Source organism: Streptomyces sp. WZ.A104 (genome assembly GCF_002382885.1).
GTDB lineage: Bacteria > Actinomycetota > Actinomycetes > Streptomycetales > Streptomycetaceae > Streptomyces.
Map to the genome: position 1 here is coordinate 1 of NZ_NWVL01000048.1, position 55,697 is coordinate 55,697.

56 protein-coding genes, 1 pseudogene and 1 riboswitch (1 of these 58 running past the window's edge) are annotated in these 55,697 nt (G+C 71.3%); of the genes and pseudogenes, 38 read left to right on the forward strand and 19 right to left on the reverse strand.

The genetic code is table 11. The annotated features are described in order from the left end of the window. Positions 1-223 precede the first annotated feature (223 nt). The 10 genes from CIB93_RS23890 to CIB93_RS23935 all read left to right on the forward strand — a co-directional run bounded on the left by CIB93_RS23890 (position 224) and on the right by CIB93_RS23935 (position 10,249). The gene (locus CIB93_RS23890) at positions 224-832 is read left to right on the forward strand and encodes a CDP-alcohol phosphatidyltransferase family protein (RefSeq protein WP_096629700.1); all 609 of its coding nucleotides are present in this window, start codon (positions 224-226) and stop codon (positions 830-832) included. Positions 833-944: 112 nt separating this feature from the next. Next, a complete protein-coding gene (locus tag CIB93_RS23895; RefSeq protein WP_096629701.1) occupies positions 945-3,440 on the forward strand; it encodes a mannose-1-phosphate guanyltransferase in 2,496 nt (831 codons plus the stop codon). Positions 3,441-3,540: 100 nt separating this feature from the next. Beyond that, positions 3,541-4,455 carry a DUF881 domain-containing protein gene (locus tag CIB93_RS23900; RefSeq protein WP_179500223.1) on the forward strand — a complete coding sequence of 305 codons (915 nt, stop codon included), beginning with the start codon at positions 3,541-3,543 and terminating at the stop codon, positions 4,453-4,455. Next, positions 4,452-4,784, forward strand: coding sequence for a small basic family protein (locus CIB93_RS23905; protein WP_003970459.1), 333 nt, complete (start codon positions 4,452-4,454; stop codon positions 4,782-4,784). The genes CIB93_RS23900 and CIB93_RS23905 overlap by 4 nt, the downstream gene beginning before the upstream one ends. Before the next feature lie 5 nt (positions 4,785-4,789). Then, positions 4,790-5,602 carry a DUF881 domain-containing protein gene (locus tag CIB93_RS23910; protein ID WP_096629702.1) on the forward strand — a complete coding sequence of 271 codons (813 nt, stop codon included), beginning with the start codon at positions 4,790-4,792 and terminating at the stop codon, positions 5,600-5,602. 190 nt (positions 5,603-5,792) lie between these two features. Next, positions 5,793-6,572 carry an FHA domain-containing protein gene (locus CIB93_RS23915; protein WP_096629704.1) on the forward strand — a complete coding sequence of 260 codons (780 nt, stop codon included), beginning with the start codon at positions 5,793-5,795 and terminating at the stop codon, positions 6,570-6,572. Between the two features lie 44 nt (positions 6,573-6,616). After that, positions 6,617-7,363, forward strand: coding sequence for a MerR family transcriptional regulator (locus CIB93_RS23920; protein WP_096629705.1), 747 nt, complete (start codon positions 6,617-6,619; stop codon positions 7,361-7,363). 53 nt (positions 7,364-7,416) lie between these two features. After that, entirely contained in the window at positions 7,417-7,890 is a 474-nt protein-coding gene (locus CIB93_RS23925) for a bifunctional nuclease family protein (protein WP_006123076.1), read from the forward strand. Between the two features lie 168 nt (positions 7,891-8,058). After that, positions 8,059-8,676: a MerR family transcriptional regulator gene (locus CIB93_RS23930; protein WP_096629707.1), complete on the forward strand. Its 618-nt coding sequence runs from the start codon at positions 8,059-8,061 to the stop codon at positions 8,674-8,676. 115 nt (positions 8,677-8,791) lie between these two features. Beyond that, the gene (locus tag CIB93_RS23935; RefSeq protein ID WP_096629708.1) at positions 8,792-10,249 is read left to right on the forward strand and encodes a DNA polymerase IV; all 1,458 of its coding nucleotides are present in this window, start codon (positions 8,792-8,794) and stop codon (positions 10,247-10,249) included. Here the strand turns inward: CIB93_RS23935 and CIB93_RS23940 are convergent. Continuing rightward, a complete protein-coding gene (locus CIB93_RS23940; RefSeq protein ID WP_096629773.1) occupies positions 10,171-10,542 on the reverse strand; it encodes a PRC-barrel domain-containing protein in 372 nt (123 codons plus the stop codon). The two genes, CIB93_RS23935 and CIB93_RS23940, sit on opposite strands and share 79 nt — an antisense overlap. A 132-nt stretch (positions 10,543-10,674) precedes the next feature. Beyond that, positions 10,675-10,772, forward strand: a riboswitch (glycine riboswitch). Between the two features lie 193 nt (positions 10,773-10,965). Here CIB93_RS23940 and gcvP point away from each other — a divergent pair. Next, entirely contained in the window at positions 10,966-13,851 is a 2,886-nt protein-coding gene (gene gcvP / locus CIB93_RS23945; RefSeq protein WP_096629710.1) for an aminomethyl-transferring glycine dehydrogenase, read from the forward strand. A gap of 103 nt (positions 13,852-13,954) precedes the next feature. Here the strand turns inward: gcvP and CIB93_RS23950 are convergent, their stop codons facing one another. Both CIB93_RS23950 and CIB93_RS23955 read right to left on the reverse strand, forming a co-directional pair. Next, complete coding sequence (locus tag CIB93_RS23950) at positions 13,955-14,161, reverse strand: DUF5999 family protein (RefSeq protein ID WP_007452228.1); 207 nt, start codon at positions 14,159-14,161, stop codon at positions 13,955-13,957. Between the two features lie 327 nt (positions 14,162-14,488). Beyond that, complete coding sequence (locus tag CIB93_RS23955) at positions 14,489-15,073, reverse strand: hypothetical protein (RefSeq protein WP_096629711.1); 585 nt, start codon at positions 15,071-15,073, stop codon at positions 14,489-14,491. Positions 15,074-15,568: 495 nt separating this feature from the next. Between CIB93_RS23955 and CIB93_RS23960 the strand changes: the two genes are divergently transcribed. After that, positions 15,569-17,074, forward strand: a complete 1,506-nt coding sequence (locus CIB93_RS23960) for a glutamate--cysteine ligase (protein ID WP_096629713.1) — start codon at positions 15,569-15,571, stop codon at positions 17,072-17,074. A 96-nt stretch (positions 17,075-17,170) separates the two neighbouring features. On the opposite strand, the gene CIB93_RS23965 is transcribed toward CIB93_RS23960, so the two are convergent. Then, complete coding sequence (locus CIB93_RS23965; RefSeq protein WP_096629714.1) at positions 17,171-18,964, reverse strand: substrate-binding and VWA domain-containing protein; 1,794 nt, start codon at positions 18,962-18,964, stop codon at positions 17,171-17,173. Positions 18,965-19,149: 185 nt separating this feature from the next. Here CIB93_RS23965 and CIB93_RS23970 point away from each other — a divergent pair, with 185 nt between their 5' ends. After that, positions 19,150-19,929 (forward strand): CPBP family intramembrane glutamic endopeptidase, encoded by a 780-nt coding sequence (locus CIB93_RS23970; protein ID WP_096629774.1) that lies wholly within the window; start codon positions 19,150-19,152, stop codon positions 19,927-19,929. Between the two features lie 40 nt (positions 19,930-19,969). On the opposite strand, the gene CIB93_RS23975 is transcribed toward CIB93_RS23970, so the two are convergent. Beyond that, on the reverse strand, positions 19,970-20,779 hold the full coding sequence (locus CIB93_RS23975; protein ID WP_096629716.1) for a PhzF family phenazine biosynthesis protein: 810 nt from the start codon (positions 20,777-20,779) through the stop codon (positions 19,970-19,972). A gap of 139 nt (positions 20,780-20,918) precedes the next feature. Here CIB93_RS23975 and CIB93_RS39040 point away from each other — a divergent pair, with 139 nt between their 5' ends. Continuing rightward, a complete protein-coding gene (locus tag CIB93_RS39040) occupies positions 20,919-21,044 on the forward strand; it encodes a hypothetical protein (RefSeq protein WP_257002331.1) in 126 nt (41 codons plus the stop codon). Here CIB93_RS39040 and CIB93_RS23980 read toward each other — a convergent pair. Continuing rightward, positions 21,009-21,440: an SRPBCC family protein gene (locus CIB93_RS23980; protein ID WP_096629718.1), complete on the reverse strand. Its 432-nt coding sequence runs from the start codon at positions 21,438-21,440 to the stop codon at positions 21,009-21,011. The genes CIB93_RS39040 and CIB93_RS23980 overlap by 36 nt on opposite strands. A gap of 79 nt (positions 21,441-21,519) precedes the next feature. Then, positions 21,520-21,714, reverse strand: a complete 195-nt coding sequence (locus tag CIB93_RS23985; protein WP_096629719.1) for a hypothetical protein — start codon at positions 21,712-21,714, stop codon at positions 21,520-21,522. Positions 21,715-21,960: 246 nt separating this feature from the next. On the opposite strand from CIB93_RS23985, the gene CIB93_RS23990 reads away from it, so the two are divergent. The 3 genes from CIB93_RS23990 to CIB93_RS24000 all read left to right on the forward strand — a co-directional run bounded on the left by CIB93_RS23990 (position 21,961) and on the right by CIB93_RS24000 (position 24,786). Further along, complete coding sequence (locus CIB93_RS23990) at positions 21,961-22,503, forward strand: Clp protease N-terminal domain-containing protein (RefSeq protein WP_179500224.1); 543 nt, start codon at positions 21,961-21,963, stop codon at positions 22,501-22,503. A gap of 88 nt (positions 22,504-22,591) precedes the next feature. Continuing rightward, positions 22,592-23,656 (forward strand): DMT family transporter, encoded by a 1,065-nt coding sequence (locus tag CIB93_RS23995; RefSeq protein ID WP_096629721.1) that lies wholly within the window; start codon positions 22,592-22,594, stop codon positions 23,654-23,656. 173 nt (positions 23,657-23,829) lie between these two features. After that, complete coding sequence (locus tag CIB93_RS24000; RefSeq protein WP_096629722.1) at positions 23,830-24,786, forward strand: DMT family transporter; 957 nt, start codon at positions 23,830-23,832, stop codon at positions 24,784-24,786. A gap of 14 nt (positions 24,787-24,800) precedes the next feature. Here CIB93_RS24000 and CIB93_RS24005 read toward each other — a convergent pair whose 3' ends face one another. Continuing rightward, on the reverse strand, positions 24,801-25,496 hold the full coding sequence (locus tag CIB93_RS24005; protein ID WP_096629724.1) for a pyridoxamine 5'-phosphate oxidase family protein: 696 nt from the start codon (positions 25,494-25,496) through the stop codon (positions 24,801-24,803). A gap of 36 nt (positions 25,497-25,532) precedes the next feature. Between CIB93_RS24005 and CIB93_RS24010 the strand changes: the two genes are divergently transcribed. Continuing rightward, positions 25,533-26,864 (forward strand): aminotransferase class I/II-fold pyridoxal phosphate-dependent enzyme, encoded by a 1,332-nt coding sequence (locus CIB93_RS24010; protein ID WP_096629725.1) that lies wholly within the window; start codon positions 25,533-25,535, stop codon positions 26,862-26,864. A gap of 183 nt (positions 26,865-27,047) precedes the next feature. Further along, the gene (locus CIB93_RS24015; RefSeq protein ID WP_096629727.1) at positions 27,048-27,968 is read left to right on the forward strand and encodes a LysR family transcriptional regulator; all 921 of its coding nucleotides are present in this window, start codon (positions 27,048-27,050) and stop codon (positions 27,966-27,968) included. 42 nt (positions 27,969-28,010) lie between these two features. Here CIB93_RS24015 and CIB93_RS24020 read toward each other — a convergent pair whose 3' ends face one another. Beyond that, on the reverse strand, positions 28,011-28,481 hold the full coding sequence (locus CIB93_RS24020; protein ID WP_096629777.1) for a pyridoxamine 5'-phosphate oxidase family protein: 471 nt from the start codon (positions 28,479-28,481) through the stop codon (positions 28,011-28,013). Positions 28,482-28,627: 146 nt separating this feature from the next. Here CIB93_RS24020 and CIB93_RS24025 point away from each other — a divergent pair, with 146 nt between their 5' ends. Further along, positions 28,628-29,308, forward strand: coding sequence for a cysteine hydrolase (locus tag CIB93_RS24025; RefSeq protein WP_096629728.1), 681 nt, complete (start codon positions 28,628-28,630; stop codon positions 29,306-29,308). On the opposite strand, the gene CIB93_RS24030 is transcribed toward CIB93_RS24025, so the two are convergent. The 3 genes and pseudogenes from CIB93_RS24030 to CIB93_RS24040 form a co-directional block, all read right to left on the reverse strand. Beyond that, positions 29,295-29,777, reverse strand: a complete 483-nt coding sequence (locus CIB93_RS24030) for a Rieske (2Fe-2S) protein (RefSeq protein ID WP_096629730.1) — start codon at positions 29,775-29,777, stop codon at positions 29,295-29,297. The two genes, CIB93_RS24025 and CIB93_RS24030, sit on opposite strands and share 14 nt — an antisense overlap. Before the next feature lie 133 nt (positions 29,778-29,910). After that, entirely contained in the window at positions 29,911-30,387 is a 477-nt protein-coding gene (locus CIB93_RS24035) for a hypothetical protein (protein ID WP_096629731.1), read from the reverse strand. Positions 30,388-30,605: 218 nt separating this feature from the next. Then, positions 30,606-31,517: pseudogene (locus CIB93_RS24040) on the reverse strand (IS5 family transposase). A 36-nt stretch (positions 31,518-31,553) separates the two neighbouring features. Between CIB93_RS24040 and CIB93_RS24045 the strand changes: the two are divergent. After that, positions 31,554-32,183 (forward strand): class I SAM-dependent methyltransferase, encoded by a 630-nt coding sequence (locus CIB93_RS24045; protein ID WP_096629733.1) that lies wholly within the window; start codon positions 31,554-31,556, stop codon positions 32,181-32,183. A gap of 116 nt (positions 32,184-32,299) precedes the next feature. Here CIB93_RS24045 and CIB93_RS24050 read toward each other — a convergent pair whose 3' ends face one another. Next, on the reverse strand, positions 32,300-34,237 hold the full coding sequence (locus tag CIB93_RS24050; RefSeq protein WP_096629735.1) for an AfsR/SARP family transcriptional regulator: 1,938 nt from the start codon (positions 34,235-34,237) through the stop codon (positions 32,300-32,302). A 111-nt stretch (positions 34,238-34,348) separates the two neighbouring features. Here CIB93_RS24050 and CIB93_RS24055 point away from each other — a divergent pair, with 111 nt between their 5' ends. The 11 genes from CIB93_RS24055 (at position 34,349) to CIB93_RS24105 (ending at position 46,171) form a co-directional block, all read left to right on the forward strand. Then, positions 34,349-35,227, forward strand: a complete 879-nt coding sequence (locus CIB93_RS24055; protein ID WP_096629736.1) for an alpha/beta fold hydrolase — start codon at positions 34,349-34,351, stop codon at positions 35,225-35,227. Between the two features lie 281 nt (positions 35,228-35,508). Further along, positions 35,509-38,307 (forward strand): LuxR family transcriptional regulator, encoded by a 2,799-nt coding sequence (locus CIB93_RS39465; RefSeq protein WP_096629738.1) that lies wholly within the window; start codon positions 35,509-35,511, stop codon positions 38,305-38,307. 85 nt (positions 38,308-38,392) lie between these two features. Beyond that, on the forward strand, positions 38,393-38,890 hold the full coding sequence (locus tag CIB93_RS24065) for an OsmC family protein (RefSeq protein WP_096629739.1): 498 nt from the start codon (positions 38,393-38,395) through the stop codon (positions 38,888-38,890). A gap of 14 nt (positions 38,891-38,904) precedes the next feature. Next, a complete protein-coding gene (locus CIB93_RS24070) occupies positions 38,905-39,522 on the forward strand; it encodes an N-acetyltransferase (protein WP_096629741.1) in 618 nt (205 codons plus the stop codon). A gap of 525 nt (positions 39,523-40,047) precedes the next feature. Continuing rightward, a complete protein-coding gene (locus CIB93_RS24075) occupies positions 40,048-40,926 on the forward strand; it encodes a HipA family kinase (RefSeq protein WP_096629742.1) in 879 nt (292 codons plus the stop codon). Further along, positions 40,923-41,306 (forward strand): DUF3037 domain-containing protein, encoded by a 384-nt coding sequence (locus CIB93_RS24080; protein ID WP_096629744.1) that lies wholly within the window; start codon positions 40,923-40,925, stop codon positions 41,304-41,306. The genes CIB93_RS24075 and CIB93_RS24080 overlap by 4 nt, the downstream gene beginning before the upstream one ends. Positions 41,307-41,508: 202 nt before the next feature. Then, the gene (gene fabG, locus CIB93_RS24085; protein ID WP_096629745.1) at positions 41,509-42,270 is read left to right on the forward strand and encodes a 3-oxoacyl-ACP reductase FabG; all 762 of its coding nucleotides are present in this window, start codon (positions 41,509-41,511) and stop codon (positions 42,268-42,270) included. Positions 42,271-42,289: 19 nt separating this feature from the next. Then, on the forward strand, positions 42,290-43,045 hold the full coding sequence (locus CIB93_RS24090) for an SDR family oxidoreductase (RefSeq protein ID WP_096629747.1): 756 nt from the start codon (positions 42,290-42,292) through the stop codon (positions 43,043-43,045). Positions 43,046-43,163: 118 nt separating this feature from the next. Beyond that, complete coding sequence (locus CIB93_RS24095) at positions 43,164-44,744, forward strand: ABC transporter substrate-binding protein (protein WP_096629748.1); 1,581 nt, start codon at positions 43,164-43,166, stop codon at positions 44,742-44,744. Between the two features lie 117 nt (positions 44,745-44,861). Then, positions 44,862-45,545, forward strand: a complete 684-nt coding sequence (locus tag CIB93_RS24100; protein ID WP_096629778.1) for a uracil-DNA glycosylase — start codon at positions 44,862-44,864, stop codon at positions 45,543-45,545. A gap of 152 nt (positions 45,546-45,697) precedes the next feature. After that, the gene (locus tag CIB93_RS24105; protein ID WP_096629750.1) at positions 45,698-46,171 is read left to right on the forward strand and encodes a hypothetical protein; all 474 of its coding nucleotides are present in this window, start codon (positions 45,698-45,700) and stop codon (positions 46,169-46,171) included. A gap of 45 nt (positions 46,172-46,216) precedes the next feature. On the opposite strand, the gene CIB93_RS24110 is transcribed toward CIB93_RS24105, so the two are convergent. Beyond that, positions 46,217-46,702 carry a hypothetical protein gene (locus CIB93_RS24110; protein WP_096629751.1) on the reverse strand — a complete coding sequence of 162 codons (486 nt, stop codon included), beginning with the start codon at positions 46,700-46,702 and terminating at the stop codon, positions 46,217-46,219. Between the two features lie 106 nt (positions 46,703-46,808). Continuing rightward, positions 46,809-47,270: a DinB family protein gene (locus tag CIB93_RS24115; RefSeq protein ID WP_096629753.1), complete on the reverse strand. Its 462-nt coding sequence runs from the start codon at positions 47,268-47,270 to the stop codon at positions 46,809-46,811. A 259-nt stretch (positions 47,271-47,529) separates the two neighbouring features. Here CIB93_RS24115 and CIB93_RS24120 point away from each other — a divergent pair, with 259 nt between their 5' ends. Beyond that, on the forward strand, positions 47,530-48,435 hold the full coding sequence (locus CIB93_RS24120) for a Gfo/Idh/MocA family protein (protein WP_096629754.1): 906 nt from the start codon (positions 47,530-47,532) through the stop codon (positions 48,433-48,435). Here CIB93_RS24120 and lnt read toward each other — a convergent pair. The 3 genes from lnt to CIB93_RS24135 form a co-directional block, all read right to left on the reverse strand. Next, a complete protein-coding gene (gene lnt, locus CIB93_RS24125; RefSeq protein ID WP_096629756.1) occupies positions 48,359-49,966 on the reverse strand; it encodes an apolipoprotein N-acyltransferase in 1,608 nt (535 codons plus the stop codon). The two genes, CIB93_RS24120 and lnt, sit on opposite strands and share 77 nt — an antisense overlap. 172 nt (positions 49,967-50,138) lie before the next feature. Beyond that, positions 50,139-50,609: a nuclear transport factor 2 family protein gene (locus CIB93_RS24130; protein ID WP_096629757.1), complete on the reverse strand. Its 471-nt coding sequence runs from the start codon at positions 50,607-50,609 to the stop codon at positions 50,139-50,141. A 77-nt stretch (positions 50,610-50,686) separates the two neighbouring features. Beyond that, positions 50,687-51,553 carry a universal stress protein gene (locus CIB93_RS24135; RefSeq protein WP_096629759.1) on the reverse strand — a complete coding sequence of 289 codons (867 nt, stop codon included), beginning with the start codon at positions 51,551-51,553 and terminating at the stop codon, positions 50,687-50,689. A 194-nt stretch (positions 51,554-51,747) separates the two neighbouring features. Between CIB93_RS24135 and CIB93_RS24140 the strand changes: the two genes are divergently transcribed. Both CIB93_RS24140 and CIB93_RS24145 read left to right on the forward strand, forming a co-directional pair. After that, complete coding sequence (locus CIB93_RS24140; protein WP_096629780.1) at positions 51,748-52,419, forward strand: hypothetical protein; 672 nt, start codon at positions 51,748-51,750, stop codon at positions 52,417-52,419. 273 nt (positions 52,420-52,692) lie between these two features. Beyond that, the gene (locus tag CIB93_RS24145) at positions 52,693-53,295 is read left to right on the forward strand and encodes a sigma-70 family RNA polymerase sigma factor (protein ID WP_096629781.1); all 603 of its coding nucleotides are present in this window, start codon (positions 52,693-52,695) and stop codon (positions 53,293-53,295) included. A 315-nt stretch (positions 53,296-53,610) separates the two neighbouring features. On the opposite strand, the gene CIB93_RS38460 is transcribed toward CIB93_RS24145, so the two are convergent. Continuing rightward, positions 53,611-53,838, reverse strand: a complete 228-nt coding sequence (locus tag CIB93_RS38460; protein WP_257002332.1) for a recombinase family protein — start codon at positions 53,836-53,838, stop codon at positions 53,611-53,613. Positions 53,839-54,139: 301 nt separating this feature from the next. Here CIB93_RS38460 and CIB93_RS24155 point away from each other — a divergent pair, with 301 nt between their 5' ends. The 3 genes in view from CIB93_RS24155 to CIB93_RS24165 are tightly spaced (at most 28 nt apart) and all read left to right on the forward strand, a layout consistent with a single transcriptional unit that may run on beyond the window. Beyond that, positions 54,140-54,715, forward strand: a complete 576-nt coding sequence (locus CIB93_RS24155) for a TetR/AcrR family transcriptional regulator (RefSeq protein WP_096629783.1) — start codon at positions 54,140-54,142, stop codon at positions 54,713-54,715. 16 nt (positions 54,716-54,731) lie between these two features. Continuing rightward, positions 54,732-55,142: a cupin domain-containing protein gene (locus CIB93_RS24160; RefSeq protein ID WP_096629760.1), complete on the forward strand. Its 411-nt coding sequence runs from the start codon at positions 54,732-54,734 to the stop codon at positions 55,140-55,142. Positions 55,143-55,170: 28 nt separating this feature from the next. Next, positions 55,171-55,697, forward strand: the 5' portion of a protein-coding gene (locus CIB93_RS24165) for a DUF4865 family protein (RefSeq protein WP_096629762.1). It continues 88 nt past the right edge of the window; 527 of the gene's 615 nt are visible here — the first part of the coding sequence; it begins with the start codon at positions 55,171-55,173; the stop codon falls past the right edge of the window.

Sequence of the window (55,697 nt, forward strand, 5' to 3'; positions counted from 1 at the left end):
CCGGAAGCTAAGCCTTTCAGCGCCGATGGTACTGCAGGGGGGACCCTGTGGGAGAGTAGGACGCCGCCGAACAATTTTTCCGGGAAAGCCCCGTACCGCAAGGTACGGGGCTTTTCTGCGTTCAGCAGCAAGAGCTGAGCGCCGACCCCTGTGCATCCGTCGGCAGAAGCTGCGGGTAAGGTCAGGGGGCATCATTGGCACGTTCTTCACAGGAGGCCCCCGGGTGGAGGTCCAGGAGACTCGGGTCCAGACGGACCGGGTCCTCACCATCCCCAACATCCTCAGCATGGCTCGCCTTGTCGGGGTGCCGCTCTTCCTGTGGCTGATTCTCCGCCCCGTGTTCGGCGGTCCCAACAGCGACGGGTGGGCGCTGTTGGTGCTGATGCTCAGCGGCATCAGCGACTACCTCGACGGGAAGCTCGCCCGACGGTGGAACCAGATCAGCAGTCTCGGCCGGCTCCTGGACCCGGCTGCCGACCGCCTCTACATTCTCTCCACCCTGCTCGGCCTCACCTGGCGGGAGATCCTGCCGCTCTGGCTCACCGCGGCCCTTCTCGCCCGGGAACTGATGCTGCTCGTGATGGTGGCCATCCTGCGCCGCCACGGCTATCCGCCGCCACAGGTCAACTTCCTCGGGAAAGCTGCAACTTTCAACCTGATGTACGCGTTCCCCTTGTTGCTGCTCAGCGACGGGAGTGGTTGGCTGGCAACACTGGCTGCCGTTTTCGGATGGGCGTTCGCAGGATGGGGTACAACGCTCTATTGGTGGGCAGGGATCCTCTACGTGGTTCAGGTCCGCCGACTCGTCAAGGCGGATGCAGTAGCCGATTGAGCTCGTTGATGCGGTGCCGCGCAGTGTGGCCGGTCCGCGGCAGTTGTCTTGAATGATGCCGCGACGGGCGAAGTCGGCTAACCGTCGTCTCTTCTAGGAGGACGTTTCCGACATGAAGGCCGTCGTGATGGCTGGCGGCGAGGGCACACGCCTTCGCCCCATGACCTCAAGCATGCCCAAGCCGCTTCTGCCCGTGGCCAACCGGCCGATCATGGAGCATGTGCTGCGGCTGCTGAAGCGGCATGGGCTCAGTGAAACGGTGGTGACCGTCCAGTTTCTCGCCTCCCTCGTCAAGAACTATTTCGGGGACGGCGAGGAGCTCGGGATGGAGCTCACCTACGCCAACGAGGAGAAGCCACTCGGCACCGCGGGCAGCGTGAAGAACGCCGAGGCGGCGTTGAAGGACGACACTTTCCTCGTTATTTCCGGTGACGCGCTCACCGACTTCGACCTCACCGACCTCATCGCCTTCCACAAGGAAAAGGGCGGACTCGTCACGGTCTGTCTGACCAGGGTTCCCAACCCGCTGGAATTCGGGATCACCATCGTGGACGAGGAAGGGCAGGTCGAGCGGTTCCTGGAGAAGCCGACCTGGGGTCAGGTCTTCTCGGACACCGTGAACACGGGTATCTACGTCATGGAGCCCGAGGTCTTCGACTACGTCCAGGCCGATACGTCCGTCGACTGGTCGGGTGATGTCTTCCCGCAGTTGATGAAGGAAGGCAAGCCCATCTACGGCTATATCGCCGAGGGCTACTGGGAAGACGTCGGTACGCACGAGAGCTATGTGAAGGCCCAGGCCGATGTCCTGGAGCGCAAGGTCGACGTGGAGCTCGACGGCTTCGAGATCTCGCCCGGAGTGTGGGTGGCCGAAGGCGCGGAGGTTCATCCCGACGCGGTGCTGCGCGGGCCGCTGTACATCGGCGACTATGCCAAGGTCGAGGCGGACGTCGAGATCCGCGAACACACGGTGGTGGGGTCGAACGTCGTCGTCAAGACGGGTGCCTTCCTCCACAAGGCCGTCGTCCACGACAACGTCTACATCGGACAGCACAGCAACCTCCGCGGCTGCGTGGTCGGCAAGAACACCGACATCATGCGTGCGGCCCGGATCGAGGACGGCGCTGTCATCGGTGACGAATGCCTGGTCGGCGAGGAGTCGATCATCCAGGGCAACGTACGGGTGTATCCGTTCAAGACCATCGAGGCCGGTGCGTTCGTCAATACCTCGGTGATCTGGGAATCCCGGGGACAGGCACACCTCTTCGGCGCGCGCGGGGTCTCCGGCATTCTGAACGTCGAGATCACGCCGGAGCTGGCCGTACGGCTGGCGGGCGCCTACGCCACGACCCTCAAGAAGGGGTCCACGGTCACGACCGCACGTGACCACTCCCGAGGCGCGCGGGCACTCAAGCGGGCCGTCATCTCGGCCCTCCAGGCCAGCGCCATCGACGTACGGGACCTGGAGAATGTCCCCCTGCCCGTGGCCCGGCAGCAGACGGCCCGCGGCAGCGCGGGCGGCATCATGATCCGTACCTCGCCCGGTGTGCCGGACTCCGTCGACATCATGTTCATCGACGAGCGCGGCGCGGATCTCTCACAGGCCCAGCAGCGCAAGCTGGACCGGGTCTACGCGCGCCAGGAGTACCGCAGGGCCTTCCCCGGTGAGATCGGGGACCTGTACTTCCCGTCCAGCGTCTTCGACTCGTACACCGGTTCGCTGCTGCGCAACGTCGACATCACGGGCATCGCCGACTCCGGGCTGAAGGTTGTCGTCGACGCGTCCAACGGCAGCGCCGGACTCGTTCTGCCCAGCCTGCTCGGGCGGCTCGGGGTGGACGCGCTGACGATCAACCCCGGGCTCGACGAGTCGCGGCCCACCGAGTCCGCCGACACCCGGCGCGCGGGGCTCGTACGGCTCGGGGAGATCGTTTCCTCGGCCCGGGCGGCCTTCGGGGTGCGGTTCGACCCGGTGGGGGAGCGGCTCTCCCTCGTCGACGAACTGGGCCGGATCATCGAGGACGACCGGGCCCTGCTGGTCCTCCTCGATCTCGTCGCCGCCGAGCGGCGCAGCGGCCGGGTCGCCCTGCCCGTGACGACCACGCGCGTCGCCGAGCAGGTGGCGGCCTACCACGGTACGCAGGTGGAATGGACGACGACCTCGCCCGACGACCTGACCAGGGTCGGCCGTGAGGAAGCCACCATCTTCGGAGGAGACGGGCGCGGCGGGTTCATCGTTCCCGAATTCAGCAGCGTCTTCGACGGGACGGCGGCCTTCGTCCGGCTCATCGGGCTCGTGGCGCGCACCCAGCTCACCCTGAGCCAGATCGACGCGCGCATTCCCCGCGCCCACGTCCTGCGCCGCGATCTGGCGACGCCCTGGGCCGTCAAGGGGCTCGTCATGCGGCGGGTCGTCGAAGCGGCCGGTGACCGCAGCGTGGACACCACGGACGGGGTGCGTGTGGTCGAGGCGGACGGGCGGTGGATCATGGTCCTGCCCGACCGGGCCGAGGCCGTGACGCATCTGTGGGCGGAAGGCCCGGACGACGCCTCGGCCCAGGCGCTGCTCGACGAGTGGTCCGCGGTCGTGGACAGCGCGGGCAGCTAGTCGCTGTGAGCCGGTGTGCCGGAACGCCCCGGGCAGGGGCTTCCGGCACACCGGTGGGGCCATTCGGCGGCAGCCGTGGTGACGTGCGACGATGTGCGGCATGTCGCAGCAGTCCCCCGATCGGAGCACCACCTCGCCGACCGCACGCCCCGACGCCTCCATGTCGCTGCTGAACAACGTGATGGACCACAGCCTCGACGAGGGCTACGCGGAGGCCGCGGCGCGCCGAAAGGCCGACGGGAGCGAGGGCCTGCCCCGTACGCTCAGGTCGAAGCTCTGGCTGGCGGCGGGACTGGTGGTGGCCGCCCTCGTGGTCACCCTCGGCGCGGCCGAGGCGCGGATCGCGGCCCCGGTCGTCGCGAAGGAGCGCGAGGAACTGATCGACCGCATCAACGCGGAGACCAAGGCGGCGGACACGCTGGAGTCGGATGTCGACAAGCTCCGTGCCGACGTGAGCGAACGCCAGCGCAAGGCCCTTGAGCGCCATGGGGGAGCCCAGGGGGAGTTGGTGTCCCTACTGGCCGGGGCGACCCCGGTCGAGGGCCCGGGTGTGAAGCTCGTCGTGGACGACGCCAGGAACACCGACCAGGGCGGCGGCGGGCCGCGGGAGTCCAGCGGCTTCACCGACACCGGGCGGGTGCGCGACCGGGACATGCAGCGTGTGGTCAACGGGCTGTGGGAGTCCGGCGCCGAGGCCATCGCCATCAATGGGCAAAGGCTCACCGCGCTGTCCGCCATCCGGGCCGCCGGCGACGCCATACTGGTCCACAACAGGCCGCTTGTACCGCCGTACACGGTGCTCGTGGTGGGGGACGGGAAGAAGCTCGCGGCCGCGTTCCGGGACAGCGCCGACGGCCAGTATCTGAACGCGCTGAAGGAGAGCTTCGACATTCGCACCAGCATGTCCGACCAGGCCAAGGTGCGGCTTCCGGCCGCGCCGAGCCTGATCGTCCGTACAGCAGAGCCGAAGGCCGCCGGCAGTGGTGCGGCAGACACAGGGAAGGGCACATCGTGATCGCCGTACTGGGCCTCGTCGTGGGAGTCGTGGTCGGACTGTTGGTCCGGCCCGAGGTACCGGCGGTGGTCGAGCCCTACCTGCCGATCGCGGTGGTCGCCGCGCTCGACGCCGTCTTCGGCGGTCTGCGGGCGATGCTCGACGGCATCTTCGTCGACAAGGTCTTCGTCGTCTCCTTCCTCTCCAACGTCGTGGTGGCCGCGCTGATCGTCTTCCTCGGCGACAAACTGGGGGTCGGCGCTCAGCTCTCCACGGGTGTGGTGGTCGTGCTCGGCATCCGGATCTTCTCCAACGCCGCGGCGATCCGCCGCCACGTCTTCCGGGCTTGAGGCCGATGAACAACGACGAGAACACCCGCAGCCCCCAGCCCGAGGACGGCGCGCCCGCCACCCCGGAAGCTTCCGTGCCCCCGCTTGCGGCCGAGGAGGTCTCCGGGCGGCAGAGACTGCTGGCGGGCCTGTGGCCGCCCCGGCTCAGCCGGGCCCAACTCATCGTCGCCCTGCTGCTGTTCGGTCTCGGTCTGGGGCTTGCCATCCAGGTGCGGTCCGCCGGCGACGACGGTGCGCTGCGCGGTGCCCGACAGGAGGACCTGGTCCGCATCCTCGACGAGGTCGACGACCGGACGCAGCGCCTGGAGGACGAGAAGCAGCGCCTGGACGACCAGCGCACCGAGCTGGAGAACAGCTCCGACCAGGCCGAGGAGGCCCGGAAGCAGACGCGGGAGAAGGAGCGTCAGCTCGGCATCCTCGCGGGCACCGTGGCGGCACAGGGCCCCGGCATCACCCTGACGATCAGTGACCCGGCCCGGGCGGTCGCGGCCGACATGCTGCTCGACGCGCTTCAGGAGCTGCGGGCGGCGGGCGCCGAGGCCATCGAGGTCAACGGGGTGCGCGTGGTGGCCAACACCTACTTCGCCGGAGAGGGCGGGGACGTCCAGGTGGACGGCGAGAAGATCGAGGCGCCGTACGAGTTCACGGTCATCGGCCAGCCGCAGGACCTGGAGCCCGCGCTCAACATCCCCGGCGGTGTGGTCCAGACGCTGGAGAAGGAGCAGGCCACGGTGGTCGTGGAGCGGTCCGACGACATCGTGGTCGACGCCTTGCGACCGGCGCAGCGGCCTGACTACGCTCGGTCGTCATCCCCGTGAGTCCGGTGAGTGTACGGGCCGGTGGACCGGGTCGGGAGCTTGCGGGGGGTCGCCGCACCGGATTGGTGGTGCGTGGTGGAAACTGTCGAGTGGATACGGACGTTGTGAAGATGTCCGGGTCGGCAGGTGTATTCATTCAGGGTTCGTCCTGCCCCACGGGCGGGTCTATGTCGGTCAAGGGGAATCGCCCGTGAAGTTGTTTGCGAAGTTGTTCGGTAAGAGTGCACGCGAGGACAGCAACAGTGCTGCCCGCCACCGTGCTCCGCGCCACGGTCAGGCCGAGGAGCCGGAGGCGGAGCGTCCGCTCTTCCGTGACGAGGTGTCCGGTACCCCGGGCGGACCCGGCGTGTCGTCTGTTGACCCTGCCGGTGCCGGGGCAATAGGTTTCGGCGAACCATCAGCCTCAAGTGCAGGTGGAGGGTTCACCCCGGAGGGCTCGTCGATGCCGGTCTGCGCAAGGTGCGGTCACCGCAACGCGGAGGCCAGCAGGTTCTGCTCCAACTGCGGTACGCCGCTGCGGGGCGGCGTTCCCGAGCGTGCTTCGGAGACGACGTCGACGATCTCGATCTCGGGTCTTGAGGCGTACGAGGCGGAGGCGACGGGGCAGACGGCTCTGCCCTCGCTCTCCCCGGAGGCTCAGGCGGCCGTCGACGCGCTGCCGGGCGGTTCGGCCCTGCTGGTCGTGCGGCGCGGCCCGAACTCCGGAAGCCGATTCCTGCTCGACAGTGATCTGACGACGGCCGGCCGTCACCCGCAGAGCGACATCTTTCTCGATGACGTGACCGTGTCGCGCCGTCATGTGGAGTTCCGCAGGAGTCCGGACGGTAGCTTCACCGTGGGCGATGTCGGCAGCCTCAACGGCACCTACGTCAACCGTGAGCGCATCGATTCGGTCCAGCTGTCCAACGGCGACGAAGTCCAGATCGGAAAGTACCGCCTGGTCTTCTATGCGAGCCCGCGGGGCGTGTGACCAGCCCCCGGACTCCTTGTCCGGGGGGACCCCCAGGAAGGCCCATGCTGCGAACACCGACAGGCGGTGCCGGTCACGGCGCCGCCACCGCGGAAGAGGGCTCGATGAGCATCGGTACGGTGCTCATCGAGCTGCGCGACGAGTTTCCCGAAGTCACCATCTCCAAGATCCGGTTCCTGGAGGCCGAGGGGCTCATCGAGCCGCAGCGCACTCCTTCCGGATACCGGAAGTTCGCCCCGCGTGATGTGGAGCGCCTCGCCCAGGTGCTGCGCATGCAGCGGGACCACTATCTGCCGCTCAAGGTCATCCGGGAGCACCTGGACGCCCTGGCGCGGGGAGAGCAGCCCGTCCTGCCCTCTCCGGGCGATCGGCGGGACCTGGCCGACGGGGTCTGGGACGCCGCAGGTCCGGGTGCGGCCACCGCCGTGCGGATCGGGCGCGCCGAGCTGCTCGCGGCGGCCGAGGTCGATGAGGAGCGGCTGGAGGAGTGGGAGTCCTACGGGCTCATCGTTCCGGCCCCCGAGGGCGGCTACGACGCCGAGATGGTCACCGTAGCCAAGCTGGTCGCTGATCTGGGGCGATTCGGACTCGAACCGCGTCACCTTCGAGCCATGCGGGCCTCCGCCGACCGGGAGGCGGGCCTGGTGGAGCAGGTGGTCGCGCCGCTGCGCCGACACCGTAATCCGCAGACCAGAGCCCATGCGGAGGCCACCGCGAACGAGCTCGCGGAGCTGTCCGTACGGCTGCACGCGGCACTCGTCCAGACCGCTCTGCGGAGCCGTCTGCACTGACCTCGGCGGAGCCCGACTACCCAAACATGGCGAGCACGTCCTAGGGTTGCTGTGTGAACGAGCTCGACGTTGTCGGTGTCCGGGTGGAAATGCCCTCCAACCAACCGATCGTTCTCCTGCGTGAAGTGGGAGGCGACCGGTACCTCCCCATTTGGATCGGTCCTGGTGAGGCGACCGCGATCGCCTTCGCCCAGCAGGGCATGGCTCCGGCCAGGCCGCTGACCCATGACCTGTTCAAGGATGTGCTGGAGGCCGTGGGCCAGGAGCTCACCGAGGTGCGCATCACGGACCTTCGCGAAGGGGTCTTCTACGCGGAGCTGGTCTTCGCCAGCGGGGTGGAGGTGAGCGCCCGGCCGTCCGACGCCATAGCGCTCGCCCTGCGGACCGGCACGCCGATCTACGGCAGTGACGGCGTGCTGGACGATGCGGGCATCGCGATCCCCGACGAGCAGGAGGACGAGGTGGAGAAGTTCCGCGAGTTCCTCGACCAGATCTCGCCGGAGGACTTCGGTACGAACAGTCAGTGACCGTCCCGCAGGGGTGTCGTCAGCGCATCCGGCAAGCCTTTCCCGGAAACGAGTCACGGGAAACCACCCTCAGGGTGATTATCACTCGGCGTGCCGAGTGTGGCGATCGTTGACGCACCCCGAGTGACTGCCTACCTTCGAGTGGGCAGGTCAAGGACGGAGGTCGGCGTGAGAAGCAGCGGCGACGGTACGGCGGCGGGTGGGCCGTATCCGCAGCACGGCAGTGGAGCCGACCACGCCATCAGGCAGCCGGTGCAGCCGGCCGCGGTGGCAGCGGACGGCGTGACAGCGGCGAGCGATATCGGCTATCGCGGACCGACGGCGTGCGCGGCGGCGGGCATCACCTACCGCCAGCTCGACTACTGGGCGCGTACGGGCCTGGTCGAGCCGAGTGTGCGTCCGGCCTACGGGTCGGGGACCCAGCGTCTCTACAGTTTCCGGGACGTGGTCCTCCTCAAGATCGTCAAGCGGTTCCTGGACACCGGAGTCGCTCTCCAGAACATCCGCACCACGGTCCAGCATCTGCGGGCCGGGGGCTTTCAGGATCTGGAGCGCATGACGCTGATGAGCGACGGGGCCACGGTCTACGAGTGCTCCTCGCCCGACGAGGTCGTCAGCCTGCTCCAGGGCGGGCAGGGCGTCTTCGGGATCGCCGTGGGCGTCGTCTGGCGGGACGTGGACGTGGCGCTCTCGCAGCTGCACGGGGAGCGGGTCGACACCGGCGAGACGCTCATCGGCCACAACCCCGCGGACGAGCTGGCCCGGCGGCGTAACCGGGCGGGCTGAGCGCTCCGGACGATCCGGGTCGGACGGACAGACAGCTGGAGGGCACGGGACGGTCCGGCACCCCACGGGGCGCCGGGCCGTCCCGTTGTCAGTGCCGTAGGGCAGCATCGTCGGTGTGAGACCCGCGCCCACCATCCTTCATCTGGACATGGACGCCTTCTACGCGTCGGCGGAGCAGGCGGCCAAGCCGAGCCTGCGCGGCAAAGCGGTTGTGGTCGGCGGCCTCGGGCCGCGCGGAGTGGTCGCCACCGCCTCGTACGAGGCCCGGCGCCTCGGGGTGCACTCGGCGATGCCCACCGCCCAGGCCCGGCGGCTCGCGCCGAACGCCGCTTACCTGGTGCCCCGCTTCTCGCTGTACCGGACGGTGAGCGACCAGGTGATGGAGCTCCTGGGGCGGCTGTCGCCCCTGGTCGAGCCGCTCAGCCTGGACGAGGCCTTCGTCGACCTGGAGGCCGGCGGGGCGGCGGACGACGCGGCGTCGGCCCGGGCGACGGGGGAGGGACTGCGGGCGGCCATCAGGGCGGTGACCGGACTCAGTGGCTCCGTCGGCCTGGCCGGGTCCAAGATGCTCGCCAAGATCGCCTCCGAGCAGGCCAAACCGGACGGGCTGCTGCTCATCGAGCCGGGCACCGAACGCGAGCTGCTCGCCCCCATGTCCGTCCGCGTCCTGCCAGGGGTCGGGCCGGCCACCGGCGACCACCTCAGGCGGGCGGGGATGACCAGCATCCACGACCTGGCCGAGGCGGGCGAGGCGGAGCTCGTACGGCTGGTCGGCAAGGCCCACGGGCACGGGCTCCACCGGATGGCCCTGGGACTCGACGACCGGCCGGTGGTCGCCGAACGGGACGCCAAGTCCGTCTCCGTGGAGGACACCTTCGATGTGGATCTCCACGACCGGGTGCGGGTGCGCGCCGAGGTGGAGCGGCTGGCCGTGCGGTGCGTGGAGCGGCTGCGCGCGGCGGACCGGTCGGGGCGCACGGTGGTGCTGAAGGTGCGCCGCTACGACTTCTCCACGCTGACCCGCTCCGAGACGCTGCGGGGGCCCACGGACGACCCCACGGTGGTGCGGGAGGCGGCCGGGCGGCTGCTGGAGTCCGTCGACACCACCGGCGGCGTACGGCTCCTGGGCGTGGGTGTCACGGGGCTGGCCGACTTCACTCAGGAGGATCTGTTCGCGCAGGCCGCCGATGCCCGGGAGCTGGAGCGGCGCTCCCACGAGCCGCAGGTGCAGGCTGTGGGGGCACCCGGGGAGGAGGCCGTCCCGGAACCGGAAGCGGACAGCGCCGAGCAGCTCGCCGCCCGGCGCTGGCCCGCCGGACACGACGTGCACCACGAGGAGCACGGGCACGGCTGGGTGCAGGGGAGCGGCATCGGCCGGGTCACCGTCCGGTTCGAGGAACCGTGGAGCGCACCCGGCCGGGTTCTCACCTTCCGTATCGACGATCCACTGCTGCGGCCCGCCGATCCGCTGCCGCTCGTCCGAGAAGCGCCGGACTACTCCTCCTGGCCCGCCAGCCTGCCGAAGTCACGGTCGGTGGACGGTTCCTCCGGGGGCGAGGAGTCCAGTCCGTAATGACGGTAGAGCTGGAGTTCCTGCTCGGGCGAGAGATGCCTGCCGACACCGAAGTCCGGCGCGTTCTTGATCAACGTGCGGTCGAAGGGGACGCGCAGCGCCTCGTCGACGAATTCGCTGGGTTCCAGGGGGACGAAGGCATCCCTGCTGAACAGGCCGGTGCGGACGGCCGCCCACTCGGGGACCCCCGTCGCATCGTCGAGATAGACCTCATCCACCGTTCCGATCTTGGTGCCCTTGCGATCGAATGCCTTGCGGCCGATCAGGCGGCGCGGATCGATATCGGTCTGCACGGTGCCTCCCACTGGTCGCAGACTGCTCAGGGCGGTCCCTGATGCCCACCAGCACTACACAAGTGCAGATCCGTGGTGTCGGCCACTTGAGAGTTCCGCGCTGATGGCCGCTGGTAGGCTGGCACTGGCTGCTGACCCCGTGCGGGAGAGTCCTCCGGTGAAGAATCCGGAGGCGCCGAAGGAGCAACTCCTCCCCGGAATCTCTCAGGCCCCCGTACCGCACGGATGAGGTCACTCTGGAAAGCAGGGCGGTTCCGTGCGGGCGCAGGCTCAGGCGGACTCGACCCTCACCGACGGTGAAAGCCGGCACGCCCTTGGGCGGGCCGGCGAAGCTCTCAGGTTGAGATGACAGAGGGGGAGGCCGTCCGGGCACCCGCGCCGTGGTGCCCCTCGCAGGTCGTGACAGACCAGGAGGCCTCCACCATGACCCCCCGTCGCACTCCGCTCTCCCAGCTGGAGCAGGGCATTCCGTTCGAGCAGCGCCACATAGGGCCCGATGCCGAGGCCCAGGCGAAGATGCTCGCCCAGGTCGGCTACGGCTCCCTCGACGAGCTGACCGCCGCCGCGGTGCCCGACGTGATCAAGAGCGCGGAGGCCCTGAACCTTCCCTCGGCGCGCACCGAGGCCGAGGTCCTGGCCGAGCTCCGGTCGCTGGCCGACCGTAACCAGGTGCTCGCCCCGATGATCGGCCTCGGCTACTACGGCACCTTCACGCCGCCCGTCATCCTGCGCAACGTCATGGAGAACCCCGCGTGGTACACGGCCTACACGCCGTACCAGCCGGAGATCTCCCAGGGCCGCCTGGAGGCCCTGCTGAACTTCCAGACGATGGTCGCCGAGCTGACCGGGCTGCCCACCTCCGGCGCCTCCCTTCTCGACGAGGGCACCGCGGCCGCCGAGGCGATGGCGCTCGCCCGGCGCGTCGGCAAGGTCAAGAACGGCGTCTTCCTGGTCGACGCCGACACCCTGCCGCAGACCATCGCGGTGATCGAGACCCGCGCCGAGCCCACCGGAGTCGAGGTCGTCGTCGCCGACCTCAGCGACGGCATCCCCGCCGAGATCGCCGCGCGCGGCGTCTTCGGCGTCCTGCTCCAGTACCCGGGCGCCTCCGGTGCCGTCCGCGCCATCGAGCCCGTCATCGAGCAGGCCCACGAGCTCGGCGCGATCGTCACCGTCGCCGCCGACCTGCTGGCCCTGACGCTGCTCACCTCGCCCGGAGCCCTCGGCGCCGACATCGCCGTCGGCACCACCCAGCGCTTCGGTGTCCCGATGGGCTTCGGAGGCCCGCACGCCGGCTTCATGGCGGTCCGCGAGAAGTTCGCCCGCTCCCTGCCCGGCCGCCTCGTCGGCGTCTCCGTCGACGCCGACGGCAACAAGGCCTACCGCCTGGCCCTCCAGACCCGCGAGCAGCACATCCGCCGCGAGAAGGCCACCAGCAACATCTGCACCGCGCAGGTCCTGCTCGCCGTCATGGCCGGGATGTACGCCGTCTACCACGGCCCCGAGGGGCTGCGGACGATCGCCCGGCGCACGCACCGCTTCGCCGCGATCCTGGCCGACGGCCTGCGGGGCGCCGGCGTCGACGTCGTGCACGGCGCGTTCTTCGACACCCTGACCGTGCGGGCGCCCGGCAAGGCGGCGGGGGTCGTCGCGGACGCCCGGGAGCGCGGGGTCAACCTGCGCCTCGTCGACGCCGACCACGTCTCCATCGCCTGCGACGAGACCACCACCCGAGCGCAGATCGCCGCTGTCTGGGCCGCCTTCGGCGCCGAGGGCGACATCGAGGCGCTGGACGCCACGGTCGGCGACGCGCTGCCCGAGGGGGCGCTGCGCTCCGACGACATCCTGACCCACCCGGTCTTCCACCAGCACCGCTCCGAGACCGCGATGCTGCGCTACCTGCGCAAGCTCGCCGACCGTGACTACGCGCTGGACCGGGGCATGATCCCGCTCGGCTCCTGCACGATGAAGCTGAACGCGACGGCCGAGATGGAGTCGATCACCTGGCCCGAGTTCGGCGCGCTGCACCCCTTCGCCCCGGCCGAGCAGGCGCAGGGCTTCCTCACCCTCATCCGTGAGCTGGAGGAGCGCCTCGCCGAGGTCACGGGTTACGACGCCGTCTCCATCCAGCCCAACGCCGGTTCGCAGGGCGAGTTCGCGGGTCTGCTGGCCGTGCGGGCGTACCACCGTGCCAACGGCGACGACCAGCGCACCGTCTGTCTCATCCCGTCCTCCGCGCACGGCACCAACGCAGCCAGCGCCGTCATGGCGGGCATGAAGGTCGTCGTGGTGAAGACCGCCGACGACGGCGAGGTCGACATCGCGGACCTGCGCGCCAAGATCGAGCAGTACCGCGACGAGCTCGCCGTGCTCATGATCACCTACCCCTCCACCCACGGGGTCTTCGAGGAGCACGTCGCCGACATCTGCGGCGAGGTGCACGACGCGGGCGGCCAGGTCTACGTCGACGGCGCCAACCTCAACGCGCTGGTAGGACTCGCCAAGCCCGGCAAGTTCGGCGGCGACGTCTCGCACCTGAACCTGCACAAGACCTTCTGCATCCCGCACGGCGGCGGCGGTCCCGGCGTCGGCCCGGTCGGTGTCCGCGCGCACCTCGCCCCGTACCTCCCCAACCACCCGCTCCAGCCCGCCGCGGGCCCGGAGACCGGGGTGGGCCCGATCTCGGCCGCCCCATGGGGCTCGGCGGGCATTCTGCCGATCTCCTGGGCGTACGTGCGTCTGATGGGCGGCGAGGGTCTCAAGCGCGCCACGCAGGTCGCCGTGCTGGCCGCCAACTACATCGCCAAGCGCCTGGAGCCGCACTTCCCGATCCTGTACAACGGCCCGGCCGGACTGGTCGCGCACGAGTGCATCGTCGACCTGCGGCCCATCTCCAAGGCGACCGGCGTCTCCATCGACGACATCGCCAAGCGCCTGATCGACTACGGTTTCCACTCGCCGACCATGTCGTTCCCGGTCGCCGGCACGCTGATGATCGAGCCGACCGAGAGCGAGGACCTCGCGGAGCTCGACCGGTTCTGCGACACCATGATCGCGATCCGCGCCGAGATCGAGAAGGTCGCCTCCGGCGAGTGGAGCGCGGACGACAACCCGCTGCGCAACGCCCCGCACACCGCGGGTGCGCTGGGCGGTGACTGGGAGCACGGTTACAGCCGCGAGGAGGCCGTCTTCCCGGCCGGTGTGTCCGCCGCCGACAAGTACTGGCCGCCGGTCCGCCGCATCGACGGGGCCTTCGGCGACCGGAACCTGGTCTGCTCCTGCCCGCCGCTGGACGAGTACGACAACTGAAGCGGCCTGTCGTAGGACGTGCGCCCGGAGTGGCGTAGGTCCGGGCATGCGTCGGGGCCGGTGCGGAGATCTCTCCGGGCCGGCCCCTGTTTCGTACGACCGCTCAGGCGGCCTTCACCACGCGGCCCGCTGCCAGCGGCCGGTGCGGGGCGATGATCTGCCCGTCGGGCAGCAGTTCGCCGGTGTCCTCGAAGAGCAGGACGCCGTTGCACAGAAGGCTCCAGCCCTGTTCGGGGTGGTGGGCCGTCAGGCGGGCCGCCTCCCGGTCGGGTGAGTCGGCGGTGGGGCAGGGTGGCTGGTGCTGGCACATGGATGGGTTCTTTCGCTGCGTCGAGTCGAGTGTCCTGCGGCTGGATGAGGTGTTCATGGCCGCCCCCGTATCAGTCGGTCCGGTCCCAGTGTTGCCCTACGGGGGTGATTCCGCAGGGATTTCGCTGCAGCTCCCGTACTCCTCCCATGACGCATCACCCGCGCGGACGGTTCACCGCAACTGCAGGGTCCCTTTGGGTGGTTCGGGGTGGCCGGACGGGACTAGTCCGAGTGGGCAGCAGGACGCCCCCGCAGTGACCCTTCCCGCCGTACGGACCTACGGGGCGGATGCGGGCCGCTACGAGGGCGTGCGGCGGGGCGGGGGCGGTCAGGCCGAGCTGAGCAGAGGCCCGGGCGTCACGCGCAGCGAGATCACCGGCAGCAGGTCGGCGACCCGGTGCGGGCGGTGCGCGGCGATGCCCGGCGGGGCCGGCGCCAGGGGCACCAGCACGTCCGTCGGCGCGAGCACGCCGCCCGCGGGGTCGGCATCGGGGTCGCCGTGCAGCCAGAGGGTGAGCATGTACAGCTCCGGGATGGACAGCAGCCGCGCCTGATAGGTGGCGGCCGACGCCTCCGCCTGCCGCACGGCCAGCTCGGTCGAGGCGAGGTAGGGCCCCTCGAAGAAGTGCGAGAACGTCCAGCCGTCGGGGGTGAGCACGGTGTCCGCCGCGGCCACCGCACGGCCCTCGCTGCGGATCAGGAAGCGCCAGGCAGTGAGGCGTGTGAGGGGAGCTGTCCGGGCGGGAGTGGTCCGGTCCAGCACATGGACGGGAAGCGGTAGCTCGGGGCTCAGCGGTCCCTGGACGGACCGGAGAGCGGACGTTCGGGCCTCGCGGACGGCGGTGGGAGAACCGAGGGCCGCGGACACGCTGCGCAGGGCGGGCGCGGGAGCCGAGGGGACATGCAGCGGCATAGTGGGTCGCCTCTCACTTCGGAGACACGGTGATGCGTGGGCGGGTGCAGACGGCGCTGTCGGCGTTCTGGCCGTAAGAGGCCGATGACGGGCGATGCGTATCAACTCTCTGCCTCGTCCACCGGAGTTTATATGACGCGTGTTCACACAGTGTTTCCGCTAGCAGCCGGGGATATTTCGCGCAAGGCTCCATCCGGACTTCGAGTTGCGGTATTTCTGGTGAAGTGCTCCACTGTTCCCGGCCCTGACCTGGACCCCTTCCGGCCCTGCGGTAGGCCGAAACTCGTCGGTGTTTCCACCACGGCTTCCGGCATGCTCTTCCCGGGCGAAAATGCCGATGGCCGCATGCTGTAGGAATGTGCCCCCGGTCTCCCTCCACCAGACTATCGGGTATCGGAAGCCCGTGGGGGCGTTACGGATCACTTCCACGGGGCATTATCGATCGTGATGCGAGCGGCCTGGGCCGCGGGCCGCCACTGGAGGAGGGACCCCTCGATGGGGGAGAAGGTCGCCGCGGGAGCCCTTGACCTGTCGGACCGGCAGGAGTACCGCACCAAGCTCAACCAGTGCCTGGAAGGGCTGGGCAGACTTCTGGCGGAGCGGAGGTTCGACCGTCCCCGGAACCTGATGGGGCTGGAGATAGAGCTGAATCTCGCGGGCTCCGACGGCATGCCCCGGATGATGAACCAGCAAGTGCTCCAGCGCATCGCGAGCCGCGATTTCCAGACCGAACTGGGGATGTTCAATCTCGAAGTGAATATCGTCCCGCACCGGCTGGGCGGCCGGGTATTCGATCAGCTCTCGGAGGAGTTGCGGACCGGCCTGGCCTATGCTCACCGCAAGGCGGGAGAGGTGGATGCGGGGATCGTGATGATCGGAATCCTGCCCACCCTGGGGGAGCACGACGTGGTGTCCGCGAATCTCTCGGACGTGGACCGTTACACCCTGCTCAATGACCAAATGGCGGCCGCCCGGGGGGAGGATTTCGCCCTGGATATCGAAGGTGTCGAGCGATTGGTCTGTACCTCGCCGTCGATCGCCCCGGAATCAGCCTGCACCTCGGTGCAGCTGCACCTCCAGGTGACGCCCGGCCGGTTCGCCGACGTGTGGAACGCCGCCCAGGCGATCACCGGCGTCCAGATCGCGCTCGGCGCCAACGCCCCCTTCCTGTTCGGCAGGGAGCTGTGGCGGGAGTCCCGGCCGCCGCTGTTCCAGCAGGCCACCGACGTACGGCCGCCGGAGCTGGCGAACCAGGGGGTGCGGCCGCGGACCTGGTTCGGGGAACGCTGGATCACCTCCGCCCACGAGCTCTTCGAGGAGAACCTGCGCTACTTCCCGCCGCTGCTGCCGATCTGCGGCGAGGAGGACCCCCTGAAGGTCCTCGACGAGGGCGGGGTGCCCGAGCTGGCCGAGCTGGTCCTGCACAACGGCACCGTCTACCGCTGGAACCGCCCGGTGTACGGGATCGCCGACGGCGTGCCCCATCTGCGGGTGGAGAACCGGGTGCTGCCCGCCGGGCCGACCGTCACCGACGTGATCGCCAACGCCGCGCTCTACTACGGGCTCGTACGGGCGCTCGCCGAGGAGTCCCGGCCGGTCTGGAGCAGACTGCCCTTCGAGGCCGCCGAGGAGAACTTCACCGAGGCCTGCCGTCACGGCATCGAGGCAGAGATGATCTGGCCCCGCTCCGGCCGCTCCGGGGGACTGACCAGGATCCCCGCCGTGCAGCTGGTCCTGGAGGAGCTGCTGCCGCTGGCCGCCGCCGGGCTGGACGCCTGGCACATCGAGCCCGCGGACCGGGACCGCTACCTCGGGGTGATCGAGGAGCGCTGCAAACGGCGCGTCAACGGGGCCTCCTGGCAGGTCGCCACCTACCGTCGGGCCCTGGAGGCCGGACTCGGGAGGGAGGCGGCGCTCGCGGCCACCACCCGCCGCTATGCCGAGCTGATGCACGCGGGGGAGCCGGTGCACACCTGGCCGGTGGGGTTCCCGGCGCCGTGAGGGGGCTGACGCGTCGCGCGCCGCACGACTGCTCGGAACGGCTGCGCGGCGCGGTGATGCGTCCCGGTCGCGCGCGGTGATGCGTCCCGGGCGCCGTCACTCCTGTGTCGCGCGGCCGTTCTGTCCCGCCGCCATGATGGCCTGAAGGATCACCGCCTGGATCTCCGCCGGGTCGCTCACCTCGTAGCCGTCGCCGCCGGTGACCCGCGCGATCTCGGCGACCTCGTCGCGGTCGGCGTCCGGGCCCACCGCGATGGCGATGATCGGGACGGGGCGCTCCGGGTCGGACAGCTCCTTGAGCTCGGCGATGAGCGCGCTGCGCGAGATGCCGCGCTCGTCCTGGTTGGAGCCGTCGGTGAGGATCACCAGGGCGTTGAACTTGCCCTTCACGAAGGTCGACCGGGCCACCTGGTAGGAGGCCAGCGTCGTGTCGTACAGTCCGGTCGCCCCGCCCGGTACCGGCTGGAGCCCGGCGAACGCGGCCGTCAGCTTCTCCCGGTGGGTCCCGCCGCCCGCGGCCGGGTCGCCGAGACGCCTCGTCGGCATGAGCCGCCGGTAGTCCTTCTCGCCGTCCAGTGTGGTGGCGAACTCCCACAGCCCGATCTCGTCGTCCGGGGTGAACTGGCCGAGCGCCTGGATCAGCGACTCCTTGGTGACGTCCATCCGGGACTGGCCGCGCCCCGGCACGAGCGTCGCCATGGAACCGGAGGCGTCGACGACCGTCGTCAGCCGGGCGCTCTGCACGGTGATCGTCCACATCCCCAGCGTCTCCTGGAGCTGCTTCGTGGACGGCGCCTCGGCGGCCGATGCGGCGTACGGCTGGGGCGACCGGCCGCCCGCCGAGACGACGAGGGCGTCCTGTGCGTTGCCGTTGCCGGTCCGGAACCCGTACCGGGCGAACGTGTCGTGGGCGTCCCGGCCGTTGAGCAGGGTCATGAAGCGCAGGGCCGCACGGGACTCCGGGGTGGTCAGCCGACTCTCGTCGACCAGGGTGTACGGGTAGTCGAGCAGCGGAGTGCCGTCCTCGGGGTAGAAGAGGTCGAGCTTGCCCCCGGCCGCCGCCTCCGCGTTGTGGGTGAAGGCCGCCTGCTCGGAGATCAGTACCGCCCGGTTCCGCTTGGGGTTGCCCTCCTCGGCGTCTGACGTGTTCCGCGCCAGGGTCTCCAGTACACGCGCGTCGCTGTCCGACATCCGCTCGGCCAGCACCTTCGCGGTCTCGGCGACCCGGGTGTCGCTCTCCCCGCTCTGCTGGGCCGACGAGGCGCCGATGCTGGTGAGCGCCAGCAGTCCGGTGGCGCTGCGCGCCGGATCGGCCGAGCCGAGGCGCACCCGGTCCGACCTCAGCGTGGCGGCGACCAACTCGGCCCAGGAGTACGTCTTCTCGGGCCAGCCCAGCTTCTTGGAGGCGGACGGGACCATGGCCAGGGTCACCGGTGAGGAGGCCACCGAGCCGAAGGGAGAGAGGGGGATGCCCTCGCCCGTTCCCTTGGCCCTCTCCAGCCAGAGTTCCGAGTCGGGCAGCCAGACCTGGAATCGGGGTGGCTCGCCGCCCGCGGCGAGCGCCTCGGTGACCGTGTGGGACTCGCGGGTCAGCACCTCGACCGCGAGGCAGCGGCCGTCGGATCTCACCTCGTCCGCGCGGGCCTGCTCGGCTATGGCACGTACGGCGGGGGCGATGTCCGGGGACGCGGCCAGGGACAGCTGTACGGCGGAGTCCTCGCAGGAATCGGAGAACGACCACAGGCCGCCCTTGGCCGCCACCGCCGTTCCCGTCGCCACGGCGAGGACGAGCAGGGTGGCGATGGTGACCGTACGACGTCGGCGCCGGGGGCCGGGCCGGTCCCGGTCGCCCTCCACCTCGTAGCCGTCGGGCAAGCTATGACGTCCCATGTCGGTGGTGCCCCTCCTTGAGGATGAAACAAGGAAAAGGGGGACCACGCCATCAGCGATGGTGGTCGTCCCCCGGCCTGTCACGCATGATCTTCGTACCTGTATTCGAGACCATAGCGGGACGGTGGGTGGGATGAGACGCGATTGCAGAACTGAAGGCAGGTGTACCGGTGGAGGCGGGCCGCGTGGCTGATTCTTTTCCTCAAGAGGCCGTGCCACGAAGGATCTTGCGGTCCGAGACGGTGCTGGTCCTGGCGCTCTCGTTGGGTGCCAGTGCGGTGTCGGCCCTCATCAGTTTTATCGGATCACTGACGAAACCGGGGGGGTTGAAGGAGCAGGCGGCGACGCTCAACAGCTCGTACGCTCCGGGCCGTCCATGGCTTGATCTGGCATGGCAAATGTTCGGAATCGCAACGGCTCTGGTACCTGTCGCCCTGGTGGCGCACCTGCTGATCCGGGAAGGGGCGGGCCTGCGGAGCATCGGCTTCGACCGCACCAGGCCCTGGTTCGACCTCGGCCGCGGGACGCTGATCGCCGCCGGGATCGGCAGTGCCGGTCTGGCCTTCTACCTCGGGGCCAGGGCCACCGGATTCAACCTGACCGTCGTCCCGGAGTCCTTGCCCGACGTCTGGTGGAAGTTCCCCGTACTGATCCTCTCCGCGATGCAGAACTCGGTGGTGGAGGAGGTCATCGTCGTCGGGTATCTGCTGCGCAGGCTCGACCAGTTGGGGTGGACTCCGACGCGTTCGCTGGTGGCCAGCTCCGTACTGCGTGGCTCCTACCACCTCTACCAGGGCATCGGCGGGTTCATCGGGAACGTGGTGATGGGCGTCGTCTTCGTACTGCTCTACCGGCGCTGGGGCCGGGTGGGCCCTCTGGTCGTCGCGCACACGCTCCTCGATGTCGGGGCGTTCGTCGGGTACGCGCTGCTCGCGGGACGGGTGGGCTGGCTGCCGACGCCGTAGGAAGCGGGGGCGGCGCAGGAGGTGCGCCGCCCCTGAAACCTCAGAAGGCGGTCAGTAGTTCGCCGTCGATGACGGTGACCGCGGTGCCGGTCAGCAGGGTGCGTTCGCCGCGCAGGGCGGTACGGACCAGCCCCGAACGGGCGGAGGCCTGGAGGCCGGTGAGTTCGTCGCGGCCGAGGCGGGCCGACCAGAAGGGGGCCAGCGCGGTGTGGGCGCTGCCGGTGACCGGGTCCTCGTCGATGCCGACGCCCGGGAAGAAGCAGCGCGAGACGTAGTCGTAGCCACGGGCGGGGTCGTCGGCCGCCGCGGTGGCGACGACCCCGCGCCGGGAGTGGGCGGCGAGGGCGGCGAAGTCCGGGGCGAGCGCCCGTACGGTCGCCTCGTCACGGAGCTCCACCAGCAGATCGCCGATGTGCTGGCCGGTGTCGTGCACGGAGAGGGGTTCGGCCCCCAGGGCGGTGGCGAGCCCCGCGGGCACCGGCTCCTCGGTCAGCGGGGCGGTGGGGAAGTCGAGGGTCAGTCCGCCGTCCGGGCGCGCTGTCGCGGTCAGGGTCCCGCAGCGCGCGGCGAAACGTACCGGGCCGGTCGCCCGCCCTGTGGTGCGCAGGACATGCGCGGTGGCGAGCGTCGCGTGGCCGCACATGTCGACCTCGGTGACCGGGGTGAACCAGCGCAGCGCCCAGTCGGCCGGCAGCGGGTGGGCGAAGGCCGTCTCGGACAGATTGACCTCGGCGGCGATCTCCTGGAGGCGCTCGGCGTCCGGGAAGGAGTCGGCCTCCAGCAGCAGGACGCCCGCGGGGTTGCCGGCGAAGGGGCGGTCGGTGAAAGCGTCGACGATACGAATCCTCATGGGCCGACCGTAGGTCGCCCGCGCGGCGACGGGCCAAGGCCAATTCGGGGTGTCTGGCCCCGCACGCCGATGAGTCCTGGAGCCCGACGCGGTCGATGGGAGGAGAGACCGCAGGCATCCGTCAGGACGGGAGAGCACCATGCGCACCCTCGCGATCACCCGGAACGTGACCCTCGACGGCTCGGTCGAGATGATCACTGACTGGTTCGCCCTCCGGGGCGGGCGGGCGTCACGGTGCGACGAGGCCGCCGAGCTTGCGCAGTGACTCCTGGAGCGCCGCCGTGGCGGAGTCCTTGAGCTTGCCGCCCATGAGGGAGACCGCCGCGCCGGTGAACTCCCCCTCGATGCGTACCGTCGTGGCGCCCCCGTCGGGCGTCAGGGTGTACCGCATGGCCAGGTTGACCCCCATCGGGCCCTTGCCCCGCGTCGCCAGCAGGCGGCCCGCCTCCAGCTCGCCGACCGTCCAGGTGACCTCGGCGGGGAAGCCCATGAGCTTCATGTTCTCCTCGTAGGTGGCCGCGAGCTCCAGCTCGGCCGGGCCGCCCTTGGGGAAGCTGGTGTGGGTGGCGTTCCACTCGCCGTACGACGAGAAGTCCCTCAGCAGGTCCCAGATCTTCTCGGCGGGCGCCTCGATGTGCGCCTCGGCGCTGACTTCTGCCATGTGACCACCCCTGGTTGGTCCGGTTACGGTGCCGCGGAACGTAGCGGCAGCCGCGGCAACATTCAATACTGATGAACCGTCAGGTCTGCTGGGGCTGGCGGTTCCGCCAGATCGCCGCCGCGTCGAAGCGGTCCGATGCGCGCGGGTGCGGGCCCTCGTCGTGGCAGTGGAAGGCGGCCCAGAACAGGTCGGCGGGCAGGGCGTCGTCCGGTGCGTACACCCGGTAGACGTACTGCAGTCCGTCCTGGGCGAGCAGTGCGACCAGCCAGAACACCTGTTCCTCCCCTCCTGCCCCCGTCGTGCGCGCTCGGCCTGAGGGACGTGCCCGCGGGGGTCGGCGGTTGCCCAGGGGGCGCGCAAGGCAAGGCGGCGCGCGCCCCCGCGTCGCCATGGTTGTGCGCCGCGGCACGATCTCATCCGCAAGGATGAGGGGTCGCTCCACTGTGCCCAACTCCGGTGGGAGGCGTGAATGGGTCGCTCCGGGGATGCCCCTCTGTCTCCGGACTGATGGGGTGGAGGGGTGCAAAATCGGACGCCGCGGATTCCTGAACAGCTCGCACCGAACCCCGCAGACTTCGACGCCCGCCTCACCGTGGAACTGGCATCGGTGGTCACGGGCGCGCGCAGGCGTGCGCTGCGCGACGGGGACCGGCAGATCGACACCGCCCACCTCCTGCACTCGCTGATCGAGGCTGACCCCGAGGTCCGCGAGGCGTTCGACGGAGGCCCGCAGCTGGCCAGGGTCCTCGGCTACCTCGTCCAGCGCAGCATTGGTTACGGGCTCCGCTGGCAGGGGTCCGTCGAGGACTCCGGCGCTGTCCCGGTGGTACGGGACCCGGCCGCCGCGGGGTGGTCCCCCTCGGCCCACACCGCGATGGAGGGCGCGCTGCACCGAGCCGGGCTGCGCGGCGCGCCGCACGCCGCCGGCCTCGACCTCCTCGCCGCCCTGGCCGCCGACGCCGAGTGCCGCGCGGTGGAGGTGCTGGCCCGTGCGGGCGTGGACGCCGCCCGGCTGGCGGGCCGCGCGGCGCAGCGTACGGATGAGGCGTCGCGCACGGTGTGACGGGTGGTCCTCGCCTGTCGGACGGCGTGCCGTCTCGACAGGTGTCACCGGGGTGACGGTCCTGTCGAGACGCTGTCATGATGTGCCGATGCACGCGTCTTCGGGATCTTCGGGGTTTCAGGGCAGGGGGGCCGGCCTGGGGCTCGCCCTGGTTTCGGCCTTCGCGTTCGGCGGTTCGGGAGTGGCGGCCAAGCCGCTGATCGAAGCCGGGCTCGACCCGCTCCACGTGGTGTGGCTACGGGTCGCCGGGGCCGCTCTCGTCATGCTGCCGGTCGCCTGGCGCCACCGGAATCTCGTACGTGAACGTCCCGCCCTGCTGGCCGGGTTCGGACTGTTCGCGGTGGCCGGGGTCCAGGCCTTCTACTTCGCCTCGATCTCCCGCATCCCGGTCGGGGTGGCGCTGCTGGTCGAATATCTGGCGCCCGCGCTGGTCCTCGGCTGGGTCCGCTTCGTCCAGCGCAGGCCGGTCACCCGGGCCGCCGCGGTCGGGGTGGTGCTGGCGGTCGGCGGCCTCGCGTGTGTCGTCGAGGTGTGGGCCGGGCTCGGCTTCGACCTCCTCGGGCTGCTCCTCGCCCTGGGCGCGGCCTGCTGTCAGGTCGGCTACTTCGTGCTCTCGGACCACGGCGGGCGGCAGGACGACCGCAGGGAATCCGGCGAGGGTGGTGACGGCGGGCGCGCCGAGCCTCCCCATCCGGTCGGCGTCATCGCGTACGGGCTGATCGTCGGCACCCTCGTCCTCACCGTCGTCGCACGCCCCTGGGCCATGGACTGGTCGCTCCTCGGCGGCAGCGCCGGGATGAACGGCAACGAGGTTCCCGCCTGGGCGCTGATCGGCTGGATCGTGCTGGTCGCCACCGTGGTCGCGTACGGCACCGGGGTCGTCTCCGTCCGGCTGCTCTCGCCGCAGGTGGCCGGGGTGGTCGCCTGTCTGGAAGCGGTCATCGCGACCGGGCTCGCCTGGGTGCTGCTCGGCGAGCACCTCTCCGCGCCCCAGCTCATCGGCGGGTTCGTGGTGCTGACCGGTGCGTTCATCGCCCAGTCGTCCGCGCCGAAGCCCCCGTCGGGTCCCGTCGCCGAGGGCGTGGGGGTGGGGCCGGGCGTCGTGGCCGGTGCCGCCGAGGATGAGTTGTCCGCCGGACGGAGCACGCACTAGTGTGACGATCATGCATCTGACTGTGCTGCCGCCGCCTGTCGCCTAGCGCGCGCGGCCTCTCCTGACGAAGACCGGGCTCGGGCACTCCCCGAGCGGTCCGTCGCTGCCCGCGTGCGGAGCCCAGCGACCACCACCCTGTCCTCCTCCGGAGGAGTCCTCTGTGGAGAAGTCACATGCCCACCTCTGTGTCCGGGCTGCCCGTCGGGCGGAGCCTGTTGTATCTCGTCGTCGCCGGAGTCGCCTGGGGCACCGCCGGTGCGGCCGCGTCGCTGATCTTCCGGGTCAGCGATCTCGGTCCGCTCGCCCTGTCCTTCTGGCGCTGTGCGGGCGGCCTCGTCCTGCTCGCCGGGGCGCTCGCGCTGCGTCCCCGCCGCCTGCCCCGGCAGCCCGAACCCCGGCGTCGCCGTCTGCTGCGCATCATCGGCACCGGCGTCGGCCTCACCCTGTTCCAGAGCGCGTACTTCGCGGCCGTCGAGGTCACCGGGCTCGCCGTCGGGACCGTCGTCACGCTCGGCGCCGGGCCCGTCCTGATCGCCCTCGGCGCCCGGCTGCTGCTGGGCGAACGCCTCGGCGCGGGCGGCCTGGCCGCCGTGGCCGGTGCGCTGGCCGGTCTCGTCGTGCTCGTCCTGGGCGGCGAGGGCGGTGAGGTGGTGCCCGCAGGGGTGCTGCTCGCGCTGCTGTCGGCCTCCGGGTACGCGGCGATCACCTTGCTCACCCGTTGGCTCGGGCGGGACGGCGGCGGCGGTGACGCGCTGACCACCAGCGCGTGGGCGTTCGGCATCGGAGCGGCGGGGCTGCTGCCCTTGGCGCTGGCCGAAGGCCTCGTGCCGCACACCGCCGAGACCGGGCAGGTGCTGTGGCTGCTGGTCTACGTGGCGGCGGTCCCCACCGCGCTCGCCTACGCGCTGTACTTCGCGGGCGCCGCCGCCGTCCGCTCGGCGACCGTCTCCGTGATCATGCTCCTGGAGCCGGTGAGCGCGGCCGTCATCGCGGTGACCGTCCTGCGGGAGCGGCTGACGGCGGCCACGGTCGTCGGCACGCTGCTCCTGCTGACCGCCGTGGCCGGACTGGCTCTGGCCGAGGCGCGCACGGCCTCGGCCACCCGCCGCAGGGAGGCCGTGGCGGTGTAGCGGCAGTGCGGCCCCTACAGTGCGGACAGGTAGTCCGGTATGCCGATGGCCGGGTCCAGGTCGTCGGCCGGGACCGGCTCCGCGTAACCCCGGGTGAGCGGCACGATGCCGGTCCAGTGGGGGAGGCCGAGGTCCTCGGGCTCGTCGTTGGGGCCGCCGGTGCGGACCTTCGCGGACAACTCGTCGAGATCCAGCCGTATCACCGCCGTCGCGGCGAGCTCCTTGGCGTCGGCCGGCCGGGAGTCCCGGGAGCGGCCCGGCACGACCTGGTCCACGATCGCGTCCAGGGCGAGCCGCCGCTCCTCGGGGTCGGTGACCGTCACGGCGTTGCCGTGGACCACCACCGAGCGGTAGTTGATCGAGTGGTGGAAGGCCGACCGGGCCAGCACCAGGGCGTCGACATGGGTGACGGTCAGGCAGACCGGCAGGCCCGGATCGGCGCTCTTCGCCGACCGCAGCGGCCGCGAGCCCGTCGAGCCGTGGACGTACAGCCGCTCGCCGATCCGGCCGTAGAGCGTCGGCAGCACTACCGGCGCGCCGTCGCGCAGGAATCCCAGATGGCAGAGGTAGGTCTCGTCGAGGATCGAGTGGACCAGCTCGCGGTCGTAGGAGGCGCGTTGCTTGGCGCGGGTGGGAACAGTCCGGTCGGTGGTGACATAGGACGCGGCGGTTCCGGAACCCGTACGGGCGGGCGTCGCGGTGTGCTGCATTGCGGACTCCTATTGCACTAGTGCATAATGTTGTTTGTGCTAGGAGAGTATCGGATCAGTGGGCGGCGTGCATCCGAGATTGCCGCCAGTGTGGAGCGCGGGGTCGGGTCCGGGGACCTTCCGCCGGGTCATGTGCTGCCTCCCCTGCGGGAGTTGGCGGCCCGGCTGGAGGTCAACCCGAACACCGTGGCCGCCGCCTACCGGACGCTGCGCGAGCGCGGGGTGATCGAGACGGCGGGTCGCCGGGGCAGCCGGGTGCGGTCCGCCCCCGCCAGCACCTCACGCGGCTCCCTGCGGATCGAGGCGCCGCCGGGCGTCCGGGACCTGGGTAAGGGCAACCCCGATCCGGCGCTCCTGCCCGGCCTCGGCCCGGCGTTCGCGGTCGCGGCCGCCGCCGACGCGGAGTCCCACGGGCTGTACGGGCAGGCCGCGGTGGTCCCGGAGTTCGCCGCGTACGCGCGCGCTGCGCTGGATGCCGACGGGGTGCCCTCCGGGCCGCTGGCCGTGACGTCCGGGGCCCTCGATGCGATCGAGCGGGTCCTCGCGGCGCACCTCAGGCCGGGTGACGCGGTGGCGGTGGAGGACCCCGGGTGGGGCAGCGTCCTCGACCTCGTACCCGCGCTCGGGCTGCGCGCCGTGCCGGTCGGCGTGGACGACGCAGGTCCGCTGGCCGCGGATGTGGAGCGGGTGCTGCGGGCCGGGGCGCGGGCGCTCGTCGTCACCGACCGGGCGCAGAACCCGACCGGTGCCTCGCTGGACGCGGCGCGGGCCCGGGAGCTGCGGGCGGTCCTCGCCCGCCACCCGGACGTGCTGCTGATCGAGGACGACCACGGCCACGCCATCGTCGACCTGCCGCTCCATCCGCTGGCGGGCGTCACGGACCACTGGGCGTTCGTCCGGTCGGTGGCCAAGGCGTACGGCCCGGACCTGCGGGTGGCCGTGCTCACCGGGGACGCGCTCACGGTCGACCGGGTCAGGGGGCGCCAGCGGCTGGGCCCCGGCTGGGTCAGCCGGCTGCTGCAACGCGCCGTGCTCCATCTGTGGACCTCGGACGCCGTCGACGCCCGGGCGGTCGCCCGGTCCTACGGCGACCGCCGGGAGGCGCTCGTGCGTGCGCTGGCGGAGCGCGGGGTGACCGCGTACGGCCGCAGCGGCATGAACGTGTGGGTGCCGGTCAGCGACGAGACCGGGGCGGTGACCCGGCTGCTCCACGCCGGCTGGGCCGTGGCCCCGGGCGCCCGCTTCCGGATGGCCGCGCCCCAGGCGGTGCGGCTCACCGTCTCCCCGCTGACCCCGGCGGACATCGGGCCGCTGGCGGACGCGGTTGCGGCCGCGGCGGGCCCGGCGCGGCCGGTCAGCTACGGGTGAGAGTCCACAACCTGACCTCTCGGGGCTGTCCCGAGTACCTGGTGGATCAGCGTGCGGCGTAGCCGAAAAGCTCTGGTTGCTCTGCTGCGAGGACTCTCCGGCGCCTTGCGATCGTATGCACCGGACGCCGCCCGCCCTTCGGGCGACGACGGCAGCTCGACGACAGCCCTTAGCATCGCTCACGTGTTGAATCTTGAGCGGCTGCGGACGCTGGATGCCCTCGCCCGGCACGGATCGGTGAGCCGGGCGGCCGACGGGCTGCACGTCACGACATCGGCGGTCTCGCAGCAGATGGCCAAGCTGGAGCGCGAGGTGGGCCAGCAGTTGCTGGCCAAGCACGGCCGGGGGGTCCGCCTCACCGACGCGGGCCGTCTGCTGGCCGGGCACGCCGCGCGGATCCTGTCCCAGGTCGAACTGGCCCAGGCCGACATCGAGGCCCAACGGGGCGAGGTCGTCGGCGAGGTCAGGATCAGCGCCTTCCCCACCGCGGCCCGCGGACTGTTCCCCGCGGCGCTCACCACCCTGCGGGCGGACCACCCCGACCTCACCGTCCGCACCTGGGAGCTGGAGCCGGAGCGGGGCATCCTCGCGGTCCTCCGGGGCGATGCCGACGTGGCCGTCGTCCTCGACTGGAGCAACAAGCGGCTGCCCGTGCCGGGCGGCCTCACCAAGGTCGAACTGCTCGACGACGCACCGGACATCGCCATGCCGGCCGGGCATCAGCTGGCCGACCGGCCCGAGGTGGAGCTGGAGGACTTCGCGGACGACGAGTGGGTGTCCTGGCCGGAGGGAGAATTCTGTTACGAGTGGCTGATGTTCACCCTGCGCTCCCGGGGCATCGAACCGCGCATCACTCACCTGGCCGGTGAACACCACACCCAACTCGCCCTGATCGCCGCCGGATTCGGCGTCTGTGTGACTCCCCGGCTGGGGCGGGGGCCGGTCCCCGACGGGGTGCGCCTGGTGCCGGTGCGGCAGAGCGTGCGGCGGCACGTCCACGCGGTGTGGCGCACCGATGCCGACCGCCGCCCGTCGATCCGTGCGGCGGTGGCGGCGCTGCGGGCGGCGGGCGCGGGTGTGACGGCCGGGGCCGCGGGGGAGTGACCGGCCGTGACGTCGGTCGACCGGTGACGGGCGGTGCGACCGTCAGGCGAGACCGGCGAGCTTGCGGAAGTCCCAGGAGGTCACCTTCTCCGGAGTGAGCCGCAGCCAGGCGTGCCGCCCGTCGTGCGGCATCTCTGCCATGCCGAAGTACTTCGCGGGGAACAGCCGTTCCGCTACGTTGAGTTCGGGGCACGGTTCGCCCGTGCGCGGGGCCTCGCCCACGAACTCCGCCCGGCCGGACAGCTCCACGCCGCGCAGCTCCTCGTAGCCCTCGCCGTCGTCGACGACCACGGCGATCCTCGGGTCCTCGCGCAGCTGGGACCAGCGCAGGCTGCGGGTGATGGAGTACAGCCAGAGCGAGCCGCCGTCCCAGACGAACCACAGCGCGCCGACGTGCGGAGCGCCGTCGGAACCGAGCGTGGCGACCCGGCAGGTGCGCTGCTCGGAGAGGTACGCGTCCCGCTCCCCGTCGGTCATCCTGATCCGGCGGCCTCGTCGCTGGGTGTCGGTCATGGTCACCCTCCCCTGTTCCTCTGTTTTCTGACTGAGTGTCAGAAATCATGGAGGCTCTTCCACCGTGAGGCAATGGCCGGTACTCTCGCGCGCCCGGTCCGTCCGCAGAAGTCCGCCCCGCCGGGCGGCAGACAGAGGAGAGCGCCGTGCCGCCGAGGGAAGCGTCGAGGGAAGCACAGGAGCGGCTCACCGCACTGCTCGACCCGGCCACCACCGTCCTGCTGACCGTCGAGTGCCAGCAGGGCGTGGTGGGACCGGACAGCGCCCTGCCCGAACTCGCCGCGGCCGCCCGCTCATCGGGCGCCCTCGCGAACATCGCCCGGCTCGTCGCCGCCGCCCACGACAGCGGGGTCCAGGTGGTGCACGCGGTCGCCGAGAGCCGCCCCGACGGACGCGGGGCCAGCCGCAATGCCCGCCTCTTCCGCGCCGCCGCCCGGCTGCCGGTCCAGCAGCACTCCGGCACCACCGCCGTCCGCGTCGCGCCGCCCATCGAGGTGGCCGACGAGGACCTCGTCGTCCGCAGGCTGCACGGCCTCTCACCGCTCGCCGGGACCGACGTCGACCCGCTGCTGCGCAACCTCGGCTGCCGCACGCTGATCGTGACCGGCGTCTCGGCCAACGTGGCCGTTCCCAACGCCGTCTTCGACGCGGTCAACCTCGGCTACACGGCCGTCGTCCCCTCCGACGCCATCGCGGGGGTGCCCGCCGAGTACACCCCCGCCATGATCCGTAACACCCTCGCTCTGGTCGCCACCGTCACCACCACGGACGCGGTCCTGGGCGGCTGGAAGCGGCCCCGCAGAGCGGGGGCCGCTACGCCAGCCTGATCGAGTCGCCCTCCACCGTGATCCGGCGGGCGGGCAGCGGCCGGGTGGCGGGACCGCCGGTCGGGCTGCCCGTGGCGGCGTCGAACGTGGAGTTGTGGCAGGGGCAGGTGATCGTGCCGCCCGAGACGTCCTTGACCGCGCACCCCTGGTGGGTGCACGTGGACGAGAACGCCTTGAACTCACCGGGCTGCGGCTGCGTCACCACGACCTTCTGCGCGGCGAAGACCACCCCGCCGCCCTCCGGAATGTCCGAGGCGGCGGCGAGGATCTCCCCGCCTTTGCCGCCATCGCCGCCGTCTCCGCTCCCGGGCTGCTGCTCGACGGCGTCCGAGCCCTCCGATCCGCCGGAACCTCCCGCCCCGTCCGATCCGCCGCACGCGGTGAGGACGACAGCCGCTCCGGCCGCTCCCACCGCTGCGACGACGGTGCGGCGTTCGAGGAGGATCCGGCGCTCCTGCGCTGCGCTCATCGCGGCATTCCCTTCGTCGTTGTCCCGAACCGAACTTCGGTGACGTCACCCAGGGGTACGTGCCACAGGGCGCCGACGTTCAGTCCGGGGCGCGCCAGTGGGTTTGCGGCACCCGGCTCAGTACTCCGGCGGCTCAGAACTCCGACGGGCGCACGGCTCGTACGGCGGCAGCGGTGAGGAGGCCCGCGCCCAGGAGCGGGAGCACGGGGAAGAGGAAGCTCGTCGCCCATTGGAGGGCGCCGTGCTCCAGCCGGACCCATTGCCCCCAAGGCGCCCGGGCCACCTCGGCGGTGTGGCCCGGCCTGCTCTCGAAGCGCATGGTCCAGGAGTCCGGCTTCCTCCCGGTGTCCTGCGCCTCGGCAGACCGGACCGCACACCGGAAGTGGTTGCCCGTGGCCCGGGAGCTGCTGCGCTCCTCGCATGTCTCGACGCGGACGTGCTGGTGCTCCCCGACGAGCCCCACGCGCACGGTGGCGAGCACGGAGGTGTACGCGAAGGCTCCCAGAAGCACCAGAGCGGACGTCGCCCACCCCGCGCAAGCCACGATGCGCGTCCGCCTGTCGCGCCGCGCTCTCGCCGCCCTGGTCGTCCTCTTCTTCCCGGTCGTCATCCGCAGATCGTACGGACGTCGGGGGCGGCGCTCGCGGGAGGGGGCCGACCCGGCCGCTCACACCCGTCCCGACGTGACAGGTCGGATCCCGCGGAGCATCGCGTGTGGATCACGACCCGCGACTCCGAAACCGTCACCGACGCCTGGCAGCGGCAATGGACGCCCTCTGAGCCCTGGCGGCCTGATCACGCCGGGGCCGTGGGGCGGGCACGTACGAGCTAGGGCCTGTCTGACAAATGATTACCCCGTGGACTCGCGGAGCCAGAGGATCAAGGAAGCCAGGACAACTCCGGCACGGTAGCGGTCGCCGAGCTTGTCGAACCGGGTCGCGATCGCGCGGAACTGCTTGAGGCGGGCGAAGCATCGTTCGACGACGTTGTGGTCGCGGTAGGTGACCTTGTCGAAGGCCGACGGCCGGCCGCCGAGGGCTCCGCGTCGGTGGCGGTTCGCCGCCTGGTCGCGGCGCTCGGGGATCGTGGCAGCGATGCCCCGGCGCCTCAGCAGATGGCGGATGGCCCTGCTGGAATACGCCTTGTCACCCAGCACACGGTCCGGTGTCGTGCGCGGGCGGCCCGTGCCGAGGCGCGGGGTGCGGATGCCGTCGAGGACCTGGCCGAACGCCGTCGCGTCGTTGACGTTGCCGGGCGTGAGCACAATCGACAGGGGCAGGCCCCGGCCATCGACGGCGAGATGGACTTTGGTGGTCAGTCCGCCTCGGGAGCGGCCGAGGGCCTGGCGCGCCTGCGAGCGGCCCGGATCTTCCAGTTCGTCCCCGTTCACATCCCCCTTTTGCGGGCGCCGACTGCGTGCTGGTGGGCTCGGTTGATGGTGGAGTCGACGGAGACGGTCCATTCCACCCGGCCCACCGCGTCATCGCGGACCTGAACGTGCTCCAGCAACCGTGCCCAGGTGCCGTCCGCCTCCCAGCGGGCGAACCGCTCGTAGACGGTCTGCCACGGCCCGAACCGGTCGGGAAGATCCCGCCACGGAGCCCCGGTCCGCAGCCGCCACAGCACCCCGTTGGCCACCTGCCGGTGATCACGCCACGGACGGCCCCGTCCGTCCACTTGAGGCAAAAGGGGCTCTATCCGCCTCCATGCCGCATCCGTCAACTCACCTCGACCTGCCACAAGATCAATTATCAGACCGGCTATAGAGTCCTGCCCGTGGCGAATCATCAGGACGAGACCAGGACGGCCTACGACGGTGTCGTCGAGCTGTACGCATCGCTGTTCGCAAACCGGCTGGAAACACAGCCTTTCTCCCGGGCCATGATCGGCACCTTCGGCGAACTGGTGCGCGCGACGGGCAACCTGCGGACAGCGGACGTCGGGTGCGGGCCCGGACATCTGACAGCCATGCTGCACGAACTCGGCCTGGACGCCTTCGGACTCGACCTTGCCCCCGGCATGGTCGACCACGCCCGGCAGGCCCATCCGGCGCTGCGCTTCCAAGAGGCGCGGATGGAATCCCTGCCGATCGAGGACGCCGCGCTCGGCGGCGTACTGGCCCACTACTCAATGATTCACACCCCTCCGGGGGAACTACCGGAGCTGCTCGCCGAACAGGTACGCGTCCTGGCACCGGACGGTCTGCTCCTGGTCTCCTTCTTCGGGACCGACGGACAAGAACCGGTCCGGTTCGACCACAAGGTGGCGCCCGCCTACAGCTGGCCGGTGGATCGCCTCGCCGAACTGCTGGGCGATGCTGGGCTCGATCCCTTCGCCCGGCTGCTCCACGATCCATCCTCTGATCGGGGCTTCCTCGACGCCCATCTACTGGCCCGCCGTTCGTAGCCACTGCCCAGTCCCCCCAGCCGATCGGCGCACCTCCGGATTGCCAGCTCAGCCGAATCTCGCTGATCAGACCGGAATTGTCAGACACTCCCTAGGGGTCCGCGTACTGCGGTCGCTCACCCCGCTCCGGCACATGCCTCCGCTTCGGCCAGGTAGCGCGCCACCGGGCCCAGGGTCAGCATTCCGCCGGCGGCGCCGGCATGTTCGGCACGGGCACTGCGCAGGACGGCCTCGGCACGCGCGGCGGTTCCGCGCTCGTCGAGGCGCACGGCGGCGCGGGCGGTCAGGCACCACAGCGCCTCCTGCATGTGGTCGTGCGGTGGTTCGGGCACCGCGGCGAGGGCAGCCCGAGCCTCCCCGGCTCTCTCCTGGGCGAGCAGCACGAGGGGGCGCGCCCAGGGGCGGTACGGGCCCCAGTCGAGGTGCGGGTCGGTGGGCGCGGGCCGGTCGTGCAGCAGGCGCAGCCCCAGCAGGGCCAGCGGGAACAGGCCGCGGTGCAGCCCCGGCATTCCGGCCGTCTGGAGGGCGTCCTCGGCAGCGCGGTAGTGCGCTGCGGCCGTGGCGGCGGTCGGTCCGCCGGGTTCGGCGCTGCGGGCAGCCGTGGCCCGTGCCCGGAACCACCCGGTGAGGACTGGGACGAGGGGCGCCTCGGTGGTCACGGCGAGCTGTTCGGCTGCCTCGGCGTGGGAGGTTGCGGCGTCGAGGTCACCGAGGGCCGAGGCGGATTGCAGGCGGACGAGTCGGCCGAGTACCGCGAAGTTCGGCAGCTCGTGCCGGGTGGCCAGGTCGAGGATCTCGGCGCCGATCCGGTCCCGTACCCCCGCGAGTCCGGGGCGGGTGAAGGACTGCAGGAACACCCCGTTGAGGGCGAACGCCAGCAGGGCGGGATCGGCCAGGCCCCGTGCCAGCGCCTCGGCCTGCCGTGCCGCCTGCCGCGCGCGCTTCAGCTCGGCCCTGGACAGACCGGCGCTGCGGCTCTCGACGGCGACCGTGGCCAGGAGGCGGGCGGCCAGGTCGGCGGGGCTGTCGGGGCCGAGCGCGATGAGCGTGCGCTCGGCGGCCGCGACGACGTCGCGGGACTGCTCGGGGTCGTCGGCCCGACTCCAGATGGCGGGCACGTCGTAGGCGCCGATGATCCGGGCGGTCAGGGAGAGGTCACCCGTGCGTTCCGCCGCCTGGACGGCGGCGAGGCGGTCGCGCCGCGAGTGGACGAGGGCGTCGCCACCCGCCAGTGCGAGGGTGCGGGCCAGATCCACGGTGGTGCGCGGGCCGAGACGGACACCACGGCCGGTCCACGCGGTACGTGCGCCTTCGGGGGGCACGTACCCGTTGAGGATGTCCGTCTCCAGGCGTTGGAGGCCGGCACCAGGGTCGAGCCCGAGTTGATCAACGAGCATCGCGCGGGCGCGGCGGAGGGTGGCCAGCGCGTCGGCCTGGCGGCCCGCGCGGTGGAGCGCGCGGGCAAGCAGTCCCCAGGCTGGCTCGCGCCACGGATGCTCGGCGACGTGGGCACCCAGTTCGGCGACGAGATCGGCCCCTTCCCCGGAGTCAAGGAGGATACGGGCACGCAGTTCCGCCCCCTCCAACCTCAGCTCCTCCAGTCGGGTCCGCTCGCGCTGCGCCCATGCGGAGCCGGTCACATCGGCGTAGGCGGGTCCCCGCCAGTCCGCGAGTGCCGTGCCGAGGTCGGTCACCGCGTCGGGGTTGCGCCGGGCTCGGGCCAGGGTGTCCTGGAACCGATGGACGTCCACGTCCTCGCGCGGCAGGCGCAGCGCGTAGCCGGGACCTTCGGTGACGAGTACGCGCGGCGGATCGCGGGGCGGCCGGTCGGGTTCGAGGGCGCGGCGCAGCGCGGCGACGAACGTACGCAGAGCGCCCACGCCGCGGGCCGGTGGATCGGTCCACAGGTCGTCGACAAGACTGCCGGTGGTGACCATCCGACCCTCTGCGGTGACGAGCCGGGCGAGTACCTCGCGATGGCGAGGTCCGCCCAGGTCAACCGGACTGCCGTCGTCGCGGAAGGCCCGCACGGCACCGAGCACGTCGATTCGCATACCCCCATCCTCCGTGCCCGGGGTCCGCTGCGCCCAACCGTACTGATCGGCTGCTGATCGCCGTCGCCCAGGCTGATCCGGTCCGGTACCCACCCGAAAGGACGGCCTTTCATGACGCTCACCGTTCCCGGCTTCGATCACATCCGCCTGCCCGGTGCGGGCGGTGTGGAGCTGGCTGCCGCTGTCGGCGGCAGCGGCAGCCCGGTCGTGCTGTTGCACGGCTTCCCCCAGACCCACCTGATGTGGCGACACGTCGCCGAGCGGCTCGCCGACGGGCACACGGTGATCTGTCCTGACCTGCGGGGCTACGGCGCCAGCGACAAGCCGACTGCCACCGACACCGACGTGTACGCCAAGCGCACCATGGCCGCAGACGTCGTGACCCTGGCGGCGGCCCTCGGCCACGAGCGCTTCGCCCTCGTCGGCCACGACCGGGGCGCCCTGGTCGCCTTCCGGGCCGGGCTGGACCACCCCGAGAGCATCACGCACCTGGGCATCCTCGACATCGTGCCGACGCTCGACATGTGGAACGTCCTGCACGGCGCCTCGGCGGCAGTCGGCTACCACCTCTTCCTCATGGCGCAGCCGCCAGGCCTGCCGGAGGCGATGATCGCCAACAGCGCGGACGTGTTCTTCGGTTCGTTCCTCGACACCTGGGCCAAGGACCCGACCGCCATGCCGGAGGATGTCCGTGCCGAGTACCTGCGGGCGAGCGCCGCGGCGGTGACATCGATCGTCGCGGACTTCCGGGCCTCGGCGGGCATCGATGTCACGCACGACCGAGCGGACCTGGACGCCGGGTCGCAACTGGCCATGCCCGTGACAGTCGTCCAGCAGGACTGGGGTGCGCAGCTGGGCTACGACGCTGCCGCGGTGTGGAAGGCCTGGGCGCCGGACCTGGACCACCGGCTGACCCGAGCGGGGCACTTCATGGCCGAGGAGGCACCCGGGGAGATCGCCGAGGCGATCCAGGACCTGCTGGCCCGCTGAGCCTCGGTTCGTGGTTCGTGGTTCGTGGATTGTCGTTCGGGACGTCGGGCAGCCGGGGCGGTGTGTGGAGAGGGTCGAGGCGCTCCAGGCGGGCCGCTGCCCAGTCGGTCCGCACTTCGGCTTCGGTCCCGGGCCGGCCTGCAGGCGCGGCCTCGACCCGGGTGCGTGCGGCGCCCACGTACGCCGAACCGGGTTCTCCGCCTGGCCGGGAAGGGCACGGTGCCGGCCGTCGGCCTAGCATGGGATGAAGCGCCCGGCCCGAGTCATGTGGGGTGTTGGGGATGAAGCGACCCGCTGAGAATTCCGAGGCGGGGAGACTGCTGGGCCGGGGGCGCGAACAGGAGCGCTTGCGCGAGGCCCTCGCCGGGTTGCTGCGCGGCGGCCACGGTGGCTTGTGGCTCGTCGAGGGGGAGGCGGGGGCCGGGAAGACGACGCTGGTCGAGTCCGTGCTTTCTTCGGAACTGCGCGTGATGCGGGGCTGCGGCTCGCATCGGGGGATTCCGTACGGACCGCTCAGATCTGCACTCGACAGCCACTGTCCAGCAGCCGAATGCGCTGAGGGCGACGTACCGACGGTGTTGAGGGAGGCGTTCGAGCACCTGGCTCGGGAGCGCCCCACTGTGGTCCTCCTCGACGACCTGCAGTGGGCCGACGGTGCGACGCTGACCCTTCTGGGAGGCTGGGCGGTGCCTTCGCCAGGGCTTCCCCTCCTGGTGATCGGGGCGTTTCGCAGTGACGAGCTGCCGCGCCGGCATCCTGTGCGTGACCTGCGGTCACAACTGCGGCAGGCCGCCGACGGCAGGGAGAGGCATGTACGACTGCGCCCCCTGGACCCGGCGGCCAGCGCTCTCCTCGTGAGACGCGTGCTGGGGGACGTGGCCACTGAGGACATCGTGGACACCGTTGTACGCCGCGCCCGTGGTGTGCCCTTCTACCTGGAGGAGCTGGCCTCGGCGGTGGCCGAGACAGGGGACGCGGCGGCGGTGCCGGAGTCGGTCACCGATGCCGTGCTTCAGCGCGTGGCTCGACTGCCGGAGGCAGCGCAGGCGGCCGCTCAGGTGATCGCCGTGAGCCGGTCGGCCCGGTTCGACGTACTGGTCACGGCAGGTGTGCAGGAGGCGGGCATCGAGGAGTTGTTGGACGCCGGTGTGCTGATGCAGCGTCCAGGATCGGGAGGGGGCGAGGCGGCCTTCCGTCACGCTTTGATGGGTGAGGCGCTGTACGCGACCCTGCCCTGGGCGCGTCGTCGTCGGCTCCACGCCGCGCTGGCGCGCGCCATGGAGGTTCGCGGTGAAGCGCCCGGGCTCGTTGCGGGGCACTGGGAGAAGGCGCACGAGCCTACGCGTGCTGGTCCGTTGCTGCTGGAGGCCGCCGAGGCCGCGTGCCGTGTCCATGCCTACCGCGACGCCATGGACACGATCAAGCGCGCCCTCGCGCTATGGCCCGCGGACGCGGAGGGCCGGGCCCGGTCGCGTGCGCTCGAACTGCTGGGCGAGTGTGCGGCCCGTTGTGGTGAGACGGGTGAAGCCGTCCGCGCCTGGGAGCAGGTCGCCGCCGCTTGCCGGGTGGCTGGGGACCACGCCGGCCATGCGCGTATCGCACGGTGCCTGGCCGGCGTCTACGAGCTGGCGGACGACTGGCCGCGTGCGCTCGCGGCCCGGTACGTCGCCGCTGAGAAGTACGCCCGGACGGGCCGCCCGGCAGAGGCGGCGGCGGAGCGCCTCGCGGCGGCGTCGCACCTGCACGCCGCCGGCGACCTCACCGGGGCGATGCGGCTCGTACGGGACGCTTGGCGGGACATCGACGCCGCGCAGATCGACCCGACGGCCGAGGTCCGTATACGTGCCCTGGGTACAGAGGGACTGATCAGGACCAAGCTCGGCGAGGGGGCGCTCGGTATCGAGCTGTCCCGCCAGGCCCTCGACCTGGCTCTCGGCTCCGGGCCCGACGCGCTGGCCGCCGACATCTACTACCTGTACGCCGACGCGCTCGAACAGCGCACCTCCTATCCCGCGGCGCTGGACGCCTGGACCGACGCACTGTCGTTCTGCCGCACCCGCGGTATGGACGCCGACGCCCATGTATGCCTGGCCTGCCTGACCCCGGCGCTGCGTCACACCGGCCAGTGGGACCGCGCACTCCATGCCGGTCAGGAGGTCCTCGCCCAGCAGGACGCCCCCGACGTCGCGCGCATGGTGGCCGCCGGGGAGGTCGGGCTCATCCTCGCCAACCGGGGAACGACGGAAACGGCACGCCGCCACCTCGCTCGCGCTGCGGCGTACGCGCAGGCCCATGAGCTCTTCGGGCTGGAGATCGACACCGGCTGGGGCCTGGCCCGGACCGATGCGCTCGACGGCGACGACGACAGCGCGACGATCCGACTGCGGGAACTCACCGCCCGCTGCCTGGCCCGGGAGGAGAACCACTACTCCGTCGCCGCGCTGCGCTGGGCAGCGACGTACTTCGCCCGCCGCGACCTGCGCGACGACCTCGGCGCCTGCACGGACGCACTGGCCCGCATCGCTGCCGCCACGGGCACCGCGGAGGCCACCGCAGCCCTCGCGCACGCGCTGGCCGAGGCCGCCCTGCTGGAGGGCGACGCCCCCCGGGCCGTCGACCGGTTCGAACGCGCCCTCGCGCTCTTGGACGCCGTGGCACTGCCACCCGAAACGGCCGAGACACAGGTCAGGGCCGGTACCGCCCTGTCGCGCGCCGGCGACAGGACCAAGGCGGTCGAACGCCTCGTCGGCGCCTACCACACGGCACGCACCCTCCGGGCAGGCCCGCTGGCTTCCGCCGCCACCCGCGAGCTGCGGGAGATCGGCGAGGATGTCCGCCGCCGACTCGGCTCCCGGGCCGCCCGGCGGACCGACATGATCGGCCTCACTCGACGCGAAAGCGAGGTCCTGCGGCTGGTCGCCGCCGGGCTCACCAACAGCGAGATCGCCTCCAGGCTGTTCCTGAGTACCCGGACTGTCGACATGCACGTCCGCAACCTGCTGGCGAAGCTCGGCTGCCACACCCGCACGGAAGCGGTGCGCAGAGCCGAGGACCTCGCCGTCCTCACCACCAGGTCCTGACCGCCGGCGAAATACGGTAATTCTGCCGTTCCTGCCGCTTCACCACCTCCGTAGATTCGGTGCGTGTACAGGAGGTGTGAGGAACGTGGAAACCAAGACGACCACCCTCGAAGAAACCCTCGCGACCTGGACGCGAGACCCGGACCGGGGCCGCAGCAAGCCGACGGCGACCGCACGCGTGGAGGACGGCCAGGCCGCGATCCAGGCGGGCCCCTTCACCCTGCGCGCCGACCTGCCCGCGCCGCTGGGCGGCACCAACCAGGCGCCCAGCCCGACCGCCCTGCTGCTCAGTGCGCTCGCCGGCTGCGCCGTCGCCTTCGTGTACGACACGCTGGGCCCCCAGCTCGGCGTGCGGATCAACGGCGTGGAGGCGACCGCGCGCTGTGCCGCGGACGCCCGCGGGCTGCTGGGCATGGACGGCGCGGACCCCGACCTCCGCGAGCTGACCGTGGACATCACGGTCGACAGCCCGGACGGCGAGGAGGCCGTCGCCGAAGTCGCCCGCGTCTGGCAGGAGCGCTGCCCCATCTACCTGGCGCTTCAGCGACCCACCGACGTCACCGTCCAGTTCCGCGCAGCCTGACAAGGAGCCGTGTCATGTCACGGATGAACTCACTCCGGCCGGGCATCCGCCCCCGGAAGGCGATGCCGGACGAAACCCGAACCGTCGCGGAAGCGCTCGCGGCAGGATTCTTCGACGACCCGGTGATCGGCTGGGCCTGGACGGAGCCCGAACGGCGTCGGCGGATTCTCCCCGACTTCTTCGAGCTCTGGGTCGCCGGATGCATGCGGTATCACGAGGTCTACACGACCGACGACCTTGCCGGCGCCGCCCTGTGGATGCCGCCGCACGTCCAGCAGGCGTTCGACGACAACGCCGAGGCGTTCGCCAGCGACGTCGAACGGGTGGCACAGGAGTTCGCCCCGGCGGTCATGGAACTCCTGACCTTGCTCGACGACAACCATCCGCGCGAATCGCACTACTACCTGCCCATCATGGCCGCACGCCCCGAACACCAGGGCCACGGCATCGGCTCGGCGCTCCTGACCACGCTGCTGGAGCAGTGCGACCGGGAGGCCCTGCCCGCCTACCTGGAGGCGACCAGCGCCCTCAATCAGTCTCTGTACGCCCGCCACGGGTTCCACACAGTCAGAGAACTGCCGCTTCCCGATGGTTCCGCCCTCCGTGCCATGTGGCGGGAGCCGGAGGCGTGACGACTGGCTGGAGCGAACGAGCGGACCGAACGGGGAAGGGCGTCTCACGCCGGCCTTGAGGTGAGTGGTCGCTGCGAGCACGTTGTCCCAGCACCGACCGGTGCGGCCGACCGACAGCCGGGCCCCGAACTGGGCTGCCAGGGCGACGAACTGCCGACTGGTGTACTGGATGGATTCCACTGATCGTCGCAACATTCTGATCGGCAAACCGGATCAGGCCCGTCGTGCCCCTGGCTCGGTGGCGCGGACACTCCTCGCCGACGATCACCCTCGGTTACTATGCTCACTTCATGCCGGATGCCGGATGCCGGATGCCGGATGCCGGATGCCGGATGCCGGAAGCCGGAAGCCGGCAGCAAGGGGCGCGGCACCATCGGCGGTCTGCTGGGGGGAGCGGGGAGACCGGCCCGCCGGCCGAGAATTCCCGGATCTCCCCCAGCGCCGTTGACTGGCCATGCCTGCCTCTACGCCCCGGAGAAGTCGTCCGTGTGACTGCAAGGCTGAAGAGATGGGTGGCCTGGGAAAGTGTTGGAAGAGGTTGTAGCGACCCGCTACGTCACGCCCCTGCGTGAAGGCGGCTCGCTCCCCGGGATCGTCGAGGCCGACGATCTCGGTACGTACGTCATGAAGTTCACCGGGGCCGGACAGGGCCGCAAGACGCTGGTCGCCGAGGTCATCTGCGGGGAGCTCGGCCGACGGCTGGGGCTGCGGGTGCCCGAACTGGTGACCATCGAGCTCGACCCGGTCATCGGGCTCGCCGAGCCCGACCAGGAGGTGCAGGAGCTGCTCAAGGCGAGCGGCGGGCTGAACCTCGGGATGGACTACCTGCCGGGCTCGCTCGGGTTCGACCCGCTCGCCTACGAGGTCGGGGCGGCCGAGGCCGGGAGGGTCGTCTGGTTCGACGCGCTGATCAACAATGTGGACCGGTCCTGGCGCAACCCCAACCTGCTCGTCTGGCACGGCGACCTCTGGCTCATCGACCACGGCGCGACCATGATCTGGCACCACAACTGGCCGGGCGCCGAGGCCTCCGCGGCCAAGCCGTACAACGCGTCGGACCATGTCCTGGCCCCCTTCGCCCCGGACATCGCCGCTGCCGCCGCCGAGCTGGCCCCCCTGGTCACCGAGGAACTGCTCACCGAGGTGGCCGCCGAGGTGCCGGACGTCTGGCTGGCCGACGAGCCGGGGTTCGGGTCCACCGACGAGCTGCGCCGGGCCTACATCGCCCCGCTGCTCGCCCGGGCCGCCACCATCCACCGGCGGATCACCCTGGACGCACCGGCCTCGACCCGGCCCTCCCAGGCGCCGGGCTGGCTCACCGAGCGACTGCCGCCCCGGCCGAAGCCATCCGGCGACGACCGCTCCGCTGCCGCAGTCCGTACGGGAGAGGGCGGTGGCCGATGACGAGGCGCGATGTCTTCGAGTACGCGATCCTGCGCGTCGTGCCCCGGGTCGAGCGCGGCGAGTGCTTCAACGCGGGGGTGCTCGTCTACTGCCGGGCCCGCTCGTTCGTCGCCGCCCGTACGCACTTGGACGAGGCGAAGCTGAGGGCGCTGGCCCCGGACGCCGATGTGATGGGCGTACGGGCCGCCCTCCGTGCGGTGGAAGGGGTCTGCGGCGGCGGTGAAGGGGCCGGGCAGGCGGCCGCGGACGACGCCGGGCGGCGCTTCCGCTGGCTGATCGCCCCGCGCTCCACGGTCGTCCAGCCCGGGGCCGTGCACAGCGGGCTCACCACCGATCCGGCCGGTGAGGTGGAGCGGCTGCTCGACCTGCTGGTGCGCTGAGTCCGGTACGAGGGGGCCGCCGCCGTGTGTGACGTGCGGCCCCCCGGGCCGTGCGCCGTTGACACCGGGTGCCAGGGCTTCTAGCGTCTCGTCTGCTGAAGGTACTAAGCGGTTGCTCAGTCATCGGGTCGCTCTGCCGGCGACTGCCTGGGAGGCGCCCGACGTCCGCTGAGCCGCTATCCAAGGGCGAGGAGAACCAAGCATGTCCACCACCGAGCAGCGCGTCGCCATCGTGACGGGAGCGGCCCGGGGCATCGGCGCCGCCACCGCCGTACGCCTCGCGGCCGAGGGCCGCGCCGTCGCCGTACTCGATCTCGACGAGGCGGCCTGCAAGGACACCGTCGAGAAGATCACCGCCGCCGGGGGCACCGCGCTCGCCGTCGGCTGCGACGTGTCGGACGCCGGTCGGGTGGAAGCCGCCGTCGCGCGGGTCGCCGCCGAGCTGGGCGCGCCGACGATCCTCGTGAACAACGCGGGTGTGCTCCGCGACAACCTGCTGTTCAAGATGAGCGAGTCCGACTGGGACATCGTGATGAACGTGCACCTCAAGGGTGCGTTCCTGATGGCCAAGGCCGTGCAGGCGCACATGGTCGAGGCCGGGTTCGGCCGGATCGTCTCGCTCTCCTCCTCCTCGGCTCTCGGCAACCGCGGCCAGGCCAACTACTCTGCGGTCAAGGCGGGGCTCCAGGGGCTCACCAAGACGCTCGCCAAGGAGCTCGGCAAGTTCGGGGTCACGGCCAACGCCGTCGCGCCCGGGTTCATCGTCACCGAGATGACCGCGCAGACGGCTGCCCGCGTCGGCATGGGATTCGAGGAGTTCCAGGCGGCGGCCGCCACCCAGATCCCCGTCCAGCGCGTCGGCCGTCCCGAGGACGTCGCGAACGCCATCGCTTTCTTCGCGGGCGACGACGCGGGCTTCGTCTCCGGCCAGGTCATGTACGTGGCCGGCGGACCCCTCAACTGATCCGAAGGGCAGCGGACACATGACGGTGCAGGACAGCGGAAAGGTCGCCCTCATCACGGGCGCCAGCCGGGGTATCGGCTACGGCATCGCCGAGGCGCTCGTCGCCCGCGGCGACCGGGTGGCCATCACGGGGCGGGGCGAGGAGGCCCTGAAGGAGGCCGTCGAGAGGCTCGGCTCCGACCGGGTGATCGGCATCGTGGGCAAGGCGCACGACGAGGCCCACCAGGCGGCGGCGGTCGAGCGCACCATGGAGGCGTTCGGCCGGGTCGACCACCTGGTGAACAACGCCGGGACGAACCCGGTCTTCGGCCCCATCGCGGAGCTCGATCTCGGCGTCGCCCGCAAGGTCTACGAGACCAATGTGATCTCGGCGCTGGGGTTCGCCCAGCAGACCTGGAAGGCCTGGCAGAAGGAGAACGGCGGGGCGATCGTGAACATCGCCTCCATCGCCGGGGTCTCCGCCTCGCCGTTCATCGGCGCGTACGGCATGAGCAAGGCGGCCATGGTCAACCTGACCCTTCAGCTGGCGCACGAGTTCGCCCCGGCCGTCCGCGTCAACGCGATCGCCCCCGCCGTGGTCAAGACCCGGTTCGCCGAAGCCCTCTACGAGGGCCGCGAAGCGGAGGCGGCCGCCGCCTATCCGCTGGGCAGGCTCGGTGTGCCCGAGGACATCGGGGGCGCCGCCGCCTTCCTGACCTCGGCGCAGTCGGACTGGATCACCGGGCAGACCCTGGTGGTCGACGGGGGAATCTTCCTGAACGCCGGCGTGGGCTGAGAGCGGCCTGAACCGGTTTGGCCCTGATTGACGCAAGTGCCCCGTCGGGCCGACGGATTGACCCGTCGGGGCGCTGCGGTATGGTCTGCCGACCCATGGCTGATCGAGGAGCGTGCACGTGTTCTACCGGGCCAGTCTGCAGGCCGCTGCAGCCCTAGCTTCCCTTTCTCTGCTGGCCGGCTGCGGTCTCTTCTCCGACAGTGGGTCGGAAACGGACCAGAAGATAACCGTCGGGACGACCAGCTCCCCGTCCACGCTCGATCCGGCGGCAGCCTGGGACGGTTCCTGGGAACTGATGCGGAACGTTTACCAGACCCTGGTGAGCTTCCCCACCGGCAGCACGAGCCCGGAGCCGGACGCGGCGGAATCCTGCAAGTTCACCGACGCCACGAGCATGGCCTACCGGTGCACGCTCAAGAAGAACCTCAAATTCTCCAATGGCGAGAAGCTCGACGCCGAGGCCGTCAAGTACTCGATCGAGCGCGTCCTGGACATCCACTTCAAGGGCGGCCCGGCCGGAATGCTCGGCTCGCTGGACCGGGTGGAGACCAAGGGCGACGACACCGTCATCTTCCACCTGAACAAGTCCGACGCGACGTTCCCGTTCATCCTGGCCACTCCCGCCATGTCGCTCGTCGCCCCCGGCGACTACCGCAAGGACAGGATCCGCGACGACGGCAAGGTCACGGGCTCCGGCCCGTACCTCCTGGAGTCCTACGACGCCGGGGCCACCGCCGAGCTGAAGAAGAACCCGGACTACAAGGGCTTCGCCAACCGGAAGAACGACGCGGTCACCATCCGCTACTTCGAGAAGTCCGCCGAGATGGTGAGCGCGCTCAAGGCGAAGGAGATCGACGCCACCTACCGGGGTCTGACCGCCGAGGAGGTCGTCAGCCTGGAGGACAACAAGGCCGACAACGCCGGCCTCCAGATCGTCGAGAGCACCGGCGCGGACATCCGCTTCCTGGTCTTCAACCCGAAGGACCCGGCCGCCGCGAACCCCGCCGTCCGCAAGGCCATCGCGCACGTCGTGGACCGTGACGCCCTGGTCGCCAAGGTCTACCGGGGAACCGCCGAGCCCCTCTACTCCATGATTCCCAAGGGCATCGCCGGACACGCCACGAGCTTCTTCGACACCTTCGGCGACCCGGACGTGGAGAAGGCCGAGGAGATCCTCACCGGGGCCGGCATCACCGAGCCCGTGAAGATGAGCTTCTGGTACACCACCGACCGGTACGGCTCCTCCACGGAGCCCGAGTTCGAGGAGCTCAAGCGGCAGCTCGAAGGCTCCGGGCTGTTCGAGATCACGCTGAACGGCAAGCCCTGGCAGGAGTTCCAGGAAGGCTTCAACAAGGGCGAGTACCCGGTCTTCGGCCGCGGCTGGTTCCCGGACTTCCCGGACCCCGACAACTTCATCGCCCCCTTCGTGGGCAAGGAGAGCGTCACCGGCACCCCGTACATCAACAAGGAGATCACCCAGCAGCTGATCCCCTCCTCGCGGCAGGAGAGCGACCGGGGCGCGGTCAGCAAGCAGTTCGAGCGCGCCCAGGAGATCCTGGTCGAAGACGTCCGGCTGCTCCCGCTGTGGCAGGGCAAGCTGTACGTCGCGGCGGGCGAGGACATCGGCGGCGGCGAGCGCGCGCTCGACCCGCAGACCGTCATGCAGATGTGGGAGCTGTACCGCAAGGCCAGCTGGTAGCCGGTCCGGCCGGCCCCGGGCCGGCCGGCAGCAGCCGATACGGCTCGCGGGCCCGTTGTCAGTGGCGGGCGGTAGGTTCTGGGATCAAGAACCTGTTGCTCACCGGAGGTTGTGGACGTGACCGATATCGACCTGCTGCCCGAGTCCTGGCGCGGCGTCCTCGGCGAAGAACTGCAGAAGCCGTACGTCAAGGAGCTGGCGGACTTCGTCGAGGAGGAGCGGGCCAAGGGCCCCGTGTATCCGCCGCGCGAGCAGGTCTTCGCCGCCCTGGACGCCACTCCCTACGACCGGGTCAAGGTCCTCATCCTCGGCCAGGACCCCTACCACGGGGAGGGCCAGGGGCACGGGCTGTGCTTCTCCGTGCGGCCCGGAGTCAAGACGCCCCCATCCCTGCGCAACATCTACAAGGAGATGAACCAGGAGCTCGGCCTGCCCGTCCCGGACAACGGCTATCTGATGCCGTGGGCCGAGCAGGGCGTCCTCCTGCTCAACGCCGTGCTCACCGTGCGGGGCGGCGAGGCCAACTCCCACAAGGGCAAGGGCTGGGAGAAGATCACCGACGCCGTGATCCGTGCCGTCGCCGACCGGCCCGACCCGGCGGTCTTCGTGCTCTGGGGCAACTACGCACAGAAGAAGCTGCCCCTGATCGACGAGGAGCGCCACGTCGTGGTGAAGGGCGCGCACCCCTCGCCGCTCTCCGCGAAGCGGTTCTTCGGCTCCCGCCCCTTCACCCAGATCAACGAGGCCGTGGCAGCCCAGGGCCACGAGCCGATCGACTGGCGCATCCCCGACCTCGGCTGACGTGCCGGGGCCGCCGAGTCCCCTCGGTATGCGCGTGTTCGATCGGTCTGTTCGGTCCTTGCGTGGTACGTCCGTGTCTGAGCGGTAATGCGGAAGCCCGGCGTTAGCGTCGGAACGACCGCAACCGGCAGCACGGGCACGAGGAGACCGCAGTGGTGGAGCAGCAGGAGGCGTCCGAGGACGCCGTGATGACCAGGATCGGCCAGGCGGTCATGCTGCTCCACGGGGGTGACCGCGAGGAGGCCCGCAACCGCTTCGGTGTCCTCTGGTCGGAGCTCGGCGCGGACGGCGACGCCCTGCACCGCTGCACCCTCGCGCACTACATGGCCGACACGCAGGACGATCCCGGTGACGAGCTGGCCTGGGACCTGCGTGCGCTGACGGCCGCCGAGGGGCTGAGCGAGGAGCGGGCGGCGGAGCACCGGGACACCCTGGCCGTCCGGGCGTTCTACCCCTCGCTCCACCTCAACCTCGCGGCGGACTACCTCAAGCTCCAGCGCCCGGACTCGGCACGCCTCCACCTCCGCCGGGCCCGCGCCGCCGCCGACGCGCTCGTGGACGGCGGAAACGGAGGCGGGGTGCGGGCCGCGATCGACCGGCTGGAGCTCCGTATGCGGCAGCAGTGACCGCGTACGGCTCCGGGCGAGGCCGCCGCGTCCGGGAGTTCCGCGTCAGCGGCCGTACACCTCCTCGCAGCTGCGGGCTTCCCGGCTGCCCGCCGGCCAGCCGCCGTACCCCCTGCCAAGCGCGCAGACGTCCGTCCCGCCACTGCCCGGGAGGCGCGGTACGGAGGGCACGGGCACCACGACGTGAGGGACGCCCGGCACCCGGGGAGGTCTTGTGCGCGCTGGGAGGTGCGTGCGCTCCCGCGCCGGTGGCGGTCCGGCCCGCCCGGGTGCCGGGCGGGCGTCGGAGGCCGCCGGGGCCGTGGGGGCGGGCGGCCGGGAGGCCGAGGGGCTCGGGTCCACCATGACTTCCAGTGCCTCGCGGGCGGGCGGCTGCACGATCTGCGGGGCCACGTCCTGGGCCGGGCCGGTGGCGCCCGGGGGCGGGGGATGGCCGGGAGGGCCGGCCGGGGGCGTCACCGAGACGCAGCCGGACACGGCCGTGACCGCTAAGCCGACCAGGAGTTGAACGGTGATTCTGGTTCGCTGCACCCGGGTAACTCTGTGGTCCCGCCCCGGCTCCCGGGGAGCCGGTGGACGAGAAATGGCCCGCACGGGTGACCCGGTCAGCCCCGTGCCCGGCGGTGCACCGGTTCGTTCACTCGCCGGTGGCGCCGTCGACGCGCTCGCGCAGCAGGTCGGCGTGGCCGTTGTGCCGGGCGTACTCCTCGATCATGTGCGTATAGATCCAGCGGAGGCTGAACGGCTCGCCGGACGAGCCGACGCCCTGGGAGAAGTCGTCCAGGCCGAACGCGGCGGCGCTCTTGCGGGCCGCCGCCGTCTCCGCCAGCCACACGGATTCCGCCTCGGCCCAGGTGTCGGACTCCGTGACCGTGAAGTCCCCGTCCGGGTCCTCCTCGGTGGAGTAGAGGTCCGGCAGCTCCGCGCCCTCCAGGATCTCGCGGAACCAGAACCGCTCCACCTCGGCCAGATGCCGTACGAGGCCGAGGAGGGTCAACGCGGAGGGCGGAACGGACGCCTCGCGCAGCTGCGCGTCCGTGAGACCGGCGCACTTCAGGGCGAGCGTCTCACGGTGGTGGTCGAGCCAGCCCTCCAGCATGGGGCGCTCGGCGGCGTCGAGAGCGGGCTCGGAGCGCCGGGGGAGTGCGGAAGAGGTCGCGGAGGGGGACACGGAAGACGACGAAGACGACACGGAAGGGGCCGTGGAAGAAGTCACGGCGGCCATCCTTGTCCATGATCATGTCCCTGGCCAGGGGTTTCGCCGGGGAACCGGCGAGCGGGGCCGCCGCGGACCGGACGTATGCTGCCGTGGCGGAACAGCGGAACAGCAGTGCGTCACGGCGAACAGGGAGACCCTCGTGAAGATCGGTTGTATCGGGCTGGGCGACATCGCGCAGAAGGCGTACCTGCCGGTGCTCGCCGCCGTCCCGGGGGTCGACCTGCATCTGCAGACCCGCACCCCCGCCACGCTCCACCGGGTCGGCGACGCCCACCGCGTTCCGGTCGGCGCGCGGCACACGAGCCTTGACTCCCTGCTCGCCGAAGGGCTGGACGCGGCCTTCGTGCACGCGCCGACCGCCGTGCACCCGCAGATCGTGGAGCGGCTCCTCGACGCCGGGGTCGCCACCTATGTCGACAAGCCGATCGCCTACGAGTACGCCGAGTCCGAGCGGCTGGTGAACCTCGCGGAGGAACGCGGCGTCAGCCTCGCCGTCGGCTTCAACCGGCGGTTCGCCCCGAGCTACTCGCAGTGCGCCGAGCACCCGCGCGAGCTGATCCTGATGCAGAAGAACCGGGTGGGGCTTCCCGAGGACCCCCGCTCCATGATCCTCGACGACTTCATCCACGTCGTCGACACGCTGCGCTTCCTTCTGCCGGGCCCCGTCGACCACACCACCGTGCGCGCCCGGATCGTGGACGGCCTGATGCACCACGTGGTGCTCCAGCTGTCCGGTGACGGGTTCACCGCGATCGGCATGATGAACCGGCTGAACGGCTCGACCGAGGAGGTCCTGGAGGTCTCCGGCCAGGACACCAAGCGCCAGGTCCTCAATATCGCGGATGTCATCGACCACAAGGGCCAGCCCTCGGTGCGGCGGCGTGGCGACTGGGTTCCGGTGGCCCGCCAGCGCGGTATCGAGGCCTGCGTCCACGCCTTCCTCGACGCCGTGCGCAAGGGCGGGACACTCAGTGCCCGGGACGCTCTGGCGACCCATGAGCTGTGTGAGCGGGTGGTCCGGGAGGCCCTGGAGCAGGCTTCCTGAGGGCCCGCACCCCCACGGCGGCGCACAGTACGGCCATCGCCCCCATCGCCCCGTACACCGGCCAGTCGCCCAGGCGGCCGTAGAGCGTGGTCCTGCGGGCCACCGGCACGTCGAACACCTCCGCCGCGCTCGCGTCCGTACCGAGCGGGCGGCCCAGCCGTTCACCACGGGGCCCGTACGCCGCGCTGACCCCGGTCAGCGTGGCGTGCACCACGGGGCGGCCGTTCTCGGCGGCCCGCAGGGCCCCCAGCGACGCGTGCTGGGCCGGGGCCCAGCTGTCCTGGAACGTCGAGGTGGCGGACTGGGCGACGAGCACCTGCGCACCGTCGCGGACCAGCCGCCTGCTCATGTCGGGGAACGCCGACTCGAAGCAGACCAGCGGACCGACCCGGAGCCCCCGGGCACCGTCCGGCAGGGTCATCACCACCTGGCGGTCGCCGCGCAGCCGGTCCTCGCCCGCCGCCCGCCCCACGGAGGTCACCCAGCCCAGCAGAGCGCGGGCCGGGACGTACTCGCCGAACGGGACCAGACGCATCTTGTCGTAGCGGTCCCCGGTGGGTCCGTCCGGCCCCACGAGCACCGCCGACTTGAAGATCCCCGACCTCCCCCTGCCGTTGGTCTGCCGGGCGTCCACATTGACCAGCAGATCGGCGCCGACCCGGCGGGACAGCTCCGCCAGTCGCCGCGCGGTCTCCGGGTCCTGCCACGCGCCCGCCCCGATGCTGCTCTCGCCCCACACCACCAGGTCCACCCCCCGGCCCTCCAGCGAGCGGGTCAGCTCCTCGCCCCGGTCGAGGCGGCGCGCGACACTGCCGGGTCCCTCGATGACGCCCGGCTGCACGACGGCGATCCGGACCGTGCCGGTGCTCTCGGGCCGGGGTGCCCACGCCCACATCGCGGTGACGGACAGGGCGCACACCACCAGTGCGACACCGGCGGTCCGCCGGGCGGCCGGCACGGCGATCAGCAGGGCCGTGCCGGTGTTCACCGCGAGCACCAGCAGGCTCACCAGCCACACCCCGCCGACCGAAGCCACCCGCAGGGCCGGGGAGACCTCCCACTGACTCGCGCCGAGCAGGCCCCAGGGCCCGCCGAGCCCTTCCCAGGAGCGGACCAGCTCGATCATCAGCCACCCGGAGGGCACGATGATCACCGCGGCCACGGCCCGCCATGCTGAGGGCGCGCCGCCGAGCAGCCGGAACACCAGCAGCCCCCAGGGGATCCAGAGCAGCCCGAGCAGCGCGGCCAGCAGCACGATGAAGACATGGAGGCTAGGCATCAGCCAGTGGTGCACGGCGATGACGAAGCCGATCCCACCGATCCAGCCGTCCAGCGCCGCCCGGCGGGTCGTGCCCGCGCCGCGGATCAGCAGCAGCCAGGGGACGAGGGCCACATAGGCGAACCACCAGAGGCCGGGTGCGGGAAAGGCCAGCGCGGGCAGTGCCCCGGCGAGCAGCGCCGCCCCGGCACGGCCCCAGCGGGAGGCGAGCAGCCGGTCACGGGCCGGGGGCCCGCCGTCCGGGGTCCGCATGCCGTGGCCTCCTCGGTGGTGCGCGGGCGGTCGGCTGCCTTCTCCGGTCCGCCCCCGTGTGCCCCGGTGCCGGTCCGCCCCTGTCCACCCAGTGTGGGGGAGGTGCTCCCCGCCGGACAGGGGACACGGCCGTGCGGGGCATGCGGCCCTGCCCCGCCCCGGCCGATGCGGCCTACCCGCCCGGTGCCCGCCGCCACTTCTCGTGGACGGTGACCGCACGGATCAGCCAGCCCGGGTCGGCGCGGCGCAGCTCGAAGGTGTAGCGGCCGCCGGTGACGAAGTCGGGCGCGTTGTCCGCTCCCGCGTCATCCTTCCGGGCCAGGCGCATCGGGTTGAGGTAGTCGGCTCGCACCTGGGCCCGGTCGCCCGGATAGCCGCCCAGGTCCTCCAGCTCGATGCGGCGGTTGACGATCAGGTGCTGGCGGACGGGGAAGAGGCTCATCGTCTCCGCGAGCCACCGGGCGATCTCGTCGGCCGGGCCCTCGGCCCCGCCCGCTTCCCGGTAGTCCGCGCGGCCGTCCTCGGTGAACAGGGCTCCGTAGTCCGACCAGGCCCCGTCGTCCACGGCCACCGCGTACCCGGTGATCACGTCATCGATGGCAAGCCGGTCCAGTACGGTCGCGAGTGCCACACGCTGTGTCATCGGTCAAGTCTCGGTCAAGCCGCCCGCCAGGCCAAGAGGTCCGCGGCGGGAAGGCGGCCTCACCGGGGTGGCACCGCTCAGCAGGGCACGACCGTGACCGGCCCGAGCGCGTGCGTGAGCGTCGTCTGTGCCACCGGGGACAGCCCGAGCCCGAGCGACTCGCCGCCCCTGCGGCGGCCGATCACGGTCAGCGCCGCGGTCGCCGACGCGGTCACCAGGGTGCGTGCGGCGGAGCCGTTGACCGGCTCCCGGACGATCTCCACCTGCGGGTACTTCTCGTGCCAGCCCGAGGTCAGCTCCGCCAGGGTTCGCGCGGCCGAGCCCGCCGCCGCCTCCCGGTCCAGGGCGGGACCGCCCGCGAGCATCGAGGAGAACATCGTCCAGCCGTGCACGATCCGCAGCCGCGCGTCCGGCCGGGAGGCCGCGGTGGCGAAGGCGAACTCCAGGACCGCCTCGCTGCTCTCGTCGGCGGCCACCCCCGCCACGATGTCGGTGAAGACCTCCAGGTCCCCGGGCTGGTCGTCCTCCTCAGGACGGCCGTCCTGCACGACGACTACCGGACAGCTCGCCATCGATGCGGTGGCGAGACTGTTGGAGCCGATCATCAGCGACCGGAAGCCGCCGAGCCCTCGCGAGCCGATCACGATCATCGAGGCGTCCCGGCCGAGCGAGACCAGCGCGGCCGACGGGAAGTCCAGAGGCGCAAGCGTCGAGGGGCGCAGATCCGGAACGGTCCGCGCGCTCCGGCGTACGGCGTCGGCCAGCAGCTCGTCCGCCTCGCGCCGCCGGGTCTCCTCGTCGGCCTGCCGGGTGAGCGGGCGGACGTGGACGATCAGCAGGGGGAGCCGGCGCCGAGCGGCCTCGTGCGTGGCCCAGTCGAGCGCCTGCCAGCTGTGCGTGGAACCGTCTACGGCGGCGATCACGGGAAGATCGGTAGTGGTCATGTCTCCGAGCGTACGTCTGCGGGTACGCGCCTCCCGTCGTTGGACCAGTCGGGTGCGGGGCGGGGTAGGCTCCCGGCATCATCATGTGATGTGAATCACACCTGATGCTCCTGGGGTAAACACGGCGAACTCCGGCATTTGTCGCCTACGGCCCCCTTCTCGCCGGGGAGGGTGGTGCTGGCACGATGGCCGCCATGGGAGCCGGAACCGCACTCCGACTCGGGCGCACCGCGCTGTTCGCCTTGGTGTGCGTCGCCGTGTCCGGGCTCGGCCACGCGCTGATGTCCGGCACGCCCCTGCCTCTCTCCGTCCAGGCCGCCGCGCTGCTGCCGGTGGGCGGCGCGGGGTGGTGGCTCGCGGCACGGGAGCGGAACGCTCCGGTGACCGTCGCGGCCCACGCCTTGGGGCAGTTGGGGTTGCACGGTTTCCTCGGCGCCGCCGGTTCCTGGCTGCCGTCCGGTGCCGGTGCGAACCGCATGGGCGGCTCCCACCATCCGCCGGGCGCGACGAGCCACTCGGCCCACGACATGTCGATCGGAGGCCCGTCGGACCTGATTGGGGTTCTGGCGGCCTTCGACGGCTCGCTGTTCACCACGGGCATGGCCGCCGCCCACGCGATCGCCGGGCTCATCTGCGGCTGGTGGCTGTGGCGCGGCGAGGTCGCCGCCGCCCGGCTGGGCCGCTCCCTGGTGCTGTTCGTACGGGCCCCGCTGCGGTCGGCCCTGCGCCTGTGGTCCGCGACACCGCTCACCCCGGCGGACCCCGCCCCGCGGCGCACCTGCCGCAGGCCCGGGCGCCGCCGGGACCTTCTCGCCCGGCACACCCTCTCCCGGCGAGGGCCCCCGTACCGCCTCCGCCTCCTCTGACCTGAACTCCATCCGCCCTTCCGGCCCCTTGCGGGCCGGAGGCGGTACGGGTGTGCGCGACGCGCACACCCGTGACAGGCATGCCGGTCCACTGGGGCGCCCCAGGGCGTCCGGGGCCGGTGACCGGACCCGGAGGCCGTTGCCGGCCGCCGGGGCTCCGCTAGGAAGCGAAGGGCTGCTGTGACACTTTCTGCCCCCACACTGCGACGCACCGCACCACCGGCACCCGGGCTTCCCGCCCGGGTGCCCACCGCGCGGCCCCCGGTGATCCGGGTGACCGCCGCCCGCCCGCCCCGGGCCCCCGCCGCCCGGCAGAACGACGGCCAGATCACCGACTGGGCCCTGGCGGCGGGCGGCGGGGACCGCGAGGCCGCCGACCGGTTCGTCCGGGCGACCTACGAGGACGTCCGCCGGTTCGTCGCCTACCTCAGCGCGGACGTCCCGGGCGCCGACGACCTGGCCCAGGAGACGTATCTGCGGGCGATGAGCGGGCTGGCCCGGTTCGCGGGCCGTTCCTGCGCCCGGACCTGGCTGATGTCCATCGCGCGGCGCGTCGTCGTCGACCGGTACCGCACCGCCGCCGCGCGCCCCCGTACCGCCGACACCGCGGACTGGCAGACCGCGGCCGAACGCGCCCAGCCCCGCCATCTGCCCGGGTTCGAGGAGTCCGTGGCGGTGCTGGACGCCCTGCGGCGACTGGACCCGGCGCGGCGCCAGGCGTTCGTCCTGACCCAGTTGCTGGGGCTGTCCTACGAGGACGCCGCGGCCGCCGCCGGATGCCCCATCGGTACGGTGCGCTCCCGTGTGGCGCGCGCCCGCCGCGAACTGGCCGTGCAGTGGCGCACCGAACCGGCCGACCCCGTACGCGTGGGATAGGCGGCGTTCCGGCGTCTCACCTCGCGGCCCGGATGCGGTCGGCCGCGAGGTGAAACGCCGCTCGGCGGACGGTCGCGGACGCGGACGTCTACGAATCGGTCTCGATCGTGGCACTGGTGTATCCGATGCAGGGCCCGGCGGGGATCTTCGGGCCGGGGTGCGAGACGTGTGCGCGGCTGGCCGTGGAGGAGGTCAACGGGCTTGGGGAACATCGGTACAGCCACTGACGCCAAGCACTTGATCATGGTCATGAGCTGAGCGTTGTGGCGTCCGGACGAGGTTGGGGGGACGCCGGAGTTCTGGAGTGCGGCGAAGTCAGCGTGGGCCACCTCGATGGCTTCGGGGTACGCCCTGGGCCTCCTCGAAGGCGGGGCGGACCTTGATACGGGTGCTGATCTTCTCGCTGAAGATCTTTTCTCGCTCGATGCCGTGCTTGGCGAGTGCGTCCAGTTGCGAGTCGAGCTCCTGCCCGAGCGTCGAGCAACGAGCGTAGCCGATACGGATGTCAGCGCTCGGCAGGTCCGGATCGACCGCGGCGGGCACCGGAGCCCCGGGGCGTCAGGGCTGGCCGGGCCCGAGGTCGGCCGGCGTCTGCACCCGCGGCTCCTTCGCGAGCTTCGGCACTCTGGTGAAGCGTCCGGTGTGATATGCGCTCGCGACCGCGGCGGAACGCGAGCGGAACGGCGAGCCGGGAGCCGCCTTGGACCTCGGGCACGGATGGCGTTCGACGAGATCGGCTTCGACCCGGTGGGCGGAAAGGTGCTTGAGGTCCGTCATGAGCCCGGGTTCTCGCGCTGCCAGGCGTTCGGGATCTTCTGTACCTATGAGTATGTACACTGCTTGCATGAGCGCTGCGGAACGTCTTATCGAGAGCACTCGCGAACTGCTGTGGGAACGCGGTTACACCGGCACCAGCCCGAAGGCGATCCAGCAGCGGGCCGGCGCCGGGCAAGGAAGCATGTACCACCACTTCGCTGGAAAACCGGACTTGGCGCTCGCCGCGATCCGGCGCACCGCCGAGGAGATGCGCGCCAGGGCCGAGGAGCAGTTCTCCACACCGGGGACCGCGGTGGATCGCATCACCGCGTACCTGCGCCGGGAGCGGGACGTCCTCAAGGGCTGCCCGATCGGGCGCCTTACCCAGGACCCGGACGTCGTGGCCGACCCTGCGCTGCGGGCCCCCGTCGACGAAACCCTCGCCTGGCTGCGGGAACGCCTTGCCGACTTGCTGGCCGAGGGGCGCGAGCGCGGCGAACTGGGTGCCGCGCTGGACCCGCGGGCGACCGCGGCGGCTGTCGTCGCGGTACTGCAAGGCGGCTACGTCCTGGCTCGCGCTGCCGACTCCGTGCAGCCGTTCGACCAGGCGATCACTGGGGTGCTGGGCCTCCTGGCCGCACAAATCTCCACCACCCACGAGTAGAGAGGTCCTGCGTTTCATGCGTGTCTCCCGTACGCCGCAGCCCACCGCCGTCGCACCACCCGAATGGGTTTCCGGCGCGGCATGGGTCGAGGAGCTCGCCGCGCCCGAGGAACCCTCGCGCTTCCGGGTTGACAGCGTTCACTTCGCGCCGGGCGCCCGCACCGCGTGGCATCGCCACCCCCTCGGCCAGGTTCTGCACGTCACCGAGGGGACCGGGCTCGTCCAGTGCCGCGGCGGAGAGGTGCACACCATTCGCGCCGGAGACACTGTGCGCGTCGCGCCGGGCGAGTGGCATTGGCACGGCGCCTCTCCCAGCACCTTCATGACGCATCTGGCCATCCAGGAAGTCGCCGAGGACGGCACCGAAGCCGAACGCGGCCCCCATGTCACCGAGGCCGAATACCTCACCGGCCTGCTCGCCCACTGATTACCCACGAAGAAGGGCAGTATCGTCCGTGTACGCAAAGCAGTACGAGATCACCTTGCCCGCCGACTACGACATGAAGATCATCCGTAAGCGGGTCGCCGAGGGCGGCCAGTTCCTCGACGACCGGGCAGGACTGGGTCTGAAGGCGTATGTCATCCGTGAACGCGGCATCGACGGCTCGCCGGTCAACCAGTACGCCCCCTTCTACCTGTGGAACGACACCGGTGAGATGGCTCACTTCCTCGTCGGTGGCGGAGGATTCCAGAACATCGTTCGGGACTTCGGCCGCCCCGTCGCCCGGCATTGGGCCGGCATTGCCTGCCATGCCGGCCCCGCCCGCTCAGCACCTCCCAAGGCAGCCTCGCGCCGTCTCGTCCCGATACCTTCCGACGCGGACCTGGACGGCACCGGACTGGGCCTGTCCGCACTGATCGAGCGGGAGGTCGAACAACTTCGACGGCTCTCCGGGCATGACGGCGTACACACCGCTGCACTGGCCGTCGACCCTCACCATTGGCAGCTGCTGCGGTTCGTGGTGTGGGCGGACTCCTCCGC

What these genes read in the sequence shown, in the direction of transcription:
- CIB93_RS24020 (WP_096629777.1), bottom strand. Translation starts at nt 28,481, where the DNA reads ATGACCGACACCCAGCGACGAGGCCGCCGGATCAGGATGACCGACGGG.
- CIB93_RS24115 (WP_096629753.1), bottom strand. Translation starts at nt 47,270, where the DNA reads ATGCTGGAGGGCTGGCTCGACCACCACCGTGAGACGCTCGCCCTGAAG.
- CIB93_RS23955 (WP_096629711.1), bottom strand. Translation starts at nt 15,073, where the DNA reads ATGCCGCTGCATGTCCCCTCGGCTCCCGCGCCCGCCCTGCGCAGCGTG.
- CIB93_RS39040 (WP_257002331.1), top strand. Translation starts at nt 20,919, where the DNA reads ATGCGCACCCTCGCGATCACCCGGAACGTGACCCTCGACGGCTCGGTC.
- CIB93_RS23975 (WP_096629716.1), bottom strand. Translation starts at nt 20,779, where the DNA reads ATGAGGATTCGTATCGTCGACGCTTTCACCGACCGCCCCTTCGCCGGC.
- CIB93_RS23920 (WP_096629705.1), top strand. Translation starts at nt 6,617, where the DNA reads ATGCTGCGAACACCGACAGGCGGTGCCGGTCACGGCGCCGCCACCGCG.
- lnt (WP_096629756.1), bottom strand. Translation starts at nt 49,966, where the DNA reads ATGCGGACCCCGGACGGCGGGCCCCCGGCCCGTGACCGGCTGCTCGCC.
- CIB93_RS24035 (WP_096629731.1), bottom strand. Translation starts at nt 30,387, where the DNA reads ATGACGACCGGGAAGAAGAGGACGACCAGGGCGGCGAGAGCGCGGCGC.
- CIB93_RS24090 (WP_096629747.1), top strand. Translation starts at nt 42,290, where the DNA reads ATGACGGTGCAGGACAGCGGAAAGGTCGCCCTCATCACGGGCGCCAGC.
- CIB93_RS24000 (WP_096629722.1), top strand. Translation starts at nt 23,830, where the DNA reads ATGCCCACCTCTGTGTCCGGGCTGCCCGTCGGGCGGAGCCTGTTGTAT.
- CIB93_RS24005 (WP_096629724.1), bottom strand. Translation starts at nt 25,496, where the DNA reads ATGCAGCACACCGCGACGCCCGCCCGTACGGGTTCCGGAACCGCCGCG.
- CIB93_RS24130 (WP_096629757.1), bottom strand. Translation starts at nt 50,609, where the DNA reads ATGACACAGCGTGTGGCACTCGCGACCGTACTGGACCGGCTTGCCATC.
- CIB93_RS23965 (WP_096629714.1), bottom strand. Translation starts at nt 18,964, where the DNA reads ATGGGACGTCATAGCTTGCCCGACGGCTACGAGGTGGAGGGCGACCGG.
- CIB93_RS24070 (WP_096629741.1), top strand. Translation starts at nt 38,905, where the DNA reads ATGTCACGGATGAACTCACTCCGGCCGGGCATCCGCCCCCGGAAGGCG.
- CIB93_RS23910 (WP_096629702.1), top strand. Translation starts at nt 4,790, where the DNA reads ATGAACAACGACGAGAACACCCGCAGCCCCCAGCCCGAGGACGGCGCG.
- CIB93_RS23895 (WP_096629701.1), top strand. Translation starts at nt 945, where the DNA reads ATGAAGGCCGTCGTGATGGCTGGCGGCGAGGGCACACGCCTTCGCCCC.
- CIB93_RS23960 (WP_096629713.1), top strand. Translation starts at nt 15,569, where the DNA reads ATGGGGGAGAAGGTCGCCGCGGGAGCCCTTGACCTGTCGGACCGGCAG.
- CIB93_RS23995 (WP_096629721.1), top strand. Translation starts at nt 22,592, where the DNA reads ATGCACGCGTCTTCGGGATCTTCGGGGTTTCAGGGCAGGGGGGCCGGC.
- gcvP (WP_096629710.1), top strand. Translation starts at nt 10,966, where the DNA reads ATGACCCCCCGTCGCACTCCGCTCTCCCAGCTGGAGCAGGGCATTCCG.
- CIB93_RS24155 (WP_096629783.1), top strand. Translation starts at nt 54,140, where the DNA reads ATGAGCGCTGCGGAACGTCTTATCGAGAGCACTCGCGAACTGCTGTGG.
- CIB93_RS24140 (WP_096629780.1), top strand. Translation starts at nt 51,748, where the DNA reads ATGGGAGCCGGAACCGCACTCCGACTCGGGCGCACCGCGCTGTTCGCC.
- CIB93_RS23980 (WP_096629718.1), bottom strand. Translation starts at nt 21,440, where the DNA reads ATGGCAGAAGTCAGCGCCGAGGCGCACATCGAGGCGCCCGCCGAGAAG.
- CIB93_RS23900 (WP_179500223.1), top strand. Translation starts at nt 3,541, where the DNA reads ATGTCGCAGCAGTCCCCCGATCGGAGCACCACCTCGCCGACCGCACGC.
- CIB93_RS24135 (WP_096629759.1), bottom strand. Translation starts at nt 51,553, where the DNA reads ATGACCACTACCGATCTTCCCGTGATCGCCGCCGTAGACGGTTCCACG.
- CIB93_RS24030 (WP_096629730.1), bottom strand. Translation starts at nt 29,777, where the DNA reads ATGAGCGCAGCGCAGGAGCGCCGGATCCTCCTCGAACGCCGCACCGTC.
- CIB93_RS24055 (WP_096629736.1), top strand. Translation starts at nt 34,349, where the DNA reads ATGACGCTCACCGTTCCCGGCTTCGATCACATCCGCCTGCCCGGTGCG.
- CIB93_RS24160 (WP_096629760.1), top strand. Translation starts at nt 54,732, where the DNA reads ATGCGTGTCTCCCGTACGCCGCAGCCCACCGCCGTCGCACCACCCGAA.
- CIB93_RS39465 (WP_096629738.1), top strand. Translation starts at nt 35,509, where the DNA reads ATGAAGCGACCCGCTGAGAATTCCGAGGCGGGGAGACTGCTGGGCCGG.
- CIB93_RS24080 (WP_096629744.1), top strand. Translation starts at nt 40,923, where the DNA reads ATGACGAGGCGCGATGTCTTCGAGTACGCGATCCTGCGCGTCGTGCCC.
- CIB93_RS24050 (WP_096629735.1), bottom strand. Translation starts at nt 34,237, where the DNA reads ATGCGAATCGACGTGCTCGGTGCCGTGCGGGCCTTCCGCGACGACGGC.
- fabG (WP_096629745.1), top strand. Translation starts at nt 41,509, where the DNA reads ATGTCCACCACCGAGCAGCGCGTCGCCATCGTGACGGGAGCGGCCCGG.
- CIB93_RS23950 (WP_007452228.1), bottom strand. Translation starts at nt 14,161, where the DNA reads ATGTGCCAGCACCAGCCACCCTGCCCCACCGCCGACTCACCCGACCGG.